The organism is Dactylosporangium sucinum, assembly GCF_014647515.1.
In the GTDB taxonomy this organism is placed as follows: Bacteria; Actinomycetota; Actinomycetes; order Mycobacteriales; family Micromonosporaceae; genus Dactylosporangium; species Dactylosporangium sucinum.
The window spans coordinates 104,154-160,583 of sequence record NZ_BMPI01000018.1 but is presented as its reverse complement, the minus strand read 5'-3'; the positions used below and the strand labels follow the sequence as shown (position 1 = coordinate 160,583).

The window sequence follows — 56,430 nt, the reverse complement described above, 5'->3', positions numbered from 1 at the left end:
GCGACCGGCGGCGACGGCCACCTCCTCGGTGTACCGCTCCAGCTCCGCGATCGCGGCCGCGCTCCGCTCGGCCCTGGCCTGGCGTTCCTTGGCCGCCTCGGGGTCGCGCACGGCCTTGCGCAGCCGCGCCCACCAGGACGGACCGCCGCTGCCGCGGCGCGACAGGAAGGTCAGGATCGCGAACGTGATCAGGACGGCGGCGAGCAGCGCGAGCCAGATGGCCAGCGCCTGGCCCATTCCCTGGGAGAAGTCCATGGCAGCACCTTCGAGGGGGGTCGAACCGGAGGGGGAACTCGTCGACTACGCCGAGGTGCGGGGTGGTGCGCGACCGGCGACGGCGCCGACCGGGCGCCCGCCGGGAATGAGCTGCTCATGATGCACGGGAACGGGCCGCGGCGGGACCTCCTCGACCGCCGGTTCCGCGACCGGCAGCTCCACAGTGGACCGGTGGCCGAGGACGACCCGGACCGGGATGGGCTCCACTGTGGACGGCAGCGCGGGCGTGAACCCGGCGCCGAGGATCAGGGCACAGATCGCGAGCGCCAACCGTCGCGCGCCACGCCGCAGGGGGCTGCGTGGCGAAACGAGGGGCATGCCTCCAACATGCCCCGTCCGGGCCAAGGTCGCAACCGGGGGCGGCACAGCGTGAGATGTCACACGGCTGAACGCACGGCGTCGAGGCGGTAGCGTGTCGCCCGTGGATCTGACCGTCATCCTGGGCCCGATGAAGAGCGGCAAGTCGCTGGAGCTGGTGAGCCTGCTGTCGCCGCTGCAGTACACCGACGCGCGCCACCGCGTGTTCCAGAGCGCCCGGCACGTCCGCGACGCCGGGGTCATGTCGCGCAGCGGCGCCGCCCTCGCCACGGTCAAGACCACGTCGCTGGCCACCGCCCTCGACGAGGAGCTCGACGTGGTCGGCATCGACGAGGTGCACATGTTCGCGCTCGCCGACATGGAGGTGGTGCGCCTGCTGCTCGCCCGGGGCACCCGTGTCGTCGCGGCCGGCATCGACCTCGATCACCGCGGGGAGCTGTTCGCGCCGGTGCGCGCGCTGCTGGAGCTCGGCCCGGCCAGCGTCACGTACCGCCGGGCGGTCTGCGACCGCTGCCGCGGCTTCAGCGCCGTGTACACCCAGGTCCTGGAGCACGGCGAGCCGTTCCTGCGCGAGCTGGCCCCGTCGACCGCCCTGCCCGACGACGGCACCTACACGTACGAGGCCCGCTGCCGCGCCTGCGTCGCCCTCCCCCGCCCGCTCGCCGTCCCGCGTTGATCCGGGTCAGGCGGCCGCGGGCGCCAGGGCGAACTCGGGCTGGGCGACCGGGCGGCCGAAGTGGTACCCCTGCGCGAAGCGGTAACCGAGGCGGTACAGCTCCTGGGCCTGCTCGGCGGTCTCGACGCCCTCGGCGATCGCCTCCAGGTTCAGGCCGTCGCTGACGTTGATCAGTGCGGTGGCGATCACCGAGTGGCGGCCGGCCATCGTGATGTTGTCGACGAAGGACTTGTCGACCTTGAGGATGTCGACCGGGCAGGTCTGCAGCAGGCCCAGCGACGAGTGACCGGTGCCGAAGTCGTCGAGCGCGATGCGCACGCCGAGCGCGTGGACGGCGTCGAGCGCCTCGATCGCGCGGCCGCCGCCGAAGACCGCCGTCTCGGTCACCTCGATCGCGAGGCGCTCGGCGGGGAGGCCGGTCGCCGCCAGTACCGCCGCGACCACCTCGGCGAAGTCGGGCTCGGCCAGCTGCCGGGCCGACACGTTCACGCTCACCTTGCCCGGCGCCGCGTCGCCGAGGGTGGCGAGCCAGGTCGCCGCCTGGGAGCACGCCTCCAGCAGGATCCACGCGCCGAGCTCGACGATCTGGCCGTTGCGCTCGGCGACCGGGATGAACTCCGCGGGGCTCATGAAGCCCAGGGTCGGGTGGTGCCAGCGGATCAGGGCCTCGACGCCGGCCAGGCGCCCGTGCGGCAGGGCGACGATGGGCTGGTACACGAGCTGGAACTGACCCCGGTCGAGCGCCTCGCGCAGCTGCGCGCCCAGCCGGGCGTGCTCGGCGGCGCGCTGGTCCAGCTCGGGCCGGAAGCGCTCCTGGTGGCCGCTGCTCTCCTTGGCCGCGTACATCGCGACGTCGGCGCGGCGCAGCACCTCGAACGGGTCGCGGGTGCCGGCGGCGTCGGCGACGCCGATGCTCGCCTGGACGAGCAGGTGGTGCTCGCCGGCGTAGACGGGCTGCTCCAGGGCCGCGGCCAGCTCGGTGACCAGGGCGTCGGCCGTGGCCGGGCCGGTGCCGGGCATGAGGACGGCGAACTCGTCGCCGCCGAGCCGGACCACCACGTCGCCGGGGCGCAGGACCCCGCCGAGGCGCTTGCCGACGGCCACCAGCAGCTGGTCGCCGACGGCGTGACCGAGGCCGTCGTTGATTCGCTTGAAGTCGTCGAGGTCGATGAAGGCGACCTGCAGCTCGGCGCCCGCGTCGAGCTCGTCGCGGATCAGCTCCTCCAGCAGGCGGCGATTCGGCAGGCCGGTGAGGTCGTCGCGCATGGCCAGCTCGCTGAGCTGGTCGGCCTGCGTCTGGACCTGGCCGACCAGGCCGGCCATCCGGACCACGACCAGGACGAACAGGACGACGGCGACGACACCGATGGCGAGCCAGTCGATGGCGGCGCCGGCGGCGCCCTGCACGAGCAGGAGCGCCGGGGCGATGAGGGAGCTGACCGCCAGTACCGCCAGACGCCACCGGGTCAGGCCCGACACCGCGTCGGCCTCGGTCTCCCCCACCGAGCGCATCGACGGGTGCAGCGCGGCGGCGCCGAGGCAGAGGCCCGCCAGCAGCCAGCCGACGTGCGCGACGGCGCGCGGGTCGCTCAGGCGGTACGCGAGCACCGAGGTCGCGGCGTCGGCCACGACCATGAGCACGACCGCGGCGACCACCAGCCGCAGGCTCCGCGTGCGGGCCGCCCGGGCGCCGAGCAGCCGGGCGAGCAGCACCATGAGCAGCACGTTCGCCGCCGGGTAGGCGATCATGAACATCCGCCGCGGCGCGCTGCCGTCCTCGAAGCGGGCGACGGGCAGCACGACGAAGACGAAGAACAGCAGGCCGGCGCCGGCGCCGATGATGCAGGCGTCGATGACGCCCTTCTGCGAGCGCACCAGCCGCCACAGGCCCACGGCGATCAGGGCGTGCGCGACCAGCAGGAACGCGTCGGCCGGGGACGGGAAGGCATGGCGGTGGTCCAGCACCCGCACGCTGATGTCGTGCACGACGCGGCCGCCAACCCAGACGCCCAGGCCGGCCGCCAGCCAGTACCACACGGAAGGCCGCCCGGGCGCGTTGCGGCGCACCCCGAACAGCACGGCGAGGATCATGACCAGGCCGGCGACCTCGTACAGGAGCGCGGTGCCCAGGGCGTGCCGCGGTAGCACCGGGTAGGCGGCCACCAGCAGGCCACCGACCAACCACCAGGCGCGCATTCCCACGGGTACGTTATCGGCAGCGGCCCGGTCCGGGTTGAGCGTTGTGGCCCCGGCGGGGACTTGATACCCCCTGGGGGTTTATGGTATCGGCGGTATGCTGGACGACATGACGACCGCCACGCCGCGCGGGTACACCGCCACGAAGGACCAGCTGCAGAGCCGCCTCAAGCGTATCGAGGGGCAGGTGCGCGGGGTGGAGAAGATGGTCGAGGAGGACCGGTACTGCATCGACGTGCTGACCCAGATCAGCGCGATCCAGGCGGCCCTCGACAAGGTCGCCCTCGGCCTGCTCGACGACCACGCCCGGCACTGCATGCGGCACGGCGCCGAGGAGGGCAAGGCCGACGAGATGACCGGCGAGATGATGGCCGCCGTGGGCCGGCTGCTGCGCCGCGGCTGATCGTCCGGATCAGCACACGCTTCCGGCACGGGCGACGGTGTGGGATACATGTCCTGCGAAGCCGGCCGGCGCGCGGGCGGTGTGAGGTTCGGGAGGCCAGGTTGGACCTGCACGGGATCCGGCAGACGGACGGCTTCACCTGCGGTCCCACGGTGGCGATGGTGGCCTCCGCCACGCTCGACCCGGCGTACCTGGGGACGATCGCCGACCCGGCGGCCGAGCAGCACCGCATCCACCGCGCGGCCAACGTGCTCTGGCCCCGCAAGCTGGGCACGACCCCGTGGGGCGTGACCGCGGTGATCAACCGCCACGCCGCCGCGCTGGACACCCGCTACCGCTGGCGCTTCCTGCGCGACGACCTCGCCGACGTCATCGCCGCCGTCGAGTCGGACTGGCCGGTGCCGCTGCTGGTCGGCCGGATCGTCCCCCGCCACTGGGTGCTCATCGTCGGCCACGCGGACGGCGTGCTGTCCTGCTACAACCCCGGCCCGGGCCGCGTGGTCGAGGTCCCGGTCGCCGACCTGCGCGCCCGCCAGCTGTCCGGGGTGGGCTTCCCCCGCCCGTTCGCGGTGGTGCTTCCTGCGGCGTGAGATTTTGTCGTACCTCGGTGAGATGCTTCGGGCGTGACTGAGGTGGCGTATGTGCGGGGGGACGCGACCAGCCCCCAGGCGGCCGGCCCGAAGATCATCGCCCACGTCTGCAACGACCTGGGCGGCTGGGGCAAGGGCTTCGTGGTGGCGATCTCGCGCCGCTGGCCGGAGCCCGAGCGGGACTACCGCGACTGGCACCGGCACCGCGCTTCGAACGACTTCGGCTTGGGCGCGGTGCGGGTCGTCCAGGTGCGGCGGGACATCTGGGTGGCGAACATGGTCGGCCAGCACGGGCTGAAGACCGGCTCGTCGGGGCCGCCGATCCGGTATGAGGCGGTGTCGGAGTGCCTGGGGCGCCTGGCGGCGGAGGCGGCGGCGTTGGGGGCGTCGGTGCACATGCCGCGGATCGGGTGCGGGCTGGCCGGGGGGCGCTGGGAGCGGATCGAGCCGCTGATCGCGGCGCAGCTCACTGAGCGGGGGATCCCGGTCACGGTCTACGACTTCGACTAGCGCGGCGCAGCCGCAGGGCGCGGCGCAGCCTGCGGGCCGGTCGTCGGCGTCGGCTGCCCGGCCACTGCGGTGTGCGCCGCTCGACCGTCGGCCGGGCACCCGCAGCGGTTGCCGGGCACGACAGCGCCCAGACACCGCGCCCGTGCGCTGGTTGCTGCGGCGTGCGTTGCCCAACCACGCCCGGCCACGCCCGGCCACGCTCAACCACGAGCCCGACCGTCCGCTGCCCGGTCCGCCGCCAGCGCCGTTCGGCCGGGGTCATCGGCGAGCCGAAGCCGCCGCTGGCCTCGGCCTCGGGGCCGGGTGCTTGCCGGCAACCGGGCCCAACAAGCCGGGCACTTCGGGCAAAGACTTCCGTTCACTGCTCGCCGAGCCGTCGGCCCGGGGGATCAGGCGTGGGGCCGTTCATGATCGCGGACGTTTCTGTGTCGAAAACGAACCAGAAACGTCCGTGATCATGAAGCGGGCGGCGTGGAGTCAGGGGTCTCCGTCGTGGTGGGACGTTGTTTGAGCTTGCGCCAGCCGCCCGCTCGGTTGTCGGCGATGATCTGGCGGAACATGGCCAGCAGCGGCGCGGCCGGGACCGGCTCGCCCTGCCGCACGGCCACCGTGCGGGCGGTCTGGTTGTCGTGGCCGCCGGTGATGATGCCCTGCGGGTCGGGGACGATGCCGCCGTCGTAGAGGAAGACGTTCACGTGGGTCTTGGCGGCCAGCAGGGCGCAGATGTTGCCGTTCAGCACGAAGTAGGGCTGGACGGTGCGCTTGACGGTCTCGACGACCTCCGGGTCGGCGGCGTGGGCCAGGTCGCGGACCTCGCGGCAGACGGTCCGTTGCCACTCGGGGAGGGCGTCGATGTACGCGTCGACCCGGGGATCCACGACATATGCCATGCACCCATGCGTACCACGACCGGGCTGTGACACAACGATGACATTGCGCGGACCCGGCGAGGATATCCGGCGGCGAGCATCGTGCTGATGTATCGGGGGTTGCCCGGCTCGTCCGGGCAGACGAGCGCCACCGGGCGGATGTGCGCCGCCGGTGGCGCGTTGCTGGCCGCGGGGCTCGTGGTGTACGTGCTCATGGTCGGGACCCGCAGCGGGCAGCGGCTCGACCTGTGGCTGCTGCCCCGGTCCGGGAGCTGGGGCGGGTACGAGCAGCAGACCGCGCTGCTCGGGCCCGCGCGGCAGGTGCTGGCGCTCGCCGGGAACCCGGTGCTGCTCGCCGTCGTGCTCGGGGTCGTCCTGCTGGGCGGGGTGCTCGGCGGGCGGGTCCGGGAGGCCGTGGCCGCCGGTGGGGTGGTCGCCGTGACCCTGGGGGTGGCGGGTGCCGCCAAGGAGGTACTGCCGCGGGCCGACTTCGGCGTCAGCGGGTCCATCACGCACAACAGCTTTCCCAGCGGTCACGTCGCCGTCGCGATGGCCGTGGTGGTGGCGGCGCTGCTCGTCGTGCCGGCGCGGGGCCGATGGCTGGTCGCGGTGCCGGGGGCGGCCGGGGTCTGCGTCGTCGCCGGGGCCACGATGGTCGCCGGCTGGCACCGGCTCAGCGACGTGGCCGGGAGCGTGGCGCTGGCCGGGGCGGCGTACTGCTTCGGGGCCGCTCTCGCCGGGGTCCGCGGGGAGGTCGCCCCGCTCGGGGTCGCCGGGGCGGTCGGCGGGCTCGGCGGGGTCGCGGCCCTGCTGGTCGCGTGCGCGGTGACGCCGGGGATGCCGGGCGGCTGGCCGGTCGCCGTGGCGGCGGCGAGCGGGGTCGTGGGGCTGGTCGTCGTCCTGCTGCTCGCCCTCACCCGGCCGGGTGTCGTTGCGGCCGGGCGCGCCGGCGGCCGGGTGGCGGTCGGCGCCGGGCTGGGGACCGGCGAGCGATAGTAGGTGCCATGCCCCGAGTGCTGCTGATCGAGGATCACCCGACGGTCCGTGACGGCCTGCGGCTGGCGTTGAGCCGGCAGGGGCACACCGTCGACGCGGTCGAGAGCGGAGAACAGGGGCTCGAGCGGCTGCGCAGCGCGCCGGCCGACGTCGTCGTGCTCGACCTCATGCTGCCCGGCATGGACGGGTTCGAGGTCACCCGGCGGATCCGGGCCGGTGGCGACCTGCCGATCATCGTGCTGACCGCGCGCAACGACGACATGGACGTGGTCGCGGGGCTGGAGGCCGGGGCCGACGACTACGTCGTGAAGCCCGTGCAGGCGCGCGTGCTGGAGGCGCGGATCCGGGCCGTGCTGCGGCGCGGGGGCGGGCGGCCGGTGGGTGCGGCCGAGCGGTACGGCGACCTCACCATCGACCGGGGGTCGCTCGTCGTCAGCAAGGGGGACACGCCCGTCGGGCTGGCGCCCACCGAGCTGCGGCTGCTGCTGGAGCTGTCCGGCGCGCCCGGGCGGGTGTTCAGCCGCCAGCAGCTGCTGGAGGCGGTGTGGGAGCACGGGTACCTCGGCGACTCGCGGCTCGTCGACGCCTGCGTGCAGCGGCTGCGGGCCAAGATCGAGGAGGAGCCCGCCAACCCGGTGTTCGTGCAGACCGTGCGGGGGTTCGGCTATCGCTTCGGGCCGCTGTGAACCGGCTCGGGTTACGGGTCCGGCTGCTGCTGGCGTTCGCCGCGCTCGGCGCCGTCACGACCGCGCTGGTGGCCGGCGGCGGCTACGTGCAGGCGCGGACCGTGATCCTCCAGCAGGCGCAGGATGCCGCGGTACTGTCGCTGATCGACCGGATCACGAACCTGTTCGCCAGCCGCGGGCTGCCGGCGGGGCAGCACGAGCTGGACGAGGTCGCCGCGCTGCTGTCCGACCGCAACGACACGACGATCGTCGCGTACCAGGAGCGCACGTCGTCCGGCCGCATCACGCTCGACATGCTGCCGGCGCGGCTGCGCGCGCACGTAAGCGCCGGCCGCGTCGTGTGGCAGCGGGTCAGCTGGGAGGGCCGGCCCGGGCTGGTGATCGGCACCCAGCTGACCGTCGCGCGGCCGGACGCGGCCGTCGAGCCGACCGGGCTGGAGATCTACCAGGTCCACAGCCTCGCCGCCGAGCAGCAGAGCATCGACCGGCTGGCCACCATGGCCTGGCTGACCGGCGGGTGCTCGGTCGCCCTGGCGGTGCTGCTCGCGCTGTTCGCGGCCCGCGGGGTGCTGCGGCCGGTGCGCGAGCTCGGCACGGCCGCGCGGCGGCTCGGCGAGGGCGACCTGACGACCCGGCTCACCGTGCGCGGCGCCGACGAGCTGGCCGACCTGGCGCGGACGTTCAACACGACCGCCGGGACGCTGGAGCGGTACGTCGGTGACCTGCGCCGCATGGAGTCCGACGCCCGCCGGTTCGTCGCCGACGTCTCGCACGAGCTGCGCACGCCGCTCGCCGCGATGGCGGCCGTCACCGACGTGCTCGACGAGGAGGCGCCGCACCTGACCGGCGACGCCGGCAAGGCGGCCCGGCTGGTCAGCCAGGAGACGCAGAGCCTCACCCGGCTGGTGAACGACCTCATCGAGGTCAGCCGGTTCGACTCCGGTACCGCCGCGCTCGCCCTCGACCGGGTGGACGTGGCCGCCGCGGTGACCGCCACGCTGCGGGCCCGCGGCTGGTCCGGCCGGGTGGCCGCCGACCTGCCGCCCGGCATCCAGGCCCGGCTCGACCCGCGCCGGCTCGACGTCATCCTGGCCAACCTGGTCGGCAACGCCCTGCACCACGGCGCCGAGCCGGTCGCGGTGCGGCTGCGGGCCGAGCCGGCCGAGCTGACGCTGGAGGTGACCGACCACGGCCCGGGCCTCGACCCGGACGTGCTGCCGCACGTGTTCGACCGCTTCTACAAGGCGGACACCGCCCGCGCCCGGTCCACCGGCAGCGGGCTCGGCCTGGCCATCGCGTGGGAGAACGCCCGGCTGCACCGCGGCACGCTGGTCGCCGGCAACGCGCCGCACGGCGGGGCGGTCTTCACGCTGCGCCTGCCCCGGAGCGAGCCGTGAGCCGCGGGGCACGAGCCGCGACGGTCGCCGCGTTGCTCGCCCTCGCCGGCTGCGGCGTGCGCCCCAGCGGCGTCATCACCGGCGGCCCCGCGCCGCAGGCGTCCGGCGGCTGGGTCCGGCTGTACCTGGTGCGCGACCGGACCCTGACCCCGGTGCTGCGCCGCTCCGACCCGCACACCCGCCCCACCGGGACGCTGGAGCTGCTGCTCGCCGGGCCGGCCGGGGACGAGCGGGCGGACGGCTACACCACCGAGGTACCGCCGGATCTCGGGCTCGTCGAGGTGCAGGTCGGCGAGCTGACCGCGACAGTGACCGTGGCCGGCGACCCGGTCGCGCTGTCCGCCACGGCCGCCGGCCAGATCACGTGCACGGTGGTCGACGCCGTCACCACCGACTCGCAGGTCCGGCCCCGGTTCACGGTCACCCTGACCGGTCCGGCACGGTCCCGCGGGCCCGAACGGTGTCCGCGATACGGCTGACGGCGCGCGGCGTCGCTCGATCCACCTGTGCAAAGCTGCCAACGCGATGTCCGCACCCCCGCCCGCGCCGTGACACAGCCGGGTCACGACTCGTGAGGACCTGATGGCCCCGGTTGTACCGCCACGCCGCGCGTGGACGACCCTCGGCGTGCTCGCGCTCGCCGCGTTCGCGTTCGTCACCACGGAGCTGCTGCCGATCGGCCTGCTGACCCTGATGGCGCCCGACCTCGACCGGTCGCGGTCGCAGATCGGGGTGCTCGTCAGCGGGTACGCCGTCGTGGTCGTCCTCGCGTCCGTGCCGCTGACCCGGCTGACCCGGCGGATTCCCCGCCGCGAGCTGCTCACCGGCACCCTCGTGCTGTTCGCCGTCGCGAACGGCGTCGCCGCGGCCGCCCCGTCCTACGCGGTCCTGGCCGGGTCGCGGCTCGCCACCGCGCTGGCGCAGGCGCTCTTCTGGTCGATCGTCTCGCCGGCGGTGTCCGGCCTGTTCCCGGTCGCCGTGCGCGGCCGGGTCGTCGCGCTGTTCTCCACCGGCGCGGCGCTCGCCCCGGTCCTCGGCGTGCCGCTCGGCACCTGGATCGGCCAGCAGGCCGGCTGGCGGACCGCGTTCGGGGTGCTCGCCGGCCTCGGGCTGGCGACCGCGGTGGCGGCGGCCGCGCTCGTCCCGGCCTACCGCCCGGACGACGGCGGCGCCGCCCTCGGTACCGCACCCAGCCGCCGCCACTTCAACGTCCTGCTGGCGACGACGGCGCTCGGCATCACCGGCTTCCTGACCCTGAACACGTACGTGACGCCGTTCCTGCTCGACGTCAGCGGCTTCACCGACGCCGCCCTCGCCCCGCTGCTGTTCGTCTCCGGCGCCGCCGGCGTGGCCGGCACGATCGCGATCGCCCGCACGCTCGACACCCACCCGATCGGCTCGCTGCTGGCGCCGCTGGGCGTCGGCACCGTCGCCCTGCTGGGCCTGGCCGCCCTGGGCACCGTGCAGGCGGTCGCCGTGCTGTGCCTGGCCGCGATCGGCGCGATCTACGCGTCGTTCGCCACGGCCGTCCAGAGCCGCATGCTCCAGGTGGCCCCGGGCAGCACCGACCTGGCGTCGGCGGGCGTCAGCACGGCCTTCAACGTGGGCATCGCGGCGGGCTCGCTGATCGGCAGCGTCATGCTCCAGCCGTGGGGCGCCCAGTCTCTCGCGCTGACGGGCGCCGTGCTCACGCTGCTGGCGCTCGGCCTGACGGCCGCCGCCGGACGCTGACCGAGCCGGCGGACCGGGTCGGCCTGACCCTCGCCAACCTGTCGGTGCCGAAGAACGGCCGCACCCGGGCCAACCGGGACGTCGGGACCCGGCCGGTCCCGCTCGCGCGGACCTGCGGCTAGGGCAGCGACGGCGGGAGGGCGAAGCGGGCGAACAGGGACGGGTCGAGGAACGAGGTGATCTCGGCGATGCGATCGTCGCGGAGGGTCAGCACGTTGATCGACCACGGCAGGTGCGCCCGCGCGTCCTCGTCCCACAGGTAGCAGGCGATCGCCGGCTGGCCGTTGGCGCCGGTCGGCCGGTGCCGCCAGCTGCCGCAGCTGGTGAGCGGCAGGCGTACCGCGAAGTCCCGCACGGCGGGCAGCCCGCGGTACCAGTGCGGGAGGGGCGGCATCGACCAGGTCACGTCGGCGGTGAGGAGCGCGACCAGCGCGTCGGCGTCGCCGCGCTCCAGCGCCGACGCGTACCCGGCGACGAGCTCCCGGACCCGCCGCTCGGGCACCGGGTGCTCGCTGGCCGGCGGCACCCGCTCCGCCACCAGCCGGCGGGCCCGGGCCAGCGCCGAGTTCACCGACGTGGGTGAGGTGTCCATCAGCTCGGCGATCTCGGCCACCGAGAAGCCCAGCACCTCGAACAGCAGCAGGGCCGCCCGCTGGTTGCCCGGCAGGTGCTGCAGCGCGGCGACGAAGGCCAGCTCCACCGCCTCGCGCTGCTCGTAGGGCTCCAGCCAGGCGACGTCGGTGCGCGGGGCGTAGCCGACGACGGCGTGGTCGCTCGACGGGCCGAGATCCATCGGCAGCGCGCGGCGGCCGCGGGCGGCCACGACGTCCAGGCAGGTGCGGGTGGCCACCGTGTAGAGCCAGGAGCGCAGCGAGCCGCGGCCGGCGAACCCGCCGAGCCCCTGCCACGCCCGCAGCAGCGCGTCCTGCAGCGCGTCGTCGGCGTCGTGGACCGAGCCGAGCATGCGGTAGCAGTGGGCGTGCAGCTCGCGGCGCAGCGGCTCGACCAGCCGGGTGAAGGCCGCCGGGTCCCCCGCGCGGGCCAGGTCGAGGTCGTCCGCCGAAGAAATCCTGGTCACGCGCGACGATTCCTTCCCCTCGCGGGAGTCTCACCGGTGACACCAACCCTACTGCTGCCGTGGAGGTGGCCGAATGCCCCAGCTGTCCGGCTCGGACGCGAAGCTCTACTACGAGGTGCGCGGCGAGGGGCCGCTCGTCGTCCTGGTGGGCGCGCCGATGGACGCCACGTTCTTCGCGCCGCTCGCCGAGCTGCTCGCGAGCGACCACACCGTGCTCACCACCGACCCGCGGGGCGTCAACCGCAGCGTCCTCGACGACCCCGAGCAGGACTCGGAGGTCGGGCAGCGGGCCGACGACCTGGCCCGCCTCATCGAGCACGTCGACGCGGGCCGGGCGATCGTCGTCGGCTCCAGCGGCGGCGCGGTGACCGCGCTGGAGCTGGCCCAGCGCCGCCCGGACCTGCTCAGCACCGTGGTGGCGCACGAGCCGCCGATCATCGACGTGCTCGACGACCGCGACGAGCGGCACGCGGGCGTCGAGGACATGATCGCCACCTACGCGGCCGGCGACCCGCAGGGCGCCTGGATGCGGTTCTTCACCAACGCGAACATCCCGCTGCCGCCGTTCGACGGCCCGCCGCCGGAGCCCGACCCGGTGCAGGCCGCGACCGAGCGGTTCTGGTTCCTGCACGAGATGCGCGCCACGACCCGCTGGACGCCCGACCTCGCGGCCCTGCGCGCGGCGCCGGTCCGGATCGTCGTCGCCGTCGGCGAGGACTCGGCCGGGCAGCTGTGCGACCGCTCGGTGCGGGCGCTGGCCGCCGCGCTCGGCTCGGCCCCGGCGGTCTTCCCGGGCGGGCACATCGCGTTCGTCGAGGACCCGGCCCGGTTCGCCCCACGGCTGCGCGAGCTCATCGGGTAGGCGGCGCTCCGGCCCGTGCGCGGGCTCTCCCTCGCGTCGATCTTGCAGTTGTGGTGCCTGACAAACCCGGATGTTCTGGGAGCGTCCCGGCACCACAACTGCAAGATCGACGCGGATGGGGGGAGGGGGACGGGCGGGGCGGTCAGGCCACCAGTATTGAGCGGTCGGGCTTGGGGGGCTTCGATGCGGGGCGGCGGGTGCGGAAGGCTAGCGCCAGCAGTAGCGCCGCGAAGAACACCACCAGAGCGGCCGACGCGGCCGTGACGTGCATCGCGGCGACGAAGGCGTCGTTCGCCGCGGACGTCAGGTCCGGGCGCTGCAGCGACTCCGCCACCGCGCGCGTGTGCTCGGCCGACGGGGACGCCGCGTCGCGGGCCGGGGACGGGAGGCCGGCCAGGAACGGCGTGATGCGGTCGCGGTAGGCCGTGCTGAGCACCGTGCCGAGCAGGGCGATGCCGAGCACGCTGCCGACCTGGCGGACGGTGTTGTTCACCGCGGAGCCGGCGCCCATCCGGTCGAGCGGCAGCACCGCGATGACCGCGGCCACGGTCGGGGCGATGACCATGCCCATGCCGACGCCGGAGACGAGCCCGAGCAGGCAGAACCACAGCATCGGCGTGTCCAGGCCGAACCACAGGTTGGCCAGGAAGCTCAGCGCCACGACGAGCAGCGCGGAGCCGCTGACCGCGGCGACGCCGTGCCGCCGGGCCAGCCGGGCGCCGAGGCCGGAGCCCACGGCGACGCCGATCGCGCCCGGCAGGAAGTAGAGGCCGGTCTCCAGCGCGCCGAAGCCGCGGGCGCCCTGCAGGTAGAAGTTGCCGTAGAACATCTGGCCGGTGATGCCGAAGAACAGCGCGGCCAGGGCCAGGTTGCCGGCGCTGAACCGGCCGTTGCGGAACAGCCGCGGGTCGAACGACGGCTCGGCCGAGCGCCACTCGACGAGCACGAACAGCGCGAGGATCACGAGGCCGGCGAGCACCGGGCCGCCCACCTCCCAGCGGGCCCAGTCGGTGTTCTGCCCGGCCTCGATCAGGCCGTAGGCGAGCAGGGCCAGGCCGGCCGTGGACAGCGCGAGCCCGAGCGGGTCCGGGCGCCGCCGCGCGGCCAGCCGCGGGTTCGGTACCACGGCCAGCACGCCCACCAGCGCGATCGCCACGACGGGCAGGTTGACCAGGAAGACCGACCCCCACCAGAAGTGGTCGACGAGCACGCCGCCGAGCAGCGGGCCCAGGGCGACGCCGACCCCGCTCGACGCCGACCAGGCGGCGATCGCGCCGGCCCGGCGCTCGGCCGGGAAGGTCGCGCCGATGATCGCCATCGACGTCGGCATCATCATCGCGCCGCCGAGGCCCATGAGTCCGCGGGCGAGGATCAGGCCGGTCGCGTCGCCCGCCCAGGCGGCCCAGATCGAGGCGGCCCCGAAGCAGGCCAGGCCGAGGACGAGGATCGTGCGGTGGCCGTACCGGTCGCCGAGCGCCCCGGCGGCGAACAGCGCGGTGGCGAAGAGCAGCGCGTAGGAGCCGACGGCCCACTGCAGCTCCCCGGGGGTGGCACCGAGCCCGGTGCGCGGGTCGGCGATGCGCTCCAGGGCGATGCCCAGGATGGTGGTGTCGATCCAGATCAGCACCGCGGCGAAGACGAGGACCGAGAGCACGCGCCGCTGTACGCTGATTGACAGGTCCCTGACGGTCATGCGCCCACCCTCGCAAGTACGTCAGGTTCCTGTCAATAGTCTCACCCTGCACAATGGTCGGGTGAGCCCTGAGGACGACTGCTCGACGTTTCTGGTCCGCCACGCCTGGCTGAGCCTGCGCAGCGTGGTCGCCGAGGCCCTCGTGCAGCACGACCTCTCCGTCGCCCAGTTCGCGTCGCTGATGATGCTGGAGGCCTCCCCCGGCCTGTCCGTCGCCGACGTGGCCCGCAAGGTCTCCTCCGCGCGCCAGTCGGCCAACGAGATGCTCGGCGGCCTGGAGCGGGCCGGGCTGGTCGAGCGCCGCCCGCACCCGAACGACCGCCGCGCGCAGCAGATCTTCCTCACCGACGCCGGCCGGGAGCGGCTCGCCGCCGCGCGCCCGACCGTCCGCGCGGTCGAGGAGCGCCTGGCGGCCGGCTTCACCGAGGCAGACCTCGCCGTGGTCCGGCTCTGGCTGGCACGGATGGCGGCCGCGTCCTCACCAACGTTCTGAGCTGCATACTCTTTACAGGAGTGTGTCGCGCGTCACATCATGGTGGAGGGGAACGTACTCGCGGCGGAGGTGCGTTCATGGAACTGCTCGGCGGCATCAGACACGTTGAACACGCCATCCAGACGCCGGTGTGGGACCCGGCGTGGCGGCCCCGGGTGAGCCGCGCGGTGGCTCAGCTCAGGGTGGCATTCGCAGAACACGTGGACCAGACCGAGGGGCCCGGGGGCCTCTACGCCGGCGTGCTCGGCGACGCCCCGCGGCTCGCCCGGCACCTGTCCGGCCTGGTCGACGACCACGAGACGGTCCGCTCGGCGCTCGACGAGCTCTCCGGCCGGCTCGACCACGGCGAGGCGGACGCGCTGCGCTGGGAGGCGGCGCAGCTCATCCAGGCGGTGTGGGAGCACCGCCAGCGCGGGGCCGACCTGCTGTACGAGGCCTACGAGACGGATCTCGGCGGCGAAACCTGACAGAGTGCTTACCGTCCGCCGCCGGGGCGTGGCGGGCGGCGGGTTGCGCTCTAGGCTCGGACCGTGGGGCAGAGCGTGCTGGTCGTGGACGACGATCCGACCGTGAGCGACGTCGTCCGGAGGTACCTGGAGCGTGCGGGCTTCGCCGTGCGCCTGGCCGGCGACGGGCAGGGCGCCCTCGACGCGTACGCGGCGCAGCGCCCCGACCTGCTCGTGCTCGACCTCATGCTGCCCGGGATCGACGGGCTGGAGGTCTGCCGGCGGCTGCGGCAGCAGGACCGGGACCTGCCGATCATCATGCTGACCGCCCTCGGCGAGGAGTCCGACCGGGTGCTCGGCCTGGAGATCGGCGCCGACGACTACGTGACCAAGCCGTTCTCACCCCGCGAGCTCGTCCTGCGGGTGCAGTCGGTGCTGCGCCGCGCCGCCCCGGTCTCGCCGGCCGCGCCGGCCGAGCTCGCCGACGGCGAGCTGCGCATCGACGTCGCCCGGCGGATCGCCACCCTGCGCGGGGCCGAGCTGGCCCTGACCGTGCGCGAGTTCGACCTGCTGGTCTTCCTGATGCGCAACCCCGGGCGGGTGCTGCGCCGGGCCGAGCTGCTCGAACAGGTGTGGGGCTGGACGTTCGGCGACCAGTCGACGGTCACCGTCCACATGCGACGACTCCGGGAGAAGGTCGAGGACGACCCGGCCGAGCCGAGGCGCATCCTCACCGTGTGGGGCGTCGGCTACCGGTACGAGTACGGCAATGCGTGACATCCTGCTCACGTTCCTGATGGCGCTCGGCTGCTCCCTGGTGGTGGCCGGCGCCGGCCTGCTCGTGCTCCGCGGCCCGCTGCGCGGCCGCTCGGTGACCGCCCACATCGTCGTGCTCCTGCTCGTCACCGTCCTCGGGGTGCTCGCCGGCATCCTCGGCGCGGCGATGGAGATGTTCATCTCCGACCACGACCTGCACGTCCTGCTCATCGTCGTCGCCGCCGCCGCCACGGTGAGCCTGGGCGCCGGGCTGTGGGCCGGCCGGCGGCTCGCCCGGGCCAGCATGTGGGCCGACGAGGCCCGCGAGCAGGAGCGGCAGGCCGAGGCCCGGCGGCGCGAGCTGGTCGCCTGGGTCTCCCACGACCTGCGCACGCCCCTGGCCGGGCTGCGGGCGATGGCCGAGGCGCTCGACGACGGGGTCGTCGCCGACCCGGAGACGGTCGCCGAGTACCACCGGCGGATCAGCGCCGAGACCGACCGCATGGCGGGGCTCGTCGACGACCTGTTCGAGCTGTCCCGGATCAGCGCGGGGGCGCTGCGGCTGACGCTGTCCGCGGTACCGCTGGGGGAGATCGTGTCCGATGCCATCGCGTCGGCCGAGCCCCTCGCCGCCGCGGCCCACGTGCGGATCGCCGCGGCGCCGTCCGGCTGGCCGGTCGTCGACGGCTCCGTGCCGGAGCTCTCCCGGGTCGTCGACAACCTGCTCCGCAACGCGATCCGCTACACGCCCCCGGACGGCACCGTGACCGTCACCGGCGGCGCCGCCGACGGCGAGGGCTGGCTCGCGGTCACGGACACGTGCGGGGGGATCGCCGAGGGCGACCTGCCGCGGGTGTTCGACGTGGCGTTCCGCGGCACCCCGGCCCGGACGCCGACCGGCTCGGCCGGCGGCGGGCTGGGCCTCGCCATCGTCCGGGGCCTGGTCGACGCGCACCACGGGGACGTCAGCGCCGAGAACCTCGACGGCGGCTGCCGGTTCGTCGTGCGGCTGCCGCTCAGCGGGTCAGACCGTCCAGGGCGTGCTGGCACGGGTCGTCCGGGTGCTCCGGCAACCGCGGGATGACGTCGAGCAGGACGCCGCGCAGGCGGCCGGTGTTCTCCCCGAAGACCCGGAACACCTCCTCCTGGGTGACCCCGTGGTCACCCTCCACGCCGGCGTCGAGGTCCGTCACCAACGCGATCGAGGTGTAGCAGAGGGCGAGCTCGCGGGCGAGCACGGCCTCCGGGTGGCCGGTCATGTTCACGACCGCGCCGCCGATCGAGGTGTACCAGCGCGACTCCGCCCGGGTGGAGAACCGTGGTCCTTCCACGACGACCATCGTGCCGTCGCCCGCCTCGATGCCGTGCTCGGCGGCCACCTTGCGCACGGTGTCACGGCCCGTCGCACAGTACGGGTCGGCGAAGTTCACGTGCACGGCGCCGTCGTCGTAGTACGTCTGGATGCGCCCCGACGTGCGGTCGACGAGCTGGTCGGGCACCACGAACGTGCCCGGGCCCAGCTCGGGCCGCAGGCCCCCGACCGCGCACGGCGCCAGGACCTGCCGCACCCCGAGCTCCCGGAGCGCCCAGATGTTCGCCCGATAGGGGATCCGGTGCGGCGGGAACCGGTGGTCGCGCCCGTGCCGCGGCAGAAACGCCGTGCGCCGCCCCTGCACCGTCGCGACCGTGATCGGGTCGGAGGGTGGGCCATACGGCGTGTCGACCACGTGCTCCTCGGCGTCGTCGAGCAGTGCGTAGAGCCCGGATCCACCGATGACGGCAACGTCGGCGAGTGAGGTCACGTATCAGACCCTAACCGCGACGCCCGGGTCAGGCTATGGTGCGAGACATGACCCTCGCACCCCGCTTTGCGATGATCGACTCGTCGCGCCCGATCATCGGCCGCGCGGCCGATGATGTTTGCTGGTGGGGCTGATGTCCATGCACGGGGATCTCGGTGGGATGGAAGGGCAACCGTCCGGGCAGACGCCGACCGGCCGCGGCTCACCGCGGCCCGGCGCGTCCGGCCGGGGTACGTCGAGGCAGCGTCGAGGGAGGGCGATGGAGTCGTTGACCGGGCGGCTGCTGGTGGCGACCCCCGCGCTCCGCGACCCGAACTTCGAGCGCACCGTCGTCCTGGTGGTCGCGCACGAGGAGGGCGGCGCCCTGGGCGTGGTGCTCAACCGCGCCACCGAGGTGCAGGTCGCCGACGTCCTCGGCAACTGGGGCGCCCTGGCGGGTGAACCGCCGGTGGTCTTCGAGGGCGGCCCCGTCCAGCCCGAGGCGGCGATCTGCCTCGCCCGCACCCGCCCCGGCGTGGAGGACCTGGCCGGCTTCAACCGCGTCTCCGGCGCCGTGGGCACCGTCGACCTCTCGGGCGACCCGGACCTCCTGGTGGCGGGCGTCCTGGGCGTGCGCGTCTTCGCCGGCTACGCGGGCTGGTCCCCCGGCCAGCTGGAACGCGAGATCGAGGGCGGCTCCTGGTTCGTCTTCGACGCGTTGCCCAGCGACGCCTTCGCCCCGCGCCCGGACGACCTGTGGCAGATGGTCCTGCGCCGCCAGGGCGGCCTGATGGCCGCCGTTGCCCACTACCCGGCTGACCCGACCCAGAACTAGGAACCCGGTGTGAGACCTCCGGCGGGTGTGTGTACTATTCCGTGAGTGCCCGCCGAGAGGCGAGTGCATGAAGGGGCCGTGGCGCAGCTGGTAGCGCACCACACTGGCAGTGTGGGGGTCAGGGGTTCGAGTCCCCTCGGCTCCACCGATGTAGGTGGACCCTGCTCATGGGCGCTCTCCTTGAGAGCGCCCATTTCGCTGTCGCATCGGTGGGTGTTTCGCGCTCGCTTCGCTCGCTCCCCGGCGGGGGCTCCGCCACCCGCACCCCCGATCTCGGTGGGCGCGCCCCGTTTGGCGCTTGCGGCCCGCCACCCGCACCCCCGATCTCGGTGGGCGTTCTCCGTTTGCCGCTTGCGGCTCGCCGCCCGGTGGGCGCGCTCCGTTTGGCGCTTGCGGCCCGCCACCCGCACCCCCGATCTCGGTGGGCGCGCTCCGTTTGGCGCTTGCGGCCCGCCACCCGCACCCCCGATCTCGGCGGGCGCGCTCCGTTTGCCGCTTGCGGCTTCTCCGCTGCACTGCGTTTCCGCTCAGCGGGTGAGGCAGTCCCCATCCGCGCTCGCACCAACCGCCTTCCGTGCTCGTCATGAGTAGTGGTAGCGGCAGGAGATGATCGTGACTTCGTCCGGCGCGACGGCGTAGACCAGGCGGTGCTCGTCGTCGATTCGGCGGGAGCGCAGGCCGGCCAGATTGTTCCTCAGAAGCTCGGGCTTACCGATGCCGGGTCCGTCCGGGTCGCGCTTGATGTCGGCGATCAAGGCGTTGATGCGCCGAAGCGTCTTCCGGTCCTGCGTCTGCCAGTACAGATAGTCGTCCCAGGCGGGGTCGGTCCAACTGGGCTTCACGCCCCAGGATCCAGATCCCGTTCCGTCGCCCGCCCGGAGCGCCACTGCTCGACGCTTTCCATCAGGTGCTTGGCGTTGGCGGGGGACCGCAACAGGTAGTTGGTCTCGACAATCGCGTCCCAGTCCTCCTTGCTGACCAGGACCGCGTTGCCCCGCTTCGACACGATCTCGATCGGCGTATGGTCGTTGTTGACCTGCTCGATGAGTGGGAACAAGCTCTTCCGCGCCTCGCTGGCACTGATCGCCTGTGTCATGCGGCCTCCCCGCGTCGCAACTGGTACCAAATATGGTACCAGTCTCGGAGTCCAAAAGTTACAGCGTTCGCGCCGGGGCCGTGATCGCGGGTGGCGGGGGCGCTGCCTGGTGCGAGCGACGCGAGCCAACGTGCGGATGCTTCAGGGCACCCGCCACCTCTCGTCCGGGGGCCTTGAGCCGCCTGTTGCGTCTGGCACCGAGCCGGCGCGGTCGCTGGAAACGCCCCCACCCCCGAACTCGGTGGTTGTCTTCTGGCTGCCACCTGCGGCTGAATGTTGAGCGTGTGAGGCTCAACTTGGCCGGGGTGCGATGGGTCGGGGTCGTGCGTGGGTCGGTGGCGGCCTGGAAGCGTTCGGACTCCCCATTGAGTGCCGTTGTCGGCGCATTGCAAGTGGGCTGCAACTGCCGCGGCGCAGGATTGGCCGCGGAGGGATTCGATGGCTCACGTTGCGGGTGCGGATCTCGGGTGTGACGCGGAGGAGGACGATCTCGACATCGGGTCGCGGCTGGGCCGGGCGGTCGACGCGCAGCTCGCCGGGGAGTCGCGGGTCGCGCGGCAGCGGTTCGAGCACGCCTACGAGCTCGCCGAGCAGCGCGGCGACGTCCGCGGGATGGCGGTCGCCGTGCTCGGGCAGGCCGGGCTGCGGGTGGCCGAGGTCGCCGGGGTCGACGGCACGGTGATGCTCGACCGGTTGCGCCGGTTGGAACGGCTGGTCGATCCCGCGTCCTCGATCGGGCTGCGGATCAGGGTGCGCCTGGCCGGCGAGCTCGACCACCGGGCGGGCACGTACGACGCGATCCTGGCCGCGCTGGACGAGGCGACCCGGGCCGGAGACACGAAGGCGCGGGCCCTGGCGCTGAGCCTGGCGCACCACTGCCTGCTCGGGCCGGACCACGGTGATACGCGGCGGCGGCTGGCGCTCGAGCTGATCGGCGAGAGCTCGCGCACCCGGCGGCGGGACGACCTGCTCATCGGGATGCTGTGGTACACCCTGGATCTGCTCGTCGACGGCGACCGGCAGACCGAGCGGCAGCTGCTGGAGCTGCGGGCCCTGCTGGCCCAGGCAGAGCACCGCGCGGTCGGCTGTCTGGCCGGCGTCATGGAGGTGACGCTCGCGGTGCGGGCCGGGCGGTTCGAGCACGCGCAGGCGCTGGCGGAGCAGGTGTACGACGCGGGCACCGAGATCGGCGACGACCGCGCCGACGCGTTCTACGCCGCCCATCTTCTCGGGGTCCACTGGTTCCAGGGCCGGCTGACGGAGCTGCTGCCGGTGCTCGAGCAGCAGGTGCACTCGCCGAGCCTGCGCGGCGTCGACAGCTCCCTGTTCGCGGCCCTGGCCGTGGCGGCCGCGACAGCCGGCGACCGGCTGACGGCGGCCGGCGCCGTCGGCACCCTGTGCGGGCGCGACCTGGCCGAGCTGCCGCACTCCAGCGGGTGGCTGCCGGCGATGTTCGGCATCGCTGAGGCCGCTCACCTGCTCGACGACGTCGAGACCAGCGCGCGCGTCTACGAGCTGGTGACGCCGTACGCCCACCTTCCGGCGGTGGCCAGCTTCGGCTCGCTGTGTCTCGGGTCGGCCGAGCACGCGCTGGGCGTCGCCGCTCTGACCATGGGCCGGCTCGACCTGGCGGTCGGCCATTTCGCGGCCGCGATCCGCGCGAACCTCGCCCTGTGGCACCGCCCGGCCGTGCTGGTCTCGCGGGCCCGCTACGCGCAGGCGCTGGCCCGGCGCAACGGCGACGGCGACGGCGAGCTGGCCCGATCGGTGCTCGCGGCGGCGGGAGAACTGGCGGCGGCACTCGGGGTATCCGTGCCGGGGTTTCCCGACGGGGTCTCCGGCGAGGCGCGCACCGCCACCTGCACCCGCACCGGGCAGCAGTGGCTGGTGCAGTACGGCCGGCGCACCGCGCTGATCCCGCACAGTGTGGGCATGTCATATGTCGCGGCACTGCTGGCGAACCCCGGCCGCGACGTGTCCGCCGTCGACCTGGCCGCCGGACCGGACACCCGGCGCCGCGCCGCACGCACCGGCCATGCCGTGCTCGACCGTGCGGCGGTTCAGCAGTACCGGCAACGCGTCGGGCAGCTGAACGAGCATATCGAGCGGCTGGAATCCATGGAGCGCGCCGACGAGCTCGCGTCGATGACCGCCGAGCGGGACTGGATCCTCGGTGAGCTCCGCGCCGCCACCGGTCTCGCGGGCCGGATCCGGTCGTTCACCAACGAGTCCGAACGCGCCCGGATCGCTGTGGGCAAGGCCATCCGCCGCGCCCTCGCGGCCGTCGACGGCGTCGACTCCGTGATCGCCGCGCACCTGCGCGCGAGCATCCACACCGGCACCCGCTGCTCCTACCGGCCGGCCTGAGCGCCGACCGGGGGTCCGCCACCGACGGGCAGGGCCGATGTGAGGGGGGTGACCCTGCCCGCCGGCGACGCCTGTTACCGCGTCAGGCCGAGCAGCTGGTGGTGCTCGTCGTGCTGCTCGTCGTGCTGCAGACCGCGACCAGCAGCTCGCTGGTCTCGACGTGGTCGACGACCTCGAAGGTCTCGATCTCCAGCGCGCGCAGCTCGGTGGTGAGCGCGGCGAGGTTCAGTTCCTCGTTCATTGATCTCTCCTCTCTTCGGCATCCGGCAGGGGCCGGGCGCCGGGCTGGTGGTGGTGCGTCAGGCGCAGCAGCTGCTGCACGTGCTGCTGGTGCTGCTGGTGCTGCTGTCGATGAGCATCTCGGCGTCGTCCGCGTAGTCGTGCAGCTCGAACGTGTCGGACTCGAGCTCCAGAAGCTCACGCGCCAACGTCGCCAGGCTGGTGGATTTCTCCATCGTTGTCTCCGTCTCGATGTGCCGTGGAATCAGGCGCAGGTGCTGGTGGTGCTCGTCGTGCTGCTGCAGGTGCTGCTGGCGCCCACAGCGGGCATCTCGTGCTCGTCGGTGTAGTCGTGCAGCTCGAAGGTCTCGATCTCCAGCGCCCGCAGCTCGTTCGTGAGTGCGGCGAGGCTCAGCTCTTCGTTCACGTCCCTCTCCTGTCTTCGGCTTCCGGCAGGCCGGGCGCCGGGCTGGTGGCACTCAGGCGCAGCAGCTGCAGGCGCTGGTGCTGGTGCTGCTGGTGCTGGCGTAGCCACCGGCGAGCATCTCGATGTCCTCGACGTAGTCCTGCAGCTCGAACGTGTCGGCCTCGAGCTCCTGAAGCTCCTGCGCCAGCGTCACCAGGCTCTTGACGTCTCCCATGGTTCCTCCCCTCGATCACCGGGTGGGCCATGACCGGTACGTCGCGCCCAGTGCAACCAGTAGACCGGGCTGCGGTGGACAAACCCGCGCCATCGCGCTGGCACTTCGCTGGACCGGCCGCGGGTCAACCCGTGACGTGCGGCAGCACCTCGTCGACGAACAACCGCATGCTGCGGGCCATCGTCTCGCGCGGCTGTCCGCCGTAGTCGATGTTCCACAGGCAGACGTCGGCGTGCAGGTACTCCGCCACGGCGCGGATCGTGTCGACGGCGGTCTCGGGCGACCCGACGACCGCGCAGGCACCGGCCCGCAACGACTCCTCCGTGACCGCCGAGAGCCGTTCGCGCATGGACTCGTAGCCGGGGTAGCTGGTCGAGGTGACGTGCGTCCAGGCGTCCGCGGCCTCGATCGTGACGTTGTTGTACTCGAGCAGGTGCGGGATGGCCACCGCACGCGCCTCCGCGTCGGTCGCCGCCACGTAGAGCGGCATGCTCACCGCGACCTGCGGCACACGGCCGGTACCTTGATGGGCCTCCTCGAACGTATCGAGATAGATGCGGATGAGTTTTTTCGTGTACTGCAGGTCCCGCTGCAACAGCGACGGCGACACCAGCAGGCCCATGCCCTGGCGGGCCAGCCACTCGAAGCTCTGCGGCGTGACGATGGCGGCGCCCCAGACGGGCGGGTGCGGCCGCTGCACCACGGCGGGCAACGAGGTCGCGTCCGAGTAGGAGAAGTACTCGCACTCCTCGGTCACCTTGTCCTCGGTCCACAGGCGCAGGACCGCCCGGATCGTCTTCTCGAAGCGGTCCCGGCTGGTGTCCATCGGCACGCCGAGCGCCGCGAACTCGTACGGCAACCAGGCCCGGGCGAAGCCCACGTCGAGCCGGCCGTGGCTGAGCACGTCGACCATCGCCGCGTGCGCGGCGAGCTGGATCGGATGGTGGAACGCGGGCAGCACGCACCCCGTCATCAGCCGGATCCGGCTGGTCCGGGCCGCCACCGCGGCCAGGAAGGTCAGCGGGCTCGGCGAGTAGCCGCCATAGTTGCCCAGGTAGTGCTCGGTCATCTTGACGTAGTGCATGCCGGCCTCGTCGGCGAGCGTCGCCATCGCCAGGACGTCCTCGTAGTACTCGGTGGCGGAGCGGCGCTCGGGCCGGCAGTCCGGCAGCAGCGAGATTCCGTGCTTCATCTGCATCCTTCCGTGGAAACCCTCGCCGTCAGGCGGGGGAGGGAGCGTCGGCGAGCAGGGTCCGCGCACCGGCGAGCAGGGCGGCGGTCGCCGTCCGCAGGGTCGGCACGGGGTCGGGGGCGAACTCCGGTGAGTGGTTGACGGGCAGGCTCCTGAGCTTCTGCGCGAAGCCGGCACCCGGCGCGCGCGTCCAGGCCTCGGCCGACACGGAACCGACCGCCCAGTACACGGTGGGCACCGGCGCGCTCGCGTCCGGGTACGCGCCGAAGAGCGGAAAGTCCTCGGTGGCCATCGACGGCGGAATCGTGAGCACCCGGGCGGCGCCGAAGGTCCGCACGTGGGCCTCGCGGACCCGCCCGGCCGCCCGGGGCTCGTTGACGCCCGGCACGGATCGCGTCGTCACGGTGACCTCGGGCTCGACCGGGCTCCCCGCCCCCGCGCACACGTCGCGCACGGCCGCGTCGACCGTGGCCACCGCGCGGTCCAGCGCGGCGGGGTCCAGGCTGCGCAGGGTCAGCTGGAGCGTGGCGCGGTCGGCCACCACGTTCGCCCGCTCGCCGGCCCGGACCGCGCCGATGGTCAGGACCACGCGCTCCGGCGTGGGCGGACCGTCCGGGAAGAGCTCGACCAGGCGGGTCACGATCGCGGCCGCGACCGGTATCGGGTTCGACGCGGAGCCCGGCAGTCCGGCGTGGCCGCCGCGGCCGAACACGGTGATCGCGAGCCAGGCGCTGCCCGCCGTGACCGTGCCCGGGGCGTGGGCCACCCAGCCGGCCGGGAACGGGCCCAGGTGCTGGGCCAGTGCGGCGTCCGGCCGGCCCCACCGCGTGTAGAGGCCGTCCGCGAGCATCGCCGCGGCTCCGGTCAGCGTCTCCTCCGCCGGCTGGCCGACCGCGACGACCGTGCCGCGCCACCGGTCGCGCGACCGCGACAGCTCCGCGGCCGCCGCGCAGAGCGCGGCCAGATGCAGGTCGTGCCCGCACGCGTGCATGGCCGGGCCGGTGCTGGCGTACGGGAGTCCGGTCCGCTCCCGGACGGGAAGCGCGTCGAGCTCCGCACGCAGCAGTACCACCGGACCGTCGCCGTTGCGCAGCCGTCCGACGACGCCGTGCCCGCCCACGCGGGACGTCACGGCGAAGCCGGCCCGGTCGAGCGCGGCGCCCACCCGCGCCGCCGTCCGCTCCTCCTGGCCGGACAGCTCCGGATGGCGGTGCAGGTCGAGATAGAGCGCCAGCGTCGACGTCAGGTCCGGCCGGCTCTCGTGCGCGGCGGTCACGGGAACGGGTGAGGGACGCGGTGCAGCTCGGCCGCGGTCAGATCGGTCGAGCGCAGGCCCCCTCGGCGCTGGGCGGTGAACGTGCGCGGCATGTGCAGCGCCCGCTGCAGGCTCCAGCCGAAGTCGATCGGCACCAGGCCGGGCACGATCATGCAGACGTTGTGCAGCCCCACCATCCGCTGTTCCGGCGAGGTCTGGTCGACGACGATCACGTCGTGTCCCAGTCCGGTCAGCGCGTCGCGCAGGCACCGCACGTCGTCGAGCAGGTCGGTCGAGTACGGCCGCCGGCCCAGCCAGTCGGCGTACACGGTGTCCTTGGGCAGGCTCCGCGCCGGCTCCAGGTACCGGCGACCGTGCTCGCGCATCGCCGGGACGGTGAACAGCTCGGCGTGGTCGCGCAGCGTCCGCACCAGGCTGAAGTCGCTCGCCATGGCCTCCAGCTCGGCCCGCCGCCGGCCGTGGTGCGCCGACAGGCTCGGGATGTAGCTGCAGATCTCCTCCAGCGCGCCCTCGATGGCGGTGTCGGGGTCGAGGCTCGCGCCGGCCGCGAACCCCAGCAGGCCCGGGCCGCCGTCGAGACGCTCGGCGACCGCGGTCACCGCCGGGATCGGCAGGTCGATCCGGTTGTCGAACAGCCGCACGTGGTAGCCGAGGAACCGGGCCCGGTCGAGCATCGCCCGGGTGGCCGGGGTCGCCGTGCCGGCCAGTTCGATCTCGGTGAGGTCGGCGCCGCCGTACCAGCCGAGCAGGAACGCGTCGCGCTCGACCAGTTCGAGCAGGCCGTAGAGGATCGCCTCCTCGAGACTGCCGCCGCTGGCGCAGCCGTTCGAGCACTCGTCGACGAAGCCGTCGCCGTCGGTGCCGGTGCTGTAGTAGGAGATTCGCCGCGGGACGAGGACCGGGCGCTCGTCGCGCAGCGACCAGCCCCACACCCAGGGGATCGCCCGGTCCGGGTCGAACGGCTCCAGCCGCTCGTTCGACGCGTACGTGTCGTCGCTGTACACGCCGCAGTCGCGCGGATCGAGCGCGTCGCCGGCGAGCTCACGGTACGCGCCGACGACCGGCGCGACGTGCTGGCGGGGCAGCGAGCCGGCGTCGCGTTCCAGCCCTTCGAGCAGCCCCACGTCCCGGCTGCGGGCGAAGTTGTTGGTCTGCCCGCTCCAGCCCATGTCGGCCAGGCCGCGCCGCCCGCGGATCCGCCACATGCCGAGCACCGGCGCGGTCGTCGGCGACGACATGTCCACGACGCAGTCCGTCCCGATCGCGCCGCACACGGGGTTGGCGAGCGCGGCCACGGGCAGGCGGTACTCCGCGGGCCGGCGGAGCCGGTACGTGTTCGGGTCCGGCTTGGTCCGCGAGCGCAGCCGCGGGTCGGCCGCGCCCCGATCGGGGGCGTGCTCGGCCGAGCACGCCGGGCAGCGGGCGTCGGCGAGCACCGGCACGGTGGTCGTGACCAGCGTCCGCACGTCGACGGAGGTCACCCGGGCCAGGCCGTCGGCCGGCCGGGCGGCGGCCCCCGACCCCGCCCCGTACACCGCCGCGTACACGGCCCACACCGCGTCGGCGAGGTGCTGGGTGAGCAGCGGCCACTCGCCGGCGGACTCGAACCCGGGTCCGGTCTCCAGGGCGTCCCGCGTCGGGACCGGACGCAGCCGCTGCCAGCGGACGGCGAGGCAGTGCCCGCAGGCCGCGCCGTCCGGTGGACCGCCCCAGGGACCGACGAGGACCGCCTGCGGCGTGAGGTGGACGGTCGCGGCGCGACGGTCGACGCCGTCGGCGACGGCGGTGGCGTCCTCGATGCCGAGCGTCGCGACCTGCGGTGCCGGCAGGCCGCGGTGGGCCGCCCGCTCGGCGAGCGCGTCGCGGAGGAGCTTCTCGGTCATGCGTCCCGGCTCCAGCGGAAGAGCTTCGCGGCGAAGCCGGCCATCAGCAGGGTGAACCCGAGCAGCGCCGCACCCGGCAGGACCGTCGACGCCGGACCGTCGGTGCCGGTCAGGACGCCGGCGATCCCTTCGATCATGTAGTGCAGCGGCAGCACCTTGGCGAACCCCTGCAGCCACCCCGGGGCCTGGTCGAGCGGGTAGAACGTGCCGGACAGGAAGGCCATCGGCACGAGCAGGAAGTTCGCGATGGCGGCGACGGCCTCCGGCGAGGAGACATGGCTGCCGATCACCATGCCGATCGCGAAGAACGCCGTGACGCCGAGCAGCACCACCGGCAGGGCGAAGATCGCCTGTGCGCCCACGTGCAGCCCCAGCGGGGGCAGGGCCGCGATACCGACGAAGAACACCGTCTGGGCGAGCGCGACGCCCACCGCGACGACGAACCGCGCGGAGAGCACCGTCAGCACCGACGTCGGTGTCATCCGGAGCAGTCGCAGCACACCGCTCTCGCGCCAGTGCACGAGCGTGTACGAGACGCCGAACACCGCGCCGTTGGCCACCGCCCAGGAGAGCACCCCCGGGGCGAGGTACTCGATGGGCGCGCGGCCGTCGGGCAGGTCGTCGAAGAGCACACCGAAGACGACCAGGAAGATCAACGGGAAGAGGAACGTGAAGAACAGGGTGATCCGGTCCCGGACGTGGGACCGGGCGACGGCCCCCGACAGCGCGACGTAGGCGTTCACGGTTGGTACTCCCGTCCGGTCAGGCTCAGGTACACGTCCTCGAGGGAGGCCGTGTGGGTGCGGATGTCGTGGGGACCGGCGAGGTCGGTGACCGCGGCGAGGACCCGTCCCGGCACCTGCGTGGTCAGCGACAGCATCGCGGCGTCCAGCGTCACCGCGTCGACGCCCTCGATCCCCCGCGCGGCCTCGGTGGACAGCCGGTCGGCCGGCACCTGCACCACCGTGGGCTGGTTGAGGCCGCTGACCAGTGCCCGCGGCGTGTCCAGCGCGACGAGGCGCCCCTGGTCGACGATCGCGACCCGGTCGCAGAGCGCCTCGGCCTCGTCGATGTGGTGCGTCGTGTAGATGATCGTCTTGCCCATCGCCTTCAGCTCGCGCAGCAGCTCCCAGAGCGAGCGGCGGGCCTGCGGGTCCACCGCGGCGGTCGGCTCGTCGAAGAACAGCAGCTCGGGATCGTGGGTCAGCGCGGCGGCGATGGCCAGCCGCTGCCGCTGCCCGCCGGAGAGGCGGTCGACGCGGGTGCCCGCCTTGGCGGTCAGGCCCACCATGGCCAGCACCTCGTCGGCCCGCCGGGCGCCCACGCCGTAGAGGGCGGTGACGGTCCGCAGGTGCTCGATCGCGGTGAGCCGGGTGAAGAACGCCGAGTGCTGCGTCTGCAGGCCGAGCCGCGGCAACAGGGCGAGGTTCCGCGGCCACGGGGACAGGCCGAGCACCTCGACCTCGCCCTCGTCCGCGCGGCGCAGGCCCTCCAGGATCTCGATGAGCGTGGTCTTGCCGGCACCGTTGGGGCCGATGAGGCCGAAGAACTCGCCGCGGGCGACGGTGAACGAGACCCCGTCCACCGCCTGTACCGCACCGTAGGCCTTGCGTACGCCCCGGGCGGCGACCGCCGGCCCGGCTGACTGCGGTGTGCTCACGCCGCGGATCCCTTCTTCAGCGCCTTCCGCCCGGCGTACCAGCGCCCGGCGATGAACAGTGCGAGGACGCCGGTGAGGCCCGACGCGACGGCGACCGGCAGCACGGCGTACGCGATCAGCACGACGGCGACGACGAACGCGGTCCTGGCCAGCCGGACCCAGGCGTCGAAGCCCAGGTAGCACCGGCGCAGCCAGCGCGGGTAGCCGTCCGGTCCCGGGCGGCGCCCGAGCAGCGCCGTCACCCGCAGGCGGGTGTACCGCCGCGACTCCTCGGCGAGGTTCGACAGCCGCAGCAGGTGGGCCAGCATGTGGTACCCGTCGAGGGTCGGCACCGGCAGGTAGTTGAACAACGCCTGCCCGAGGCCGAGCAACAGCAACGCCCCGATCGCGTCACGGGTCACGTCGTGCGCGGGCAGCGCCAGCCAGAGGGCGAAGAACGGCAGCAGGAACACGTGGTTGGCGACCACGCCGGAGGCGGCGGTGGCGACGCGTGCCCGCCGAGACGGGAACAGCATCACGTCGTCGACGATGCAGAACGCCGCGACGACCGGCCCGGACCAGCGGACGCCGATGGCGGAGGCGTTGCCGCCGTAGTGCCGGCACGTCAACCCGTGGGCGAACTCGTGCCCCGCCGCGCCGGCCCACAGCAGGACAGCCACCACCATGGCCAGCGGTGGCTGGCGGACCAGCGTGGACAGGCCCGACACCAGGGACGGCAGGTGCGCGGCCAGCCAGACGTCCATGCCGGCCAGCACGACCAGCAGCGGACCGAGCACCGGCGCGCGGTACACCCACGAGATCCGGCGGTAGACGCGGGCGACGAGCCCCGACGGGTCGCCGAACACGTACCGGCCGCGCATGGGGCCGATCCGCTCGAACCCCTTGCGCGCCGGCTTCGCCGGGCCGGCCGGCCGGTCGGGCAGGCCGGCGAGCAGGTTCTTGGCGGCCAGCAGGCCGAGCAGCTGCCCCCAGGAGGCGTCGGCGAGACGGCGCTGGAAGGTGGCGGCGTACTCGTCGCCGATCTCCCCCAGCGTGCGCTGCCCGTCCAGCCGGGACAGCACGAAGTACTCGCGCGGCCCGATCTCGAAGCGGTCACCGGTCGCCTGGTTCTTCACCATGTGCGTCACCGCGGGGCCGCGCAGGAAGCCGGGGCCGAGCACCACGTCCGCGCCGCGGGCGACCCGCCGGCCCTCCAGCTGGGCCGAGGTCATCCCGCCGCCTCGACGAGGTGCCGGTCGCGCAGCGCCCTGGTCAGCACGTGGCCCAGGTACGACTCGTCGGCGAGGGTCACGCTCAGCCGGTTGTTGGTCATGTGGAGGTAGGCCCACAGCACCCGGCGCAGCGCGTCGGGGACGTCGGTGACCGGGGCGGACGCGCCGCTCCAGTCCCGCAGGTGCAGCTCGCCCCGCTCGGCCAGCGCGGCGACCCGGTCCCGCAGCTCGACGCAGTGCTCGTACCAGCCGCCCAGCAGCCCGGGCAGCTCGCGCGCGCGACCCCCGGCGCAGATGGCCCGCAGGTCGAGGAACCGGCGGGTCACCCGGTCGCCCATCATCTCGTACGCCTTGTCGTGGGCGCCGGTGCCGTCCATCGGCACGACACCGTCGTAGGTGCGCCGCCAGTACTCGGCGTAGTCCTCGAGGAACGTCGTGATGGAGTCCTCGTCGTCCAGGAACACCGTCGTCATCACCATCATGAGCTGGACGGCGAGGCCCAGCGTCGCCCGGCGCAGGTGCAGGTTCAGCGTCCGGGTCGCCTCGATGACGAGATCCGACGAGTACTCGAAGTGCCACTCGGCGACCGCGACGCCGGCCTCGCCGCCGTACTTGCCGTACTCCGGCTCGTACGGCACGTACTTGTAGGTGTTGTTCCGCTCCATGCGCATGACGCCGTGCTCGTCGACGTACTGCCGGCGTTCGTCGTCGGTGAACTCGAAGCCGAACATCTTGTCGTACATGTCGGAGAAGGCCGAGGCGCTCGGCTCGTAGAGTGCCGGGCGCTCGCGGAGGAACTGCTCGATCGCCGCCTCGGCGCGCCGCAGCACCTCGGCGGTCGCGTCCGGTGTGGACGGTCGCAGCCGCAGCCGCAGGTGCGGTCCCTCCACCCAGTAGTTGATGAAGAAGTAGCCCGCGAGCAGGCCGTCGCCGCGCAGGTGCTCGATCAGCGGCCGAACGCACCCGGTCAGCATCGGGCGGCGGTTGCCGGCGTAGTAGACGTGTATGCCGTGCCAGTCCCCAGGCGTCACTGTGCACCCCTCTCGTACTTGATCATTTCGACGATCATCTCGGCGACGTGGTGGCCCTGGTCCGAGGTGACCGAGAGCTGGTCCTCGGTGGGCAGCATCTCCTCGAACCCGACGTCGCCCCCGGCGTTGCGGGCCAGGTGGTCGAGCACCACGAGCGAGTGGACGCTGCCGAAGTCCACGTAGTGCGGCTTGGACGAGTCCCGCCACGCCCGCTCCCGCGTGCCGGCCGGGTTGCCGAAGCGGGCGAAGACCCGGTCCGGCAGGCCGTGCTCACGCTGCCAGGAGCGCCACGACAGCAGCCAGGTCGCGTCGGAGGCGTCCGGCTCCCGCGCCGGTAGCGCGCCCACCTCGACCTTCCAGCTCCGCCGGCGGATCACGGTGTTGCGGAAGCGGATCCGCGGACGGCCGGTGACACCCGCGGTGCTCTCCGCCTCGGGCACGCCGTCCCACGGCCGCATGGCGCCGACCGACGTCGGCGCGAACAGCGTCAGCACGCGCGGGATCGCCGGCAGCGCCATCGGGATGAGGTAGCCGAGGTACACGGGAACCACCTCCCGGCCGAGGCGCCGGGACCGCAGCACGACCCGGTCGGCGGCCTCGTCGTGCTCGATGTACAGGTCGTCCAGCGCGATCTGCTCCTCGACCGGGACCGAGCCGGTCTCGCCCGGGCAGACCAGCTGGTAGTCGATCAGCCGGCCGTGCAGGTTGAGGTTCGTGGTGAGCACGCCGCCGACGAGCTCGGCGAAGACGGCGCCGCCGGGCTGGCGCAGCCGGTTCTCTTCGCGCACGAGCGTGGCGAGGTCGCCGCCCTCCTCGGTGAAGCAGTGGGTGAAGCGGGAGAACGGGAACGACAGGCTGCCGAAGGACTGGTTGAGGACCGCCAGCGGCCCGTCCGGCGTGCGGGCGAGCTGGATGAAGTGGGCCATCGGGCTGAACGTGCGGGCGGCCGGGGCCAGTTCCCCGGCGACCGCCGCCATGAAGTCGTCGTCGAGGACCAGCTCGGCGGCGCCGGCCGGCAGCGCCGCCCAGGCCCGCCGCATGCCGTCGGTGAACCGCTGCCTGGCCTGTTCGAGCGCGGTGATCTCCGGGCTGTTCAGCCAGTTGTTCAGGCCGGACCGGCGGGTGCTCCCGGCGGAGTTCCACTGCCGCTCGGTGGCCTCGACGTACTGGTCGTAGATGTCTTCCTGGAAGTCGTGCACGAACTTCAACAGGTCGTCGCAGCGGCCGCCGCGACCGTACCGGATCAGGAAGAACGCTCTCAGCAGCAACTGCTGCGGCCGCATGAAGTCGAAGACGGGCTGCACCGAGCCGATCGTCTGCAGATCGGTGCCGACCCGGTCGATCCACTCCGTCCGGCCGGTGACGAGCGAGTCGACCTCCAGCCGCATGTCCTCGTAGAGCAGCGTCTGCGGCAGCGTGGCGTCCTGCGCGCCGAGGCTCTGCTGGGCGGCGGTGAGCTCCGCGCGCAGCCAGCCGAGGATCTCGCGACGCTCGGGCACCTCCGCGTGCACGTACCTGCCGATCCGTGCCGCCACCGCGTCGAGCCGCGCGGCGAGGGCCTCGGCCCACGGTTGGTCGAGCCGGCGCAGGTCGGCCGCGAACCCGCGGACCGGATCGGTCTGGTGGATGTCCAGCCGCGGGGCGGCGACCTCCAGCAGGCCGAGCCGGCTCAGCGCCCGGGCCCATCGTTCGCCCTCCTCCGCGGTCGCCTGCTCGATGACCCGGACGCGATCGACGAAGTCACGGAACCGCAGCCCCGGTTCGCGCTCCAGGACCTCCAGGGTCCGTTCGAGGCTCGTGTTGCGGCTGAGGTAGTAGACGTCGGTCCGGACCAGGTCGAACCCGACGGTCGCGGCGTCGTCGCCGTAGTTCGTCGACTGGCGCACGTACCGGATCCGGTCGAGCTCGGACTTCCAGCCCGGGGTCAGCCGCACCGGCAGGTCGGCGCACAGCTCGTCGTTGGCCACGATGAGGTCGCTCAGGCGGCCGAGCACCGCGACGTTCAGCCGCGGGTTGCTGTGCCACCGCTTGCCGACGTGCCCGGCGAACAGCGTCGCCCGCTCCGAGTCGGCGAACTCACCGACCGCGAGCCCCGTGAAGGTGCTGAACGGGCTGGTCTTGTACGCGATCCGGTACAGGTACTCCAGCAGGGAGCGCTCGATGCGCCGCTCCCGCTTGCTCAGGTTCGGCCGGTCGGCGGTGCGGTACCCGTCCAGGTAGGTGTCGAGCGACGACGACGCGAGCAGCAGGCCGTTTCGCAGGCGCGGATCGCCGGCCAGCTCGCGCAGGACGGCCCGGCTCCGCCGGGTGTCCGCCGCCACGACGTCGGGGCCGGTGGCGGTCAGGACGTCCAGCGCGGCGCGGTCGCGCAGCCAGGCGGCCAGCGCCGCGCCGAGGTCGCCGGCCACGCCGTGCAGGGCGGCCACGTCCCTCGGCATGCGGTTGTTGAAGATCTGCCGGCGAGCGGCGAGGAGCGACCGGCGGGCGTGCTCGTCGAGGTGCTCGCCGATGTACTCGTGCAGCAGGTCGCTCAGCCGCCGCCCGTCGGCGGCGAGGCGGTCGCGCTCCGCGATGACCGAGTCCGCCCACGCGACACTGCCGGAGAACCGCAACCCTGTCAGCAGCTCGACCGGCAGGCTCGCCACGCGCAGCATGTACCACCGGCCGAGCCGCCAGGACACGGGATCCGTCATCATTTGCCTCCGAAGCGAGTGGACGGTCAGATCAGGTCGAAGCGGTAGGTCGCGGCGGGCCTGCGCTGGTGGCCGACCATCATGAGCAGCAGCGGGATCTCGTCGCTGGCCTGAAGTCCGAGCTCCTCGACGTACCCGACGGCGTCGAGGGCGAGGGCGACGCCGCAGCCGGTGCCGATCGCGGCCGACGCGGTGTAGCAGGCCTGCGTCACCGCGCCGGTGACCGCCGTCGCGAGCCGGTATCCGCGGTCACCCAGCGCGTCCAGCAGCGCCGGGACCCGCACCGCGGGCACGATCACGGCGGCGGCCTGCTCGAGGCTGTAGTTGCCCATCGTGTAGTTCGCCTGCAGGAACAGCCCGGGCAGTCCCCGCCGGATCAGGCGCAGCGCACCCCCGGACGGGTCGTACTCGTAGAGGCCCGGATCGACGCCCTGCACGTGGTTGACGAACACGTACTGCTGCACCAGCGTCAGGGCCTCCCCGGCCGGCAGGACGTCGCAGCCGAACCCGGCCGCCGCGGCGGCTCCGGCGCTGAGGACCGCCGCGAGCTGGGCGCCGGTGAAGGTCCAGTGGGCCTCGAACCGGCCGAAGGAGGTGACCCTGGCCCGCAACGCCTGGCGGACGTCGCGGATCGCCGGCGCGGGCGCCGGCAGCGGCACCTCCTCCAGGTCGGGCCGCGGCGCGACCTGCGCGGACTTGACCGCTTCGGGACCGGGCCGCTCGGCGCATCCGGCGACGGTCGCCTCGTGCAGCCGCGTCACCGTGTCGAAGGTCAGCACCCGGCGGGACCGCTCCTGGTCGCGGCCGCGGACGCGGGGCCGGTGCCCGTCGGCCGTGGCCGGCCCGCGGCGCGACGGATCCAGCGGTACCACGGCGAAGACGCCCTCCTGCTCCGGCCGGATGTTCAGCAGCCGGCTGAGGCGTGGCTCGTCGAACCACAGGCTGGGCGTCAGCGTCACGCCGTGGGCGGTGCCGAGCATCCGCCACGTGTGCAGGATCGTGCCGACGTCGAAGCCGGTGGCGTGGTAGCTGAAGGTGTTGTACTTGAACGCGCTCTGCCAGAACTTGATGCCGAGGACGAGGTACTGGTCCGCCGTGGACGGCTCGCCCAGCGCGGCGGCGATCTCCGCCGTCACGTCGCCGGCGATCAGCTGCCGCATCGCGTGCTGGAGCGGGAAGTAGTGGTACAGGCCGGGCACGGCCGCTCCCCGCGCGCCGGTCGCCCAGTAGACGCTGACCGGATAGATGCCTCCGCCCGAGGCGGTGCCCCGTCCCCACTTCGCGACCTCGTACCGCGGGCGCAGGGACTGACCGCTGGCGTCGATCGTCAACCGCCGCCCGAGCTGGGCGTACGAGTGGAACAGCAGGTCACCGAGCACCGGTATCGTCACCACCCCGGCGGTGGGATCCGGTTCGGCGGACGGGCCCGGCAACGCGAAGCCGTCGGCTCCCGGGTAGAACTTCGCATGCCGGGGCTTGTCGCCCCAGTCGATCTCGAAGCCCTCCGGGTCCGTGCCCTCCCGGGCGCGCCGCACGATGGCGTCCAGGTAGTCCTTCGCGACGCTCATGAAACACTCCTCATCAGGGAAACGGGTGTGGGGCAGGGTTGAGCGCGCCGCCCACGCTCTCGCGCAGGCGCGGCATGCTCAGGACCCGTTGCCGCCGCCAGCCGAAGTCGATCGGCACCAGTCCGGGCACGAGCACGCTCACCGTGTGCAGCCCCATCGCCCGCTGCTCGGGGGAGGTCTGGTTGACCACGATCACGTCGAACCCCTCGCCGGCCAGGGCGGCGACGCACCCTCGCAGGTCCTCGGCGAGGTCCGCGCCGGGCTCGATCCACGGTCGCAGGGCGTCCACCGGCACGAGCCGGTCCCGCGGACCGAGCAGGAACTCGGCGTACTTGCGCATCTCCGGGACGCCGTAGACCATCGGGTGGTCGTGCAGCGCCCGCACGAGGTCGAAGTCGGACGCCAGCGCGCGCAGTCGCGGCAGGTCCCGTTCGGTGCGGCGGCGCAGCAGCAACGAGTCGGTGGCGATCTCGTCGAGCGCGCTCGCGAGGGCGTCCTCCGGATCCAGCCCGGCACCCGCGCCGAAGCTGAGCGCGCCCACGCCGCCGTCGACGCGCTCGGCCACGGCCGCCACGACCGGCAGGGGTGTCGTCGCGGTCCGGGCGTCGAAGAACCGGGGCTCGTAGCCGTACATCCGGAGCCGGTCGACCATCATCCGGGTCTCGGCCCGGGTGCTCGTCGCCGGATCGATCTCCGGCAGGGCGACCTCGCCGTACCAGCTCAGCAGGAACGCGTCGCGCTCGACCAGTTCGGACAGGCCGCAGACGACGGCTTCGAGCAGCGACGAGCCCGAGGCGCACCCGTTGGAGCACTCCTGCACGAAACGCTCGGCCTTTGGCGCGTGGTGGTAGTACGTCAGCACCAGCGGCACCAGGACCGCCCGCTCGTCGCGCAGCGACCAGCCCCACACCCAGTCGATCGGCCGGTCCGGGGCGAACGGCCGGACCTGCGGCTCCGCGGCGTAGAACGCGTCGGAGTACACGCCGCAGCCGCGCGGGTCGAGCGCCTCCGCGCCCAGCTCGTCCAGGCTCGCCCGCAGCGGCGCCCGCAGCCCGCGGGGGCTGACGCCGGCGTGGCGCTCCAGCCCTTCGAGGATGCCGACCAGGCGGCTCGCCCCATAGCTGTTGGTGTGGCCGCCCCAGTGCACGTCGTAGAGCTGGTTCACGCCCGAGCGCAGGGCGAAGCTGCCGTTGACCGACGCGGTGCTCGGCAGCACCATGATCGGGACCGCGCCGTCGCCCACCACCCCGCACACCGGGTTGACCAGCGCGTCCACCGGCAGGTCGAGCTCGCCGAGCGTCCGCTGCCGGATCCCGCCGCCCGGCGGCTTCGGCGACGGGACGAGGTCGACGACCGCCGCTTCGGCGGTGTCGGCGCGTGCGGTGCCGCAGGCCGGGCAGTCCGGGTCCGGGACGAGCCGGGTCCGGGTCGTCGCCGCGGTCGCCAGGTCGAGTGCGTACACGAACGGGTACGCACCATCGGCGTCCTGCTGGAGGCCGGCCGCGATGAGCGCGGCCAGCCTCGTGACGGTGAAGGCGGTCAGCAGCGGCGGCTCCCCGGCCGCGACGGCGGGGTCGCCGCACTCCAGGCCGTTGCGCAGGAAGTCGGGGCGGATCAGCTGCCAGCGCCGGGCCAGGCACCGCTGGCACGCCGGGCTCGGGCGGCCCCGGGCGGCGAGCGGCCCGACGATCGCGCTGCGTCCGGTCAGGAGCACCGGCACCGCCGGCGTACCGAAGCCGGCCGGCGGCAGCGTGACCGTGAGCTCGTCGCGGACGCCCAGCGGGGCGACGACCACGAGGCGGTCGCCGGCCCCGGCGGGCAGGTGCCGGGGCAGTTCCCGCCGGATCGACTCGGCCAGCGCGGCGCACGCGCCGGCCCAGGGAAGGGTGTCGGTCGGCATGCTCAGGCGCCGTTCACCAGCAGTACCCGAACCGTGTGCAGGCCCGCCGAGCGCAGGTCCGCGGGCGTGGTCGACACCGCGAGCGCGTCCCGCCCGGCCGCCCGGATCCGGTCGAGCACGTCCGGCCAGGCCCCCGCCGTCGCGGATGCGACCTCGTCGGTCACACCGCCGGCGGGCAGCGTGTACGGGTCGAACGCGCGCAGGAACCCGTCCGCGGCACCCGGCCGCTCGTCCGGGAACTCACGGGTGACCTGGACGACGCCGACGAGGTCGCGGAGCGCGCGCACCACCGCGCGGCGGCGGTCGAGGTCCGCCCCGATCGTCCAGAGCGGAGTGTCGTGGTCGTCGGCCCGGGCCCGGGCGAGCACGGCGTGCACGCCGGAGACCCGGTCCTCGCCGAGGTCGAGGACCTCGAACGCGAGCTCGAGGTTGTCCGCCGACCGGTTGAGGAAGTCCAGCTCCGGATCGGCCGCGAACGCCGACCGGTCCACCGCGGCGACCGCGCCCCCGCGGACGGCCCGGTCGAGCGCGTGGTAGGCGAGCGCCGACGCGAGCCCGGCACCGAGTGCCTCGGCGGCCGTGGGTCCGGAGCCGGTGCCGGCGGTGGTCGTGACGCAGAGCCCGTCCCGGTTGTACGCGCCGGACGGGCGGACCGCCGCCGCCGGTACGGCGAACTCCTCGCCGGACAGCAGTGACGTCGCCGGCACCCAGTGCGCCACGTCCTCGGCGGCCACCCGCGCGCCGCGTCCGATGTCCAGCCGGCCGGGCTCGACCACCGGGCGGTCGCCGGGCTCCCGGGCGACGCCGGGCAGGGGCGCCACGTGCCCGGCGTACGCCTCGGCCGCGGCGAGCAGCGCCGATGAGCGCGCCCCGACGAGGTGATGGACGTCGAAGGTCGTCACGGAGCGCACGGCGCGGGGACCGAGCGACAGGCGCAGGCGCGCGACCTTGAGCGGAATCTGCGTGAACCGCTCGTCGTCGAACTCGGCGAACACCCCGATGTTCGGCTGCACGAGCCGGCTCGCGGTCTCCTGCAGCCGGACCAGCGCGTCGTCGGTGTCCTCGGCGTCCCGGGCCTCGGTCATCGCCGGCGAGCCCGGCACCAGCCCCGCGAGCGGATCGCCGGCCGCGGCTCCGGCCCGGCAGTACGGGCAGGCCGGGTGCGGCAGCAGAGGTTCGGCCACCGCGTCGAGCGAGTCCAGCCGCTGGACGATCACGGTGCCGGCCGCCTCGGCCGGCATCGTGCCGGTGAGCACCCGGAAGGCCTCGTACGCGAGGAGGTTCCCGATCATCGCCGCGTGCGGAGCGCTGAGCGCGGACGTGGGTTCGACGGCCGGAACGACGCTCCGGCTCCACACGCCGGCCGCGGCACCGGTCTCGTCGTTGGCGCCGAACCGCAGGGTCGTGCAGACCCAGCATCCGGGCCGCTCGGCCGTCATGACCGGCCCGACCAGCACCTGGTCGCCGTAGGTGGTCGCGGACAGCAGCACGACGCCGGCGGGGACGCCGGCGGCGAGCAGGCCGGTGACGACGCCCGGCGCGGCACCCGCGTCGGTGACCAGCACGGCGTCGTAACCGGCGAGGCCGGACCAGCCCGCGACCGGCGAGGCCAGCCGGGTCACCTCGACGCCGCAGCCGTCCCGGACGAGCGCGGCGACCTCCTCGGCGACGTCGGCGAACCCGGTCCCGGGCCGGTCCAGCGACGGCAGGACGCCGACGTGCGCGGCGCCGTTGCGCACCAGACCGGCCACGCACCAGCGCGCGACGAGGTCGTCCCCGACGACCGCGATCCGCGCCGCCCGCAGCTTCGCGAACCGGTGCTCGGGGCTGTCGGTGAAGTGGTCGATGTAGCTGATCTGGGACGCGAACCGCGCGGCGACCTCCGGCGGCAGCGGCGTCTGCGGTGGGGTGTCGTCGGTCGTGTCGCGAGCGAACCCCCGTTCGAGCATCTTCGAGACGATGTCGCCGACCATGTCGCGCTGGCCGTCGTTGAGCCCGGCGCACAGCTGGGCCACCGTGTGCTGCCCGTTGAGGTACGGCGCGAGCAGGGACGTCAGGCGGTAGGCCGACGTCGACTTGAGGTGGAAGCCGGTGTCGGCGTTGCGGATCAGGACACCGCTGGGCGTCCTGGAGTAGAGCACGTCCTGCCGGATCCTGGGCCTGGTCTCCGCCACTGGCTGGAAGCTGCCGCTCATTGCGTTGTCTCCAATCGGGTTCGAAAAGGTCACGCGGGCCGCATCGCGAGCGCCGAGGCGGTGGCATAGCTGCTGAACAGCGGATACATCCGGTACTCGCCGCCGCGGCCGGCCTCCAGCAGGCTCGCGTCGACGAGGTCCTCGAGCAGGTCGTCGGCGCTCGCCGGCCGCGGTTCGTCCACGGGCGCGCGGGCCACGGCGTGGAACGCCTCCACGAGCTGCGGTTTCAGCGCGGACAGGTAGCTGTCGAAGAGGTGGAACACCGACATCGCCCGGTCCGGCCCGACGGTCAGCCAGCCCATCGGGTCGGCGGTCAGGCCGGCCACCGATGCCGCGAACGCCCCGGGCCCGGCGACCGACAGCCGTATGGCCGCGATCAGCAGCGCCGCCGGAAAGTGCCCGCACGCCTCGGCGACGGCCAGCGCCGTGCCCGCGTCGACGCGCACCCCGGCACCGAGGTTCGCGGCGAGCAGGCGGACGGAGTCGGCCGGATCGAGCGGGCCCAGGCGCAGGACGACGCTGCCGCGGCGGGTCGCGAGGCCGGCCAGGCTCGACCGGGACGTGACGATCGTCGCGCCGCTCGCACCGGCGTCCAGCAGCGGGCGCAGCTGCGCCGCCCCGGCCACGTCGTCGAACACCAGCAGGGTCCGGGCCGGGTCGGCGGCCGCCGACCGCCGGTGGGCGACCTCGGCCGCGATCTCGGCGGCCGGTCGCGGCGCACCGCCGGCGTCCGTCATGCGCACGACGTGCCGCTGGTCCGGGTAGGTTGCCCGGACCGCGTGCGCCACATGGACCGCCAGCGCGGTCTTGCCGATGCCGGGTGGTCCGGAGATGACGACCAGCGGGGCCGGCTTGTCGGCGGACAGCCAGGAGAGCAGCGCCTCCATCTCGACCGCCCGCCCCGTGAAGTGCGGCGGATCCGGCTCGGCGATCGACGGCGGGCGGCGCTGCGCGGCGCCGGCGCGGGGCTCGGGCGTCTCGCCGCGCAGGATCGCCAGCTCCAGCCGCTGCAGGCCGCTGCCCGGGTCGATCCCGAGCTGATCGCGCAGGTACCGCTTGACGTTGCCGTACTCGTTCAGCGCGTCCGCCTGGCGGCCGGACCGGTACAGCAGCTCGATCAGCTGCTCCCAGAACCGCTCGTAGCCCGGGTGTTCCCGGACGGCCGAACGAAGCTCGGCGATCACCTCGCGGTGCGGCCCGACCTCGAGCTCCAGGTCGAACCGGCGTTCCGCCGCTCGCAGCCACTCCTCGGTCAGGGCGGGAAGGTCGTCGCGCTGCAGCAGGCCGGACTGGATGTTCGCCAACGGCGGCCCCTGCCAGAGCGCCAACGCCCGGCGCAGCAGGTCGAGCTCGGCTCGCGGGCTTGCGCTCAGCGGCGCACCGGCGACCAGTTCCCGGAACTCGACGAGGTCGAGCGTGGCCGCGGTCGCCGGAAACCGGTAGCCCCCGGGCACCGTCTCGATGACGCTCTCCGCGAAGCCGAGGTTGCGGAAGATCCTCCGGAGGCGCAGCACGTAGGTCTGCAACGTCGCCTTGGCGCTGGAGGGTGGCGAGCTCTCCCAGACCACGTGCTGCAGGTACTCGGCCCGGACGGTCTGGTTGGGCCGCAGCAGCAGCGCCGCGAGCAGCGACGTCGGTTTCGAGGACGGCAGGACCACGGTTTCCGTACCGTCGCTGACGCTCACGAGACCAAGCACCGAGAACCGCATCCACACCCTCCCCTGTTGCTCTCACGGCAGGAGGTGTTCCATCCCGGGACACGCCGGGACACGGGGTGTGCCATGACTTGCGCCGGCCGTCTAGCGTGCGTCTCGGTGCAGACTCGGCCGAGGACACGGGCATCCGCCGGCGGTCCTGGTCCAGGGGAGATCGCGGGCAGGCGTTACGGGCGTCGATGTCCGCCGTCAGCGGGCCGGGTCTGTCCGATTGCCGACCGGCGTCACGGCCGGTACGAGCAGTGCGTTCCCGTCCGCACGGTGGCGCGCAGGTGCCGGCCGAGCTCCGCGTCGACGCGGCTGATCGAGTCGATACAGCGGCGGATCGCCTTCGAGACGGTGCTGCGCACCCGGTCCTGCTCGCCCGGCGCGGGGACCTCCCGAGCCGCGGTGCGCAGGGCGTCAACGCCGGCCGCCAGCTCGGCGGCGGTGATGTCGCGGGCGGGATCGGCCAGCAGGACCGCCAGGTACGGCAGGCCGGACCGGGAGGGGACGCGCACCTCGCGCCCGTCGAACCGGAGCAGCCACCACTGGCCCTCGCGGCGGCAGGTGACCGGACCGCGGTCGCCGGCCGCCGGCTCGTCGTGGGGACCGGTGGGCAGGCCGAGCGCGGCGGCCTCCTCGCGCGCGGCCGTCACCTGCTGGTGGGCGAGGGCGGCATCGTCCGCGCCGCGCCGGCGGGTCAGTGCCTGCGCGTACCGCGTCCGCGACCGGATCAGGGCGGGCCAGTGCCGCAGGGCCAGATTGTCCTGCACGGCGAGGCGCAGATGCTCGACCGCCCGGTCCACGTCTCCCGCACCCAGCGCGGCCAGGCCCAGCGCGTGCTGCATCGAGCCGAGGCACACCACGGCCAGCCCGGCCACGGCCGGCTGGTCGGCGTACGGGCGCAGCGTCTCGTAGGCGCGGGCGCACGTCTCCGCGTCCCCGAGCAGGACCGCGGCCTCGACCACGAGCAGCATGGACGCGAGCCACCAGCCGGACCTGGGCCGGTCCCGGCCGACCAGCGACGCGATCGCGCTCTCGGCGGCGAACCGGTCGCCGGCGGCCGCCGCGGCCAGCGCGAGCATCGCGTACGGGCCGCTGTCGGCCAGCGCCAGGTGCGGGTCGTGCATGCGCGGCAGCAGCTCCGCGATGCGGCCCTGGTACCAGCGCACGGCCGCCAGCTGCCCCCAGTAGACGGGCGTGGCGTCGTGGTGTTCCAGGGCGGTTGCCCACTCGTACCGGGCCTCGGCGCCGGCCTCGGCCAGGTCGAGCCGTCCCGCCCGGATCGACAGCATGACCTCGATCGCCTGCACGTGGCCGGAGATCGGCGGATGCTGCCGCCGGGCGAGGACCTCCCGCAGCTCGGTGAGGCTCCGCCCGGCATGCCGGTCACCGTCGATGAACAGGTCGACGGTCTGGTACAGCAGTCCCTCCAGCGCGTTCGCGTCCTGACCGGTCCGGGCGCTCTCGGCGACCAGCTCCGCGGCCAGCGCCCTGCGCAGCCGCGGCCGCTGGGGGCAGCCGGGACCCAGCAGGCGGTGGTGGGCGAGCCCGAGGGCCGTGGCCCGGGCCGTGGGATCGCCCGCCTCCGTCGCCTCCCGGACGATCACGAGGAGCGTCCGGTGGTTGCCCTGCTCGCTCGCCAGCCGGGCCCGGATCTGCAGTCCCAGCGACGACCGGGGGTCGATCGACGCCGCCAGCTCCCGCAGCCGCGCGAGCAGCAGCTCGCGGTTGGCGGTGCGCATGCCCGCCAGCCGCGGCCCGCAGTACTCCAGGAGGGCGGAGGCCATCCGGTCCAGGTCGCCGGCCCGCTCGGCCCGTTCGTAGACCCTCTGGAACCGCAGCCAGTCTTCCGGGGCGATGTCGCGGCGAACCTCGGCAGCACGCCTCTGCTTCCCATGCGGCACGCCCCGACGGTAACGACGGGACGCCAGCCGGCGAATCGCTCATCGGCCGCCGCGGTACAGCACCCCGGGCGATCTTGCGGCATGATCAGCGCCGAATCCATCGACATCAAGGAGTGTGCATGCGTATCCATGCCCTTCGGCGGGTGCTGGCCGGTGTGGCGGCGGCGATCATCGCCGTGCTGCCGGTCGGGCCCGCCCACGCCGGCACCGTGGGCGATGCAGGCACGACGGGGACGATCTCGGGCCGTCTCCAGCACCGGGACGGGTCGCCGGCCTGGGCCTACCTGACGGTCTTCACCACCGTCGGGCAGAACTACGCGGGCAGCGCCTACGTGCCGGCCGACGGGTCGTTCACCGTCGATGTGCCGGCCGGCTCCTACAAGCTCGCCTACAGCGTGCGCGGGCGGTTCGAGCAGTGGTCCGGCGGGGCGACCTCGTTCGCGGCGGCCGTGCCCGTGGAGGTGGTCGCCGGGCAGGTGACCGAGGTCACCGAGACCGTGCTCCCCACCGGGTCGATCGCCGGGCGGGTGACGCGGGCCGACGGCAGCGTCGCGGCCGGGGTCCCGGTCTACGCCGGGAGCGGGAGCGCGATGACGGACGGCTCCGGCTCGTACCGGATCGACGACCTGCTGGTCGGCGAGTACACGGTCGCCTTCGCCGGGCCGCGCGGGGTGTCGCAGTACGCCCACGGGACGCTGGACCCGGCCGCGGCCGAGCGGTTCGCGGTCCTCGACGGGCAGGTCACGACCGTGGACGAGACGCTGCTGCCGACCGGGTCGGTCCGGATCGTCGCGCACGACGCCACGACCAGCGAGCCGCTCTCGGGATTCTGCGTGTACGGCGCGGCGAGCGGGTGCGCCGCCGGCGCCGAGCTCGTGCTGGACGGCCTCTTCGCCGGGCAGCGCCACTTCACCGTGAACATCGACGACCAGCTCCACCTCACCGTCCCCGACGCCGCCGTCACCGTGACGGCCGGGCAGACGGCGACCCTCGACGTCGCCATGCGGCGCGGCGCCTCGATCACCGCCACGATGGTCGAGCGGGCCGGCGGCGCGGCCACCGACGGCTGCGTCACCGTCGCGAAGGTCGGCGACCTCTACGGGCTCGACACGCTCGGCTTCTGCTCCGACGTCAGGCCCGGCCCGACCCCGGGCTCGGTCGTGGTCGGACCGCTGGAGCCGGGCACGTACCAGCTGCTCGCCGACCCGCGCGACCCCGCGCTCGGCCTGCAGTGGGCCGGCGCGACCGGCGGCACCGGCGACCGCGCGAAGGCCCGGCGGGTCACGGTGGCGGCCGGCGACCGGGTCACCGCGCCGGCCATCCGGTTCGACCCGGCGACCACGATCCACGGCCGGGTGACGGACGCCGCCACCGGCGCGCCGGTCACCGCCTGCGTATCCGTCGTCGCGCTCGCCTACGACTTCGCGCCGAGGGACAACTGCCCGGGGCACAGCGAGCCCGACGGCACGTACAGCATCCCGGGCGTCGGCCCGTACGCGTGGCCGGTCGAGTTCGTCGGCCACGGCTACCAGTGGCGCTGGTCCGGCGACGCGGTCAACCGCCGGACGGCGACCCCGGTGACGGCCGTGGCCGACGCGCAGCTGCGCACGGGCGGCGGCACGCTCACGGGCACCGTCACCGACGCGTCCGGGCACCCGGTCGGCGCGATCGTGGTGGCGGTCGACGCGGCGACCGGCGAGGCGCTCACGTTCGGCGCCGGCCCCGAGTCCACCTACACCCTCACGAGGATCGCGCCGCAACGGATCAAGGTGTACTACCGGACGACCGACGGCCGGACCGGCTGGGTCGGCGGCGCCGACCTGGCCCACGCCCGCCCCATCCAGATCCGTGACCAACGCACGGTGACGGTGAACATCGTCATCGGCTAGGCCGCGCCGACGACGCCGCTGCCGGGCCCACCGGTCCGGCAGCGGCGGAGGAAGATGACCCACAACCGATCCGGTCCTCGGACCACTCCTAGAAGATCGGGAGGCCGGATTGCGGGACGAACGGGACTACGTCGAGTATGTGCAGGCGCGCATGCCCGCGCTGCGCAGGCTCGCCTATCGGCTGAGCGGCGACTGGCCCGCGGCCGACGATCTGGTGCAGGAGTGCCTCGTGGCGCTCTACCGGCACTGGCGGAAGGCGTGCTCCGCCGGGGGCGGCGGTCGGCCCGGCGGCGGCTGCTCGGCACCGCTGCCGCCTGGGCCGTCGTGGTGCTGGCCGTCGCCGTCCTGGCCGTGCCCTCGCTCTCGCTGCCCGACCGGCCGGCGGCGCCCGCGGCGAAGGCTGCTGGGCTGGCGCTCGGCGACCACGCTCGTCGCGTTGACGCTGCCCATGGGGCTGTCCTCGATCGACCTCGGCACCGGGGCCCGCGAGCGGCTGACGCGCTTCGACACCGGCTCGACCTGCGAGCTGGGCATGCAGACCTGCCAGGTCTTCGACCTGCAGCTCGCCACGGGGCTGCTCGCGGACGTGACGGTCCGGCGGGCGTCGTCGCCCGATCGGGGGCCGTGGCCGTTCGCGCTGACGATCCCGGTCACGGTGGTGCTGCTCGGCGCCACGTTCCTGCTGTGGCGCCGCGCGATGCGCCGGCTCCGCCGCTAGCAAGCACCTGGCGTCGTCAGCGCAGCCTGGCGACGCGGCCGGCGTCGCCGGAGGCCCAGCAGGTGCCGCCGGCGCACTGGACGCTGTCGAAGGAGCCGGTGTCGAAGCGGTGCCAGGTGCGGCCGGCGTCGTAGGTCACGTCGCTGCCGGTGGGGCCGACGGCGTACGCGGTGTCGCCGTGGCCGGAGCGCCAGGCCACGCCGGAGCGGTACTCGCCGGGGACCGTCCTCGCCACCGTCCAGGTGCGGCCGCCGTCGCGCGTGGTGGCCGCCGCGTCCGGGGCGGCGGTCGGGGCGAGGAAGTCGCCGCCCACCGCGAGGCCGCGCCGGCGGTCCTGGAACGCGAGCGAGAAGATGCCGGCCGCCTCGCCGCTCGGGATCGGGCTGGCGGTGACGCTCCAGTGGCGGCCGCCGTCGGCGGAGTGGAAGACCCGCGACCGGTCGCCGCCGCCGGTGGCGAACCAGGCATGCCGGTCAGTGGCTTCGCCGTTGCCAGCGCCGTTGCCAGCGCCGTTGCCGGCGGCTTTGGCGCTGGCTTTGCCGACAGTGACCAGGCAGGTGCCGCTGGCCGCGAACGCGAACTCGCCGGGCAGCGCGTCCGGCATGCCGTCGACCGGCTGGACCGCCCAGTGCCGGCCGCCGTCGTTCGTGGCCAGGATCCGGAACTTGCCGCCGACCGGGTCGGACAGGGCCAGGCCGTGCCGCCGGTCGAGGAACGCCACGCAGTCGTAGAAGGCGGCCGGGTCGGTGTTGCGGAACGTCTCCGTCCAGCTCTTGCCGCCGTCGTCGGTGACGTACACCCGGGAGGCCTCGCCCTCGCCGATCGAGAGCACGACCGCGTGCCAGGCGTCGAACGCCTCGATGTCGCGGAACTGCAGGTCGCTCGCGCCGGGCGGGCCGACCTGCTGCCAGCTGCGCCCGCCGTCGACGGTGCGCAGCACGGTCCCGCCGGTGCCCGAGGCCCAGGCGACCCGCTCGCTGACCGCGGCGAGCCCGCGCAGCCGGGCCGTCGTGCCGGTGTCGAGCACCTGCCACGACGGCGCCGGCCGCCCGAACGCTCCGGCGCCGAGCATGGTGGCGAACGCGAGCGCGAGAACCATCGACATCCGTCTCATAGTTCCGGAACTTACTCCTCCTGCTTCAGGAGTAGAAGTTCCGCTGCCATCGATGCTTGGCCAGCACCGCGAGCTGGTCCGCGCCCAGCCCCCGCCCGTCACTGAGCGCGGTGTTGCGCTCGACGTTGCGCACGCTGCGCATGCCCGGGATGACCGTGGAGACGGCGGGCGCACTGAGCACGAACCGCAGCGCGGTCTCGGCGATGTCGTGGGCTTCGATGCCGAGGTCGGCGACGATCGCCGCGACGCGCTGTTCGACCTGGGCGGGCCGGTCTTCCCTGAAGTACCGCCGGCGAAAATCCCCCTCGGGGAAGGTGCTGTCCTTCGTGATGTTCCCGGTCAGCCCGCCCTCGTCCAGCGCCACCCGGACGATGACGCCCACGCCGTGCTCCTGGCAGGCGGGGAACAGGTCGTCGGCGGGCGCCTGGTCGAAGATGTTGTAGATAACCTGGACGGTGTCGACGACCCCGCTGCGCACGAGCGCGAGCGCGTTGTCCGGCTGGTGGTCGTTGATCGACACCCCGAAGAGCCGGATCTTCCCGTCCCGCTTGAGCCGCTCGACGGCGTCGAGCCAGTCCCCCCGCCCGACCCACTCGTCACTCCAGACGTGAAACTGCAGCACGTCGAAGTGGTCGAGCCCACTGACCCGCAGACTGGTCTCAAGACTCTCCCGGATGTGCTGACCCGGGAACGTCTCAGCCGGGTCCAGCCCATCGGGCGCCGGCCACCGCATGTTCCTGGGCGGCACCTTGGTCGCGACGTAGATCTGCTCGCCGGCCCGCTCCCGGACGACGTTGCCGACGATCCGCTCACTCTCGCCGTATCCCCGGGCGGTATCGATGAAGTTGACGCCGAGGTCGACGGCCCGGTGCAGCGCCCGGACAGACTCGTCCTCGGTGGCCCCGATCCAGGCCGACTCCCCGATCCCCCAGGCCCCGTACCCGATCTCCGAAACATCCGGCCCGTTACGGCCAAGCTTCCGGTACTGCACAGCGCGTCCTCCCCGTCAGGGCTTCTCTTCCGCTGGAAACCCTAGTTCTCGCCCGGCACGCGCGTCGGCGGACCGCGAGCAACGTGTCCGGTGATGTCCACCTGGCCCTTGTCAGGCGGCCTTTCAGTGTTCGGCCGCCGCGCAGATTGCATCCCGGCCGTCGATGATGTAACGGCCGCGGTGTACCGTATGCGCGCCGCTGGCAGCTTGGATCATTCCCGGATGCACGCGCCCCGCCGTGAGGTTCATTCGAGTCGCGTTCGCGAGGAGGCCGAGCAGGCTGTGGACTACCAGGTCGGGTTCGTCCTCGGGGTGCTCCTCGGCAATGCCGTCGGGGGCCTGCTGGCCGTGTTCTGTCTGGTCCGGATGACCGACCAGCGCCGGACAGCGCGCAATCGTCTCCTGCTGGTGCTCGTCGCGTCGTGGGCGCTGGTCGAGACCGCGCGCGACGACATGCTCTTCGTTGCCGCGACCGCCATTCACATGAGCGACTACCAGGTCCATTTCCTGCTCGCCCCGAGCATGGCACTGACCGTGGTCGCCGTGCTGGTCACGACCGGCGTCCTCTGGCTGGTCTCCACGCACCCCGGCCCGCTGTGGACGGTCGGGAGGGGAACGGCGATCGGCCTGCTGCTGGGCGCGGTGAGCCTGCAGGCGGCCTTCGCCGGCCGTACCGGATCGGCCGTGTCGATCGAGCTCGTCAATGCCTTGGTGATCACCGCCGGACTCGGCGCGGCGACCGGGGTCGCCGTGTGGCTGGGCACGGGGGCGACCCGCCGGTCCGCCGTCGCGACCGCCGTCACGGTGCTGGCGATCTGCCTGACGATCGCGCAGTACCGGATCGCGGCGGAGGTGACGACCGATCCGTCCATCACGGTCGACAGCAGCGCCGGGTTCGACCCGATCCAGCTGGGCGTCTTCACCGCGGTGGCCTTCGGGGTCCGAGCCATCGCACTCACCGTGATGAGCATGATCGACGAGGGCCGCCAGGAGCCGCTGGTGGAGGCGGAAGTGGACCAGGTCGGCGGCCGCGACCTCCGATAACGCGGCGGTTCCCGTCCTGCTGAGGACATCAGCCCACTGGAGGTCCCGCTCGACGGCACGATGCGCCGATCTCGGCTGACGATGAATGTCGATCAGCCTCATCGTGCGCCGATTGTCGCTCGATACCGACAACAGCACTGAGCGACCGAAGGCCGCGCGGGGAATCCGGAACCACAGATGGCAAGCGCCCCCCGCCGCGAAGGCGTGGGCCGCCCAGTTGCAGCGGCAACGCCGTCCTATTTGAACCACTCAGGCCTGCACAGAAAAGTACGCCAGGTCGATCTTTATGGATGCATGGAAGTCGGTCAGGGTTCCGGCCTTGATCCACGCCGGACAATGCGAATATCGGACGGCCGGCGGATGATCGAACCCGATGTACGCGCCGGTTGCCGTTCCCAGGGCGGGCCAACCATGGCACCATAGGCGGTCACGTGGAGCCCTCACTGTGGAGAAGGGTGTTCTGGCGAATACTGATCTACCCGGGGGCTCCACGCTTCCGATGCGGGCATCCCCGGCACCGGCCCGATGCGGCCGGCAGCACTCGCCGAGGTCGCGCCGCGAGGCTTGACCACCGCCCGAGCCGCCCGGCCACCGACCATGAAGACGCTGGTCGGCGCGGGGTTTGCAGCGAAACTTTCAAGCTCTTTTCCGATTCCGCACGAGGTAGAGGTCGTACCCGTGATCGGTCTCCTTGACGCGATGCCGTGCCGGTGCGGACCGTCATGACGCATCAACCGTAGTTCGTCAATGTAAGGAGACTCGATGAGGCGCAAGCTCGCCCTCATATCGGCCGCCGCGCTCGCGGCCACCGGCGGTGTCGTCGTGATCACCAACCAGGCGTTCGCGGCGGCCGGATGCTCGGCCAAGTACACGATCACGAACCAGTGGCCCGGTGGTTTCCAGGCCCAGGTGGACGTCACGAACCTCGGCGACGCGCTCACCAGCTGGAACGTCGGCTGGGACTTCGGTAACGCGTCCCAGACGATCACGCAGATCTGGAACGCCAACAAGACGCAGTCCGGGCTGCACGTCAACGCCACGAACATGAGCTACAACGGCAACGTCGCCACCAACGGGACGATCTCGTTCGGGTTCACGGGCAATTGGAGCGGCGCCAACCCCTCCGGCACCAACTTCACGGTGAACGGCACGGCGTGCACCGGCAGTACCTCGTCCCCCTCGGCATCGGCATCGGCGTCCGCGTCGCCCTCCGCGTCGTCGAACCCGACCGCGCCGGTCGTGTCGCTGACGAGCCCGACGTCCGGCTCCACGTTCACCGCACCCGCCACGGTGGGCCTGGCCGCGAGCGCGAGCGCTCCCGGCAGCACGGTCAGCAAGGTCGAGTTCTACAACGGCACGACGCTGCTGGGCACCGACACCAGCTCGCCGTACACGTTCAGCTGGACGAACGTCGCCACGGGCTCGTACTCGCTGACCGCGAAGGCGTACAACGCCGCCAACGTGTCGACCACCAGCACCGCGGTGTCGATCACGGTCACCGGTGGTAACACCGGTGGCACCCACGTCGACAACCCGTACGTCGGCGCCAAGGTCTACGTGAACCCGGACTGGTCGGCCAAGGCCGCCGCCGAGCCCGGCGGCAGCCGGGTCTCCAACCAGCCGACCGGCGTCTGGCTCGACACGATCGCCGCCATCACCGCGCCGTCCGGCTCGGGCTACACCACGAGCATGCGCAAGCACCTCGACAACGCGCTCGCCCAGGGCGCGACGCTCGCCCAGTTCGTGATCTACAACCTGCCCGGCCGGGACTGCGCGGCGCTGGCCTCCAACGGCGAGCTCGGCCCGACAGAGATCAACCGCTACAAGACCGAGTACATCGACCCGATCGCCGCGATCGAGGCCGACCCGAAGTACGCGTCGATCCGGATCGTCAACATCGTCGAGATCGACTCGCTGCCCAACCTCGTGACCAACGCGGGCGGCGAGGCCGGCGCGACTGCGGCCTGCGCGACCATGAAGGCCAACGGCAACTACGTGACGGGTGTGCAGTACGCCCTGAGCAAGCTGCACGCGGCCGGTACCAACATCTACAACTACATCGACGCCGCGCACCACGGCTGGCTCGGCTGGGACAGCAACTTCGGCCCCGCCGCGCAGCTCTTCGCCAGCACGGCGCAGGGTGCCACCGGCGGCTTCAGCACGGTTGACGGCTTCATCACCAACACCGCGAACTACTCGGCGCTGAGCGAGCCGTTCGTCACCATCAACGCCACCGTCGGTGGCCAGTCGATCCGCCAGTCCAAGTGGGTCGACTGGAACTTCTACACCGACGAGCTCACCTTCGCCCAGGCGTTCCGCAACCAGCTGGTCTCGCTGGGCTTCAACTCCAACATCGGCATGCTGATCGACACCTCCCGCAACGGCTGGGGCGGTTCCGCCCGGCCGACCGCGGCGAGCACCTCGACCGACATGAACACCTGGGTCAACGCGTCGCGCATCGACCGGCGCATCCACGCCGGCAACTGGTGCAACCAGAGCGGCGCCGGCCTCGGTGAGCGGCCGCGGGCGACCCCGGCCCCCGGTATCGACGCGTACGTGTGGATCAAGCCTCCGGGCGAGTCCGACGGTTCCAGCTCGCTGATCCCCACCGGCCCGAACAACCCGGGCGGCAAGGGCTTCGACGGGATGTGCGACCCGGCGTACACGGGCAACGGCCGTAACGGCAACAGCATGAGCGGCGCGCTGCCCAACGCCCCGGTCTCCGGTGCGTGGTTCTCCGCCCAGTTCCAGCAGCTCATGCAGAACGCGTACCCGGCGCTGTAACAGGCCGGCCGCACCCCGGAGGGTCCCCGACACGTCGGGGGCCCTCCGGTCATTTCGGCCCCCGCTGTGACGCATGGGCCGCGCTTGCGGCCCTTCAGGGCGTCCTGCCGGATGATGTCCCGTTTGACGGCCGCGCTGCGTGGTATGGAGCCGACCAGGACCGGCGCACGATGAACCGGCATCCTCATCCTCCAACGCCGCCGGAGTGGAGCCATCTCGTGACAGAATCCGGGCCTCACATCGACTTCGCCAACCTCCCGGCGCCTGCCGAGGGCATCCTGGTGACGTTGTTCATCACCGTGCGAGAGATAGCGCGGTCCCGCGACTTCTACTCGCGCGTGCTGGGCGGCACCGTCGTCCTGGCTGAAAATCCCTGCATCGTCAGGCTGTCCAATTCGTGGATCATCATGAACCCCGGCGGACCGCCCACCCCTGACAAGCCGAGCATCTCGGTGGTCGACTACCAGCCCGGCGATACCACGTCGATCTTCATGAACCTGCGGGTCGCTGACATCCATGCCTGCTACGAGGACTGGACGGCCAAGGGCGCACAGTTCGTGACGCCCCCGATCGACCGCGAAGCCGAAATCCGCTGCTACCTGCGCGACCCCGACGGGTACCTCATCGAGGTCGGCCAGTCAACGGGCCTGCTGCGGGGCAAGCTTGCCGCACAGCGCCCGGAGGATCTTCCAGGCTGACTCGGCCGTCTGTCGCCGTCTCCGGATTCATGTCGAGCCGTGCAGGTAGCTGGTCACCGCCGCCGAGAACACCCCGGCGGGCAGTGCCTGCGGCGGGCTCGCCGGTGGCGGCTCGGGCAATGCGGCCAGCCCGGCGCTGAACGTCCCACGGTGCGCCGCCGACGATTGGCCCGCCGCGGTGAGCCAGTACCGGTCAGCGGCAACGTCGAACTCGACCAGCCCGGCCGCCGCCAGCCGGCTGACCGCCGCGGCGAACTCGTCCTCCTGCGGAATCGCATGGTTCAGGTAGTCGGCGGCGGCGATCACCCCACGCAACGGCGACCCCCGAAGCGAGTCCACCCCGCCGATCGACCGCAGGATCCACACGTCCGAGAGCGTCCAGCCTGCTTCCACAGCGATCTCCGTTTCGTCGTGCGGGCTCCAGGAGCGGCTTCCGCTCGCGGAGGCAGCCGGGGTGAGGTGTACGCATCCCGAGCGTTTCCCGCGGATTGACCTGAATGTCCATAAAGGACGGCAGGGCGACGGATTCCACTTCGCTCACCCTACGATGCGGCACGTGTTTTCCCTGAGGAGATTCACCGCATCGGCCGTGGCCGTTGCGTGTGCGGTCAGCGGCTTCGCCGTCGCCACCGCGAGCCCCGCGACCGCCTCGGTTGGCGGCAGTATCCCGGCCGTCGCCTCGGCGTACATCGACGCTGCGACGCCCGCCGCCGCACACGTCAACGAGCCCGGCGGGCTGCCCGTCGGCCTCTGGCGCGACGACGCCGGCCACTTCCACCTCTCCCGCGCCTTCTACACCTTCGATCTGTCGGCGTACGCAGGCGCGACCGTGTCGCGGGCGGCCCTGACAGTAGAAGATCTCTCGGTTGCCGACTGTTCGAAGCCGTCGAGCGTCGCGGCCTTCCGCGCCGCTGCCTTCACTGCACCGACCTGGCTGCAGCCGCCGGCGCAGGAAGCGCTCCTCGACTCGACGCCCGAGTACGTCCAGCCCGCGTGCCCAGGTTACGAATCGTGGGACATCACCGCCGAAATCGCTGCGGCGCTTGCCGCCGGACGATCGTCGCTGACGGTCGAGCTCCGCCTGACCGGGCTGCGCGAGCTCGACCGGCGGTACGCCCGCCGGTACTCCTCAGCAGGTGCCATCCACCTGACGTACAACAAGGCGCCCGCGGTGCCGAGCGAGTTCCGCGTCGACGGCGACCTGTGCGGCCAGGACCCGTTGCCGGTCACCACGGCCACGCCGTCGATCTCCGTGGCGCCGCACGACCCCGAGGGTGACCTCACCGCGGCCACCTTCGCGGTCTGGCCGGAGAGCGACCCGCTCCGGCGCGCCGAGTTCCCTGCCACGGCCAACGGCATCGGGTACTCGATCGCGAGCGTGCCCCCCGGCACGCTCGTCGACGACGGCGTCTACCTGCTGTCGGCACGCTCGGTCGATGGCGACGGCGCGGCGTCCGCATGGGCCGGGCCGTGCCGGCTCTACTTCGACGACCACCCGCCCGCGGCGGCTCCCACCGTCTCGTCCGACGTGTACCCACCCGGCCTGTCGGGCATGGGCTCCGGCCTGCCGCGCGTCCTGGGCAGGTTCACCTTCTCGGCCAACGGCGACACCGACGTCGTGGGCTTTCGGTGGGGCATCGGCGCTGCGGGCACCTACCAGGCGGCCGACCGACCGGGCGGCACCGCCACCATCGAGTGGACGCCGCAACTGACCGGTGATTACCACCTCGTCGTGCTGGGCGTCGACCGCGCCGGCAACACCTCGCCGCAGGCGGACTACGCCTTCCGGGTGGCAAGCGACCAGCCGGTCGTCGAGGACCACGACCCCGACGCCGCGTTCGGTCAGCCCCGGACCATCACGTTCCACCCGGTGGCCAGCGGCGTCGTCGAGTACGTCTACACGTTCAAGGACAACACCGTGCACATCGTCCCGGCCGAGGCCGACGGCACCGCGACCGTGGTGCTGGTGCCCAACATGGCCGGCGGCGGCGAACTGACCGTCTACAGCCGCAGCGCGGACGGTTACCGGTCGACCACGAGCTACTCGACCATCCTCCCGCGGAGCTGGCCGACCATCACCTCGGAGCAGTACCCGACCGGCGGGGTCGTCGGCGCACCCGCGGGCACGCCCGGGGTGTTCGTCGTGACGTCCTACCTGCCGAACGTGGTGTCGTACTCGTACAGGTTCGACAACGGGAAGAAGACCACGGCGGCTACGGACGCCGACGGCAATCTCGTCATCGAGTTCACGCCGACCACACCCGGCCCGCACACGCTGGCCATCGGCTTCGGCTTCCTCGCCGACGGCACGATGATCGACGGTACTGCGTACACGTTCGTCGTCGGGTAGCACACAGCGCTCAGGGCAACCGTGCCAGGGCGCCGCCCGATCGGGCGGCGCCCTGGTCATCCCCAGTGGAGCTGACAATGACCTACTTGAACCCAGTCAGCGAAGCTTGGCGACGCCACGCCCGAAGGCCACCGATAGACAAATGGCCTCATGGCCATATGATGGAAGCGGTCACTCACGACGGCACGTTGCGACCACGGGAGGCCACCTGCAGCCAACCTTTTCTCGGATCATCGACCGCGTTGAGCACGGTGAGGAGATCATCATCAGCCGTGCCGGGACGCCGGTGGCCAGGGTCATCCCGCTGAACCGCCGGGTCAACCGCTCAGGCCCGCGGATCGCTCGCGGACTCGCTCGTTCTGGCCGACGACTGGGACTCCTCCGACGTCAACGACGCCATCGCACGCGACTGGCCGAACACGGCATCGCCGCCGGGCGCCTCCCACTGCTACACCGCGACCCGTTCGACCGCATGCTCATAGCCCAGGCTCAGATCGAGGGCCTGACGCTGCCACGCGCAACACCGAGATCCAGAAATACAACATCAATCTTCTTCCGGTCTGATCCGGTAGTGCCGCCCGCCTTACCTGGCCGCGCCCCAAGCGACCCCGCCGCCGGACCCGAGCACGAACCCGAACAAAGAACACGAACCCGCCGTAGACGGCGCTACGCTCTTCGGGGGGTGCGGGTGGGCGAAGCCCCCACTGGGGAGCAGCCGAAGGCCGCGCGAGGAATCCGGAACCACCAACGGCAAGCGGCCCTCGCCGCGAAGCAGGGGCCGCCCAGTGGTGGAGGTGGCCCTGGCCTGCTTGAACCCCACATAGCGGACACAAGCCACAGGTTCCGATGACGACGGCAGGCGAGTTGGACACGGCAGAGCCCGTGGAGACGCATTGCGAACAGGGGATCGCCAGTAGACTGACGCACAAGGAGCAGGAGGTGGCAGACCATGACGGTTGTTACGGCGGAAGTGCCCAACCGGCCACTCACGCTCGACGACGTCACGCGTATCGCGGCGGCAGACCCCGATCACCGCTTCGAACTCAGCGAGGGGAACCTGCTCATCATGCCGCCGGGCACGTGGCGCCACCAGAAGATCAGCGGCCTGCTCTTCACCTGGTTCCTGACCCACGGCTACCCGGACCAGGTCAACGTCGCACCCGGCGTCCGAACCGCAGCCGACGACCTGAACGGCCGCATCCCGGACTTGGTCGTCACGACCGAACCGATCGCTGATGAGATCGTCTGGCTCCCCCCGGACAAGGTCGCGCTGGCGATAGAGATCGTCTCCAAAGGCTCCGAACGGATGGACCGCTGGCTCAAGCCGGTCGAGTACGCGGAAGCCGGCATCCCCCTGTTCTGGCGCGTCGAGCCCGACGACACTGTCGTGCAGTTCCGCCTCGACGGCAACCGCTACGGCGAGTACGGCTCAGTCCCGCTCAAGGATCTGCTCGACGGAGACGTCCCCAACTTGTCCTAGCGAGCGGACACACCACCGGCACGCCGTACTCACCGCCGCCCAAACCGTCCGACGACGTCGGCTTCGAACCGATCCCCGACCGGGCCCGCAACCGCGCAACCTCAGCGGTCAATGACGCGACTACCGCCTCCTGTTCGGCCGAGGCCCACACGGGCGGCTCCGCATCAGACAGCCGAGAAGCCGCTGTCGTCTAGCACGTCGTCGGTACTTTCGGTGGGTGTGGGTGGGCGGACC

General features: G+C 72.9%; 53 protein-coding genes, 1 tRNA gene and 1 pseudogene (1 of these 55 cut by a window edge). 25 read left to right on the top strand and 30 right to left on the bottom strand.

Annotated elements, in window-relative coordinates; all coding sequences use genetic code 11:
* Both IEZ31_RS20315 and IEZ31_RS20310 read right to left on the bottom strand, forming a co-directional pair.
* Window positions 1-255: the 5' end (the start) of a hypothetical protein gene (locus IEZ31_RS20315; protein ID WP_190251475.1), read on the bottom strand. The gene continues 492 nt to the left of window position 1, outside the view; 255 of the gene's 747 nt are visible here — the first part of the coding sequence; it begins with the start codon at window positions 253-255; its stop codon lies off the left edge, out of view.
* A 45-nt stretch (window positions 256-300) separates the two neighbouring features.
* Window positions 301-594 (bottom strand): hypothetical protein, encoded by a 294-nt coding sequence (locus IEZ31_RS20310; RefSeq protein WP_190251474.1) that lies wholly within the window; start codon window positions 592-594, stop codon window positions 301-303.
* Between the two features lie 103 nt (window positions 595-697).
* Here IEZ31_RS20310 and IEZ31_RS20305 point away from each other — a divergent pair, with 103 nt between their 5' ends.
* A complete protein-coding gene (locus IEZ31_RS20305) occupies window positions 698-1,270 on the top strand; it encodes a thymidine kinase (protein ID WP_190251473.1) in 573 nt (190 codons plus the stop codon).
* 6 nt (window positions 1,271-1,276) lie between these two features.
* On the opposite strand, the gene IEZ31_RS20300 is transcribed toward IEZ31_RS20305, so the two are convergent.
* Window positions 1,277-3,466: a putative bifunctional diguanylate cyclase/phosphodiesterase gene (locus IEZ31_RS20300; protein ID WP_190251472.1), complete on the bottom strand. Its 2,190-nt coding sequence runs from the start codon at window positions 3,464-3,466 to the stop codon at window positions 1,277-1,279.
* Window positions 3,467-3,575: 109 nt separating this feature from the next.
* On the opposite strand from IEZ31_RS20300, the gene IEZ31_RS20295 reads away from it, so the two are divergent.
* The 3 genes from IEZ31_RS20295 to IEZ31_RS20285 all read left to right on the top strand — a co-directional run bounded on the left by IEZ31_RS20295 (window position 3,576) and on the right by IEZ31_RS20285 (window position 4,969).
* On the top strand, window positions 3,576-3,869 hold the full coding sequence (locus IEZ31_RS20295) for a metal-sensitive transcriptional regulator (protein ID WP_190251471.1): 294 nt from the start codon (window positions 3,576-3,578) through the stop codon (window positions 3,867-3,869).
* 101 nt (window positions 3,870-3,970) lie between these two features.
* Window positions 3,971-4,459, top strand: coding sequence for a hypothetical protein (locus IEZ31_RS20290; RefSeq protein WP_190251470.1), 489 nt, complete (start codon window positions 3,971-3,973; stop codon window positions 4,457-4,459).
* 33 nt (window positions 4,460-4,492) lie between these two features.
* Complete coding sequence (locus IEZ31_RS20285; protein WP_190251469.1) at window positions 4,493-4,969, top strand: macro domain-containing protein; 477 nt, start codon at window positions 4,493-4,495, stop codon at window positions 4,967-4,969.
* A gap of 455 nt (window positions 4,970-5,424) precedes the next feature.
* Here IEZ31_RS20285 and IEZ31_RS20280 read toward each other — a convergent pair whose 3' ends face one another.
* The gene (locus tag IEZ31_RS20280) at window positions 5,425-5,859 is read right to left on the bottom strand and encodes a DUF1801 domain-containing protein (RefSeq protein ID WP_190251468.1); all 435 of its coding nucleotides are present in this window, start codon (window positions 5,857-5,859) and stop codon (window positions 5,425-5,427) included.
* Window positions 5,860-5,946: 87 nt separating this feature from the next.
* On the opposite strand from IEZ31_RS20280, the gene IEZ31_RS20275 reads away from it, so the two are divergent.
* From IEZ31_RS20275 to IEZ31_RS20255, 5 genes are all read left to right on the top strand, one after another.
* Window positions 5,947-6,834, top strand: coding sequence for a phosphatase PAP2 family protein (locus IEZ31_RS20275; protein ID WP_190251467.1), 888 nt, complete (start codon window positions 5,947-5,949; stop codon window positions 6,832-6,834).
* A gap of 8 nt (window positions 6,835-6,842) precedes the next feature.
* Complete coding sequence (locus IEZ31_RS20270) at window positions 6,843-7,520, top strand: response regulator transcription factor (protein ID WP_190251466.1); 678 nt, start codon at window positions 6,843-6,845, stop codon at window positions 7,518-7,520.
* Entirely contained in the window at window positions 7,517-8,917 is a 1,401-nt protein-coding gene (locus IEZ31_RS20265) for an ATP-binding protein (protein ID WP_190251465.1), read from the top strand. The genes IEZ31_RS20270 and IEZ31_RS20265 overlap by 4 nt, the downstream gene beginning before the upstream one ends.
* Entirely contained in the window at window positions 8,914-9,396 is a 483-nt protein-coding gene (locus tag IEZ31_RS20260) for a GerMN domain-containing protein (RefSeq protein WP_190251464.1), read from the top strand. The genes IEZ31_RS20265 and IEZ31_RS20260 overlap by 4 nt, the downstream gene beginning before the upstream one ends.
* A gap of 103 nt (window positions 9,397-9,499) precedes the next feature.
* Window positions 9,500-10,648: an MFS transporter gene (locus tag IEZ31_RS20255; protein WP_190251463.1), complete on the top strand. Its 1,149-nt coding sequence runs from the start codon at window positions 9,500-9,502 to the stop codon at window positions 10,646-10,648.
* Window positions 10,649-10,766: 118 nt separating this feature from the next.
* Here IEZ31_RS20255 and IEZ31_RS20250 read toward each other — a convergent pair whose 3' ends face one another.
* Window positions 10,767-11,726 (bottom strand): sigma-70 family RNA polymerase sigma factor, encoded by a 960-nt coding sequence (locus tag IEZ31_RS20250; RefSeq protein WP_190251462.1) that lies wholly within the window; start codon window positions 11,724-11,726, stop codon window positions 10,767-10,769.
* A 73-nt stretch (window positions 11,727-11,799) separates the two neighbouring features.
* Between IEZ31_RS20250 and IEZ31_RS20245 the strand changes: the two genes are divergently transcribed.
* Complete coding sequence (locus IEZ31_RS20245; RefSeq protein ID WP_190251461.1) at window positions 11,800-12,588, top strand: alpha/beta fold hydrolase; 789 nt, start codon at window positions 11,800-11,802, stop codon at window positions 12,586-12,588.
* Window positions 12,589-12,730: 142 nt separating this feature from the next.
* On the opposite strand, the gene IEZ31_RS20240 is transcribed toward IEZ31_RS20245, so the two are convergent.
* Entirely contained in the window at window positions 12,731-14,281 is a 1,551-nt protein-coding gene (locus IEZ31_RS20240; RefSeq protein ID WP_229835570.1) for an MFS transporter, read from the bottom strand.
* Window positions 14,282-14,342: 61 nt separating this feature from the next.
* On the opposite strand from IEZ31_RS20240, the gene IEZ31_RS20235 reads away from it, so the two are divergent.
* The 4 genes from IEZ31_RS20235 (at window position 14,343) to IEZ31_RS20220 (ending at window position 17,060) form a co-directional block, all read left to right on the top strand.
* A complete protein-coding gene (locus IEZ31_RS20235) occupies window positions 14,343-14,774 on the top strand; it encodes a MarR family winged helix-turn-helix transcriptional regulator (protein WP_190251460.1) in 432 nt (143 codons plus the stop codon).
* Window positions 14,775-14,851: 77 nt separating this feature from the next.
* A complete protein-coding gene (locus IEZ31_RS20230) occupies window positions 14,852-15,241 on the top strand; it encodes a hypothetical protein (RefSeq protein ID WP_190251459.1) in 390 nt (129 codons plus the stop codon).
* Between the two features lie 63 nt (window positions 15,242-15,304).
* On the top strand, window positions 15,305-15,997 hold the full coding sequence (locus tag IEZ31_RS20225) for a response regulator transcription factor (RefSeq protein ID WP_190251458.1): 693 nt from the start codon (window positions 15,305-15,307) through the stop codon (window positions 15,995-15,997).
* A complete protein-coding gene (locus IEZ31_RS20220) occupies window positions 15,990-17,060 on the top strand; it encodes a sensor histidine kinase (protein WP_190251457.1) in 1,071 nt (356 codons plus the stop codon). The genes IEZ31_RS20225 and IEZ31_RS20220 overlap by 8 nt, the downstream gene beginning before the upstream one ends.
* Here the strand turns inward: IEZ31_RS20220 and IEZ31_RS20215 are convergent.
* Entirely contained in the window at window positions 16,993-17,778 is a 786-nt protein-coding gene (locus tag IEZ31_RS20215) for an S-methyl-5'-thioadenosine phosphorylase (RefSeq protein WP_190251456.1), read from the bottom strand. The genes IEZ31_RS20220 and IEZ31_RS20215 overlap by 68 nt on opposite strands.
* 259 nt (window positions 17,779-18,037) lie before the next feature.
* On the opposite strand from IEZ31_RS20215, the gene IEZ31_RS20210 reads away from it, so the two are divergent.
* Window positions 18,038-18,592 carry a YqgE/AlgH family protein gene (locus IEZ31_RS20210; protein ID WP_190251455.1) on the top strand — a complete coding sequence of 185 codons (555 nt, stop codon included), beginning with the start codon at window positions 18,038-18,040 and terminating at the stop codon, window positions 18,590-18,592.
* A gap of 72 nt (window positions 18,593-18,664) precedes the next feature.
* A tRNA-Ala gene (locus IEZ31_RS20205) sits at window positions 18,665-18,737 on the top strand.
* A gap of 436 nt (window positions 18,738-19,173) precedes the next feature.
* Here the strand turns inward: IEZ31_RS20205 and IEZ31_RS20200 are convergent.
* Both IEZ31_RS20200 and IEZ31_RS20195 read right to left on the bottom strand, forming a co-directional pair.
* Window positions 19,174-19,434 carry a Txe/YoeB family addiction module toxin gene (locus tag IEZ31_RS20200; RefSeq protein WP_190251454.1) on the bottom strand — a complete coding sequence of 87 codons (261 nt, stop codon included), beginning with the start codon at window positions 19,432-19,434 and terminating at the stop codon, window positions 19,174-19,176.
* Window positions 19,431-19,688 carry a type II toxin-antitoxin system Phd/YefM family antitoxin gene (locus IEZ31_RS20195; RefSeq protein ID WP_190251453.1) on the bottom strand — a complete coding sequence of 86 codons (258 nt, stop codon included), beginning with the start codon at window positions 19,686-19,688 and terminating at the stop codon, window positions 19,431-19,433. The genes IEZ31_RS20200 and IEZ31_RS20195 overlap by 4 nt, the downstream gene beginning before the upstream one ends.
* 438 nt (window positions 19,689-20,126) lie before the next feature.
* On the opposite strand from IEZ31_RS20195, the gene IEZ31_RS20190 reads away from it, so the two are divergent.
* Window positions 20,127-22,055, top strand: coding sequence for a hypothetical protein (locus IEZ31_RS20190; RefSeq protein ID WP_190251452.1), 1,929 nt, complete (start codon window positions 20,127-20,129; stop codon window positions 22,053-22,055).
* A gap of 82 nt (window positions 22,056-22,137) precedes the next feature.
* Here IEZ31_RS20190 and IEZ31_RS20185 read toward each other — a convergent pair whose 3' ends face one another.
* From IEZ31_RS20185 to IEZ31_RS20105, 17 genes are all read right to left on the bottom strand, one after another.
* Complete coding sequence (locus tag IEZ31_RS20185; RefSeq protein WP_190251451.1) at window positions 22,138-22,296, bottom strand: thiopeptide-type bacteriocin; 159 nt, start codon at window positions 22,294-22,296, stop codon at window positions 22,138-22,140.
* Between the two features lie 58 nt (window positions 22,297-22,354).
* A complete protein-coding gene (locus tag IEZ31_RS20180) occupies window positions 22,355-22,510 on the bottom strand; it encodes a thiazolylpeptide-type bacteriocin (RefSeq protein WP_190251450.1) in 156 nt (51 codons plus the stop codon).
* 29 nt (window positions 22,511-22,539) lie between these two features.
* Entirely contained in the window at window positions 22,540-22,701 is a 162-nt protein-coding gene (locus IEZ31_RS20175; RefSeq protein ID WP_190251449.1) for a thiazolylpeptide-type bacteriocin, read from the bottom strand.
* A gap of 52 nt (window positions 22,702-22,753) precedes the next feature.
* Entirely contained in the window at window positions 22,754-22,915 is a 162-nt protein-coding gene (locus IEZ31_RS20170; RefSeq protein ID WP_190251448.1) for a thiazolylpeptide-type bacteriocin, read from the bottom strand.
* Between the two features lie 124 nt (window positions 22,916-23,039).
* Complete coding sequence (locus IEZ31_RS20165) at window positions 23,040-24,107, bottom strand: LLM class flavin-dependent oxidoreductase (RefSeq protein ID WP_190251447.1); 1,068 nt, start codon at window positions 24,105-24,107, stop codon at window positions 23,040-23,042.
* A gap of 28 nt (window positions 24,108-24,135) precedes the next feature.
* Complete coding sequence (locus tag IEZ31_RS20160; RefSeq protein ID WP_190251446.1) at window positions 24,136-25,383, bottom strand: amidohydrolase; 1,248 nt, start codon at window positions 25,381-25,383, stop codon at window positions 24,136-24,138.
* The gene (locus IEZ31_RS20155; protein ID WP_190251445.1) at window positions 25,380-27,266 is read right to left on the bottom strand and encodes a TOMM precursor leader peptide-binding protein; all 1,887 of its coding nucleotides are present in this window, start codon (window positions 27,264-27,266) and stop codon (window positions 25,380-25,382) included. Before IEZ31_RS20155 ends, IEZ31_RS20160 begins: the two co-directional genes overlap by 4 nt.
* Window positions 27,263-28,009 carry an ABC transporter permease gene (locus IEZ31_RS20150; RefSeq protein ID WP_190251444.1) on the bottom strand — a complete coding sequence of 249 codons (747 nt, stop codon included), beginning with the start codon at window positions 28,007-28,009 and terminating at the stop codon, window positions 27,263-27,265. Before IEZ31_RS20150 ends, IEZ31_RS20155 begins: the two co-directional genes overlap by 4 nt.
* Entirely contained in the window at window positions 28,006-28,926 is a 921-nt protein-coding gene (locus tag IEZ31_RS20145; protein WP_229835568.1) for an ABC transporter ATP-binding protein, read from the bottom strand. Before IEZ31_RS20145 ends, IEZ31_RS20150 begins: the two co-directional genes overlap by 4 nt.
* On the bottom strand, window positions 28,923-30,137 hold the full coding sequence (locus tag IEZ31_RS20140) for a M50 family metallopeptidase (RefSeq protein ID WP_190251443.1): 1,215 nt from the start codon (window positions 30,135-30,137) through the stop codon (window positions 28,923-28,925). Before IEZ31_RS20140 ends, IEZ31_RS20145 begins: the two co-directional genes overlap by 4 nt.
* Window positions 30,134-31,168 carry a lantibiotic dehydratase C-terminal domain-containing protein gene (locus IEZ31_RS20135; RefSeq protein ID WP_229835566.1) on the bottom strand — a complete coding sequence of 345 codons (1,035 nt, stop codon included), beginning with the start codon at window positions 31,166-31,168 and terminating at the stop codon, window positions 30,134-30,136. Before IEZ31_RS20135 ends, IEZ31_RS20140 begins: the two co-directional genes overlap by 4 nt.
* The gene (locus IEZ31_RS20130) at window positions 31,165-33,861 is read right to left on the bottom strand and encodes a lantibiotic dehydratase (protein ID WP_229835564.1); all 2,697 of its coding nucleotides are present in this window, start codon (window positions 33,859-33,861) and stop codon (window positions 31,165-31,167) included. Before IEZ31_RS20130 ends, IEZ31_RS20135 begins: the two co-directional genes overlap by 4 nt.
* Before the next feature lie 26 nt (window positions 33,862-33,887).
* The gene (locus IEZ31_RS20125; RefSeq protein WP_190251441.1) at window positions 33,888-35,429 is read right to left on the bottom strand and encodes a nitroreductase family protein; all 1,542 of its coding nucleotides are present in this window, start codon (window positions 35,427-35,429) and stop codon (window positions 33,888-33,890) included.
* Between the two features lie 13 nt (window positions 35,430-35,442).
* A complete protein-coding gene (locus IEZ31_RS20120; protein ID WP_190251440.1) occupies window positions 35,443-37,329 on the bottom strand; it encodes a TOMM precursor leader peptide-binding protein in 1,887 nt (628 codons plus the stop codon).
* A 2-nt stretch (window positions 37,330-37,331) separates the two neighbouring features.
* On the bottom strand, window positions 37,332-39,524 hold the full coding sequence (locus tag IEZ31_RS20115; protein WP_190251439.1) for a TOMM precursor leader peptide-binding protein: 2,193 nt from the start codon (window positions 39,522-39,524) through the stop codon (window positions 37,332-37,334).
* Window positions 39,525-39,553: 29 nt separating this feature from the next.
* A complete protein-coding gene (locus IEZ31_RS20110; protein ID WP_190251438.1) occupies window positions 39,554-41,233 on the bottom strand; it encodes an AfsR/SARP family transcriptional regulator in 1,680 nt (559 codons plus the stop codon).
* A 230-nt stretch (window positions 41,234-41,463) separates the two neighbouring features.
* Window positions 41,464-43,128 (bottom strand): hypothetical protein, encoded by a 1,665-nt coding sequence (locus IEZ31_RS20105; RefSeq protein ID WP_190251437.1) that lies wholly within the window; start codon window positions 43,126-43,128, stop codon window positions 41,464-41,466.
* 119 nt (window positions 43,129-43,247) lie between these two features.
* Here IEZ31_RS20105 and IEZ31_RS20100 point away from each other — a divergent pair, with 119 nt between their 5' ends.
* Window positions 43,248-45,017, top strand: coding sequence for a carboxypeptidase-like regulatory domain-containing protein (locus tag IEZ31_RS20100; protein ID WP_190251436.1), 1,770 nt, complete (start codon window positions 43,248-43,250; stop codon window positions 45,015-45,017).
* 109 nt (window positions 45,018-45,126) lie between these two features.
* The gene (locus IEZ31_RS56685; protein ID WP_229835561.1) at window positions 45,127-45,735 is read left to right on the top strand and encodes an RNA polymerase sigma factor; all 609 of its coding nucleotides are present in this window, start codon (window positions 45,127-45,129) and stop codon (window positions 45,733-45,735) included.
* A 16-nt stretch (window positions 45,736-45,751) separates the two neighbouring features.
* On the opposite strand, the gene IEZ31_RS20090 is transcribed toward IEZ31_RS56685, so the two are convergent.
* From IEZ31_RS20090 to IEZ31_RS20080, 3 genes are all read right to left on the bottom strand, one after another.
* Entirely contained in the window at window positions 45,752-46,840 is a 1,089-nt protein-coding gene (locus tag IEZ31_RS20090) for a WD40/YVTN/BNR-like repeat-containing protein (protein WP_229835558.1), read from the bottom strand.
* A gap of 34 nt (window positions 46,841-46,874) precedes the next feature.
* Window positions 46,875-47,840 (bottom strand): aldo/keto reductase, encoded by a 966-nt coding sequence (locus tag IEZ31_RS20085; protein WP_190251435.1) that lies wholly within the window; start codon window positions 47,838-47,840, stop codon window positions 46,875-46,877.
* Window positions 47,841-47,963: 123 nt separating this feature from the next.
* On the bottom strand, window positions 47,964-48,344 hold the full coding sequence (locus IEZ31_RS20080) for a hypothetical protein (RefSeq protein ID WP_190251434.1): 381 nt from the start codon (window positions 48,342-48,344) through the stop codon (window positions 47,964-47,966).
* Here IEZ31_RS20080 and IEZ31_RS20075 point away from each other — a divergent pair.
* The 3 genes from IEZ31_RS20075 to IEZ31_RS20065 all read left to right on the top strand — a co-directional run bounded on the left by IEZ31_RS20075 (window position 48,324) and on the right by IEZ31_RS20065 (window position 52,366).
* Entirely contained in the window at window positions 48,324-48,884 is a 561-nt protein-coding gene (locus tag IEZ31_RS20075) for a hypothetical protein (RefSeq protein ID WP_190251433.1), read from the top strand. The two genes, IEZ31_RS20080 and IEZ31_RS20075, sit on opposite strands and share 21 nt — an antisense overlap.
* Window positions 48,885-49,646: 762 nt before the next feature.
* Window positions 49,647-51,668, top strand: a complete 2,022-nt coding sequence (locus IEZ31_RS20070; protein ID WP_190251432.1) for a glycoside hydrolase family 6 protein — start codon at window positions 49,647-49,649, stop codon at window positions 51,666-51,668.
* Window positions 51,669-51,886: 218 nt separating this feature from the next.
* Window positions 51,887-52,366 carry a VOC family protein gene (locus IEZ31_RS20065; RefSeq protein ID WP_229835552.1) on the top strand — a complete coding sequence of 160 codons (480 nt, stop codon included), beginning with the start codon at window positions 51,887-51,889 and terminating at the stop codon, window positions 52,364-52,366.
* A 27-nt stretch (window positions 52,367-52,393) separates the two neighbouring features.
* On the opposite strand, the gene IEZ31_RS20060 is transcribed toward IEZ31_RS20065, so the two are convergent.
* The gene (locus IEZ31_RS20060; RefSeq protein ID WP_190251430.1) at window positions 52,394-52,759 is read right to left on the bottom strand and encodes a hypothetical protein; all 366 of its coding nucleotides are present in this window, start codon (window positions 52,757-52,759) and stop codon (window positions 52,394-52,396) included.
* Between the two features lie 196 nt (window positions 52,760-52,955).
* On the opposite strand from IEZ31_RS20060, the gene IEZ31_RS20055 reads away from it, so the two are divergent.
* From IEZ31_RS20055 to IEZ31_RS20045, 3 genes and pseudogenes are all read left to right on the top strand, one after another.
* Entirely contained in the window at window positions 52,956-54,716 is a 1,761-nt protein-coding gene (locus tag IEZ31_RS20055) for an Ig-like domain-containing protein (RefSeq protein WP_190251429.1), read from the top strand.
* Between the two features lie 142 nt (window positions 54,717-54,858).
* Window positions 54,859-55,198 (top strand): annotated as a pseudogene (locus IEZ31_RS20050) (type II toxin-antitoxin system Phd/YefM family antitoxin).
* 467 nt (window positions 55,199-55,665) lie between these two features.
* Entirely contained in the window at window positions 55,666-56,196 is a 531-nt protein-coding gene (locus IEZ31_RS20045; RefSeq protein WP_190251428.1) for a Uma2 family endonuclease, read from the top strand.
* Window positions 56,197-56,430 lie beyond the last annotated feature (234 nt).

Excerpts from the sequence above, each read along its gene's own strand:
- IEZ31_RS20310 (WP_190251474.1), bottom strand. The coding sequence starts at position 594 with ATGCCCCTCGTTTCGCCACGCAGCCCCCTGCGGCGTGGCGCGCGACGG.
- IEZ31_RS20300 (WP_190251472.1), bottom strand. The coding sequence starts at position 3,466 with ATGCGCGCCTGGTGGTTGGTCGGTGGCCTGCTGGTGGCCGCCTACCCG.
- IEZ31_RS20295 (WP_190251471.1), top strand. The coding sequence starts at position 3,576 with ATGACGACCGCCACGCCGCGCGGGTACACCGCCACGAAGGACCAGCTG.
- IEZ31_RS20280 (WP_190251468.1), bottom strand. The coding sequence starts at position 5,859 with ATGGCATATGTCGTGGATCCCCGGGTCGACGCGTACATCGACGCCCTC.
- IEZ31_RS20275 (WP_190251467.1), top strand. The coding sequence starts at position 5,947 with ATGTATCGGGGGTTGCCCGGCTCGTCCGGGCAGACGAGCGCCACCGGG.
- IEZ31_RS20270 (WP_190251466.1), top strand. The coding sequence starts at position 6,843 with ATGCCCCGAGTGCTGCTGATCGAGGATCACCCGACGGTCCGTGACGGC.
- IEZ31_RS20255 (WP_190251463.1), top strand. The coding sequence starts at position 9,500 with ATGGCCCCGGTTGTACCGCCACGCCGCGCGTGGACGACCCTCGGCGTG.
- IEZ31_RS20245 (WP_190251461.1), top strand. The coding sequence starts at position 11,800 with ATGCCCCAGCTGTCCGGCTCGGACGCGAAGCTCTACTACGAGGTGCGC.
- IEZ31_RS20240 (WP_229835570.1), bottom strand. The coding sequence starts at position 14,281 with ATGACCGTCAGGGACCTGTCAATCAGCGTACAGCGGCGCGTGCTCTCG.
- IEZ31_RS20230 (WP_190251459.1), top strand. The coding sequence starts at position 14,852 with ATGGAACTGCTCGGCGGCATCAGACACGTTGAACACGCCATCCAGACG.
- IEZ31_RS20220 (WP_190251457.1), top strand. The coding sequence starts at position 15,990 with ATGCGTGACATCCTGCTCACGTTCCTGATGGCGCTCGGCTGCTCCCTG.
- IEZ31_RS20210 (WP_190251455.1), top strand. The coding sequence starts at position 18,038 with ATGGAGTCGTTGACCGGGCGGCTGCTGGTGGCGACCCCCGCGCTCCGC.
- IEZ31_RS20195 (WP_190251453.1), bottom strand. The coding sequence starts at position 19,688 with ATGACACAGGCGATCAGTGCCAGCGAGGCGCGGAAGAGCTTGTTCCCA.
- IEZ31_RS20190 (WP_190251452.1), top strand. The coding sequence starts at position 20,127 with ATGGCTCACGTTGCGGGTGCGGATCTCGGGTGTGACGCGGAGGAGGAC.
- IEZ31_RS20185 (WP_190251451.1), bottom strand. The coding sequence starts at position 22,296 with ATGAACGAGGAACTGAACCTCGCCGCGCTCACCACCGAGCTGCGCGCG.
- IEZ31_RS20180 (WP_190251450.1), bottom strand. The coding sequence starts at position 22,510 with ATGGAGAAATCCACCAGCCTGGCGACGTTGGCGCGTGAGCTTCTGGAG.
- IEZ31_RS20170 (WP_190251448.1), bottom strand. The coding sequence starts at position 22,915 with ATGGGAGACGTCAAGAGCCTGGTGACGCTGGCGCAGGAGCTTCAGGAG.
- IEZ31_RS20165 (WP_190251447.1), bottom strand. The coding sequence starts at position 24,107 with ATGAAGCACGGAATCTCGCTGCTGCCGGACTGCCGGCCCGAGCGCCGC.
- IEZ31_RS20155 (WP_190251445.1), bottom strand. The coding sequence starts at position 27,266 with ATGACCGAGAAGCTCCTCCGCGACGCGCTCGCCGAGCGGGCGGCCCAC.
- IEZ31_RS20140 (WP_190251443.1), bottom strand. The coding sequence starts at position 30,137 with ATGACCTCGGCCCAGCTGGAGGGCCGGCGGGTCGCCCGCGGCGCGGAC.
- IEZ31_RS20130 (WP_229835564.1), bottom strand. The coding sequence starts at position 33,861 with ATGACGGATCCCGTGTCCTGGCGGCTCGGCCGGTGGTACATGCTGCGC.
- IEZ31_RS20125 (WP_190251441.1), bottom strand. The coding sequence starts at position 35,429 with ATGAGCGTCGCGAAGGACTACCTGGACGCCATCGTGCGGCGCGCCCGG.
- IEZ31_RS20120 (WP_190251440.1), bottom strand. The coding sequence starts at position 37,329 with ATGCCGACCGACACCCTTCCCTGGGCCGGCGCGTGCGCCGCGCTGGCC.
- IEZ31_RS20115 (WP_190251439.1), bottom strand. The coding sequence starts at position 39,524 with ATGAGCGGCAGCTTCCAGCCAGTGGCGGAGACCAGGCCCAGGATCCGG.
- IEZ31_RS20110 (WP_190251438.1), bottom strand. The coding sequence starts at position 41,233 with ATGCGGTTCTCGGTGCTTGGTCTCGTGAGCGTCAGCGACGGTACGGAA.
- IEZ31_RS20100 (WP_190251436.1), top strand. The coding sequence starts at position 43,248 with ATGCGTATCCATGCCCTTCGGCGGGTGCTGGCCGGTGTGGCGGCGGCG.
- IEZ31_RS20090 (WP_229835558.1), bottom strand. The coding sequence starts at position 46,840 with ATGTCGATGGTTCTCGCGCTCGCGTTCGCCACCATGCTCGGCGCCGGA.
- IEZ31_RS20075 (WP_190251433.1), top strand. The coding sequence starts at position 48,324 with ATGAGCGACTACCAGGTCCATTTCCTGCTCGCCCCGAGCATGGCACTG.
- IEZ31_RS20080 (WP_190251434.1), bottom strand. The coding sequence starts at position 48,344 with ATGGACCTGGTAGTCGCTCATGTGAATGGCGGTCGCGGCAACGAAGAG.
- IEZ31_RS20070 (WP_190251432.1), top strand. The coding sequence starts at position 49,647 with ATGAGGCGCAAGCTCGCCCTCATATCGGCCGCCGCGCTCGCGGCCACC.
- IEZ31_RS20045 (WP_190251428.1), top strand. The coding sequence starts at position 55,666 with ATGACGGTTGTTACGGCGGAAGTGCCCAACCGGCCACTCACGCTCGAC.